This is a genomic window from Variovorax sp. ZS18.2.2 (genome assembly GCF_024701975.1).
Lineage (GTDB): Bacteria > Pseudomonadota > Gammaproteobacteria > Burkholderiales > Burkholderiaceae_C > Variovorax.
Genome location: NZ_JANLNM010000011.1, coordinates 114,624 through 160,057 on the forward strand (window position 1 = coordinate 114,624; position 45,434 = coordinate 160,057).

56 protein-coding genes and 1 tRNA gene (1 of these 57 only partly in view) are annotated in these 45,434 nt (G+C 64.5%); 42 read left to right on the forward strand and 15 right to left on the reverse strand.

From position 1 onward, the window contains the following. The 3 genes from NU688_RS30560 to NU688_RS30570 form a co-directional block, all read left to right on the forward strand. Positions 1-34, forward strand: the 3' portion of a protein-coding gene (locus NU688_RS30560; RefSeq protein WP_257864613.1) for a PaaI family thioesterase. Its footprint begins 377 nt before the window's first position; the window shows 34 of its 411 coding nt (coding positions 378-411); the start codon falls outside the window, past its left edge; the stop codon is at positions 32-34. A 115-nt stretch (positions 35-149) separates the two neighbouring features. After that, entirely contained in the window at positions 150-905 is a 756-nt protein-coding gene (locus NU688_RS30565; protein WP_257864615.1) for an aldolase, read from the forward strand. Then, complete coding sequence (locus tag NU688_RS30570; protein WP_257864616.1) at positions 902-2,206, forward strand: MFS transporter; 1,305 nt, start codon at positions 902-904, stop codon at positions 2,204-2,206. The genes NU688_RS30565 and NU688_RS30570 overlap by 4 nt, the downstream gene beginning before the upstream one ends. A gap of 6 nt (positions 2,207-2,212) precedes the next feature. Here NU688_RS30570 and NU688_RS30575 read toward each other — a convergent pair whose 3' ends face one another. Both NU688_RS30575 and NU688_RS30580 read right to left on the reverse strand, forming a co-directional pair. Next, positions 2,213-3,940, reverse strand: a complete 1,728-nt coding sequence (locus tag NU688_RS30575) for a hypothetical protein (RefSeq protein ID WP_257864617.1) — start codon at positions 3,938-3,940, stop codon at positions 2,213-2,215. A gap of 13 nt (positions 3,941-3,953) precedes the next feature. After that, the gene (locus NU688_RS30580) at positions 3,954-4,337 is read right to left on the reverse strand and encodes a response regulator (protein ID WP_257864618.1); all 384 of its coding nucleotides are present in this window, start codon (positions 4,335-4,337) and stop codon (positions 3,954-3,956) included. A 174-nt stretch (positions 4,338-4,511) separates the two neighbouring features. Between NU688_RS30580 and NU688_RS30585 the strand changes: the two genes are divergently transcribed. From NU688_RS30585 to NU688_RS30600, 4 genes are all read left to right on the forward strand, one after another. Further along, on the forward strand, positions 4,512-4,889 hold the full coding sequence (locus NU688_RS30585; RefSeq protein ID WP_257864619.1) for a response regulator: 378 nt from the start codon (positions 4,512-4,514) through the stop codon (positions 4,887-4,889). Between the two features lie 61 nt (positions 4,890-4,950). Next, positions 4,951-6,480 carry a UDP-N-acetylglucosamine-peptide N-acetylglucosaminyltransferase gene (locus tag NU688_RS30590; protein ID WP_257864621.1) on the forward strand — a complete coding sequence of 510 codons (1,530 nt, stop codon included), beginning with the start codon at positions 4,951-4,953 and terminating at the stop codon, positions 6,478-6,480. A gap of 4 nt (positions 6,481-6,484) precedes the next feature. Beyond that, on the forward strand, positions 6,485-7,474 hold the full coding sequence (gene dusA, locus NU688_RS30595; RefSeq protein ID WP_257864622.1) for a tRNA dihydrouridine(20/20a) synthase DusA: 990 nt from the start codon (positions 6,485-6,487) through the stop codon (positions 7,472-7,474). A gap of 232 nt (positions 7,475-7,706) precedes the next feature. Further along, entirely contained in the window at positions 7,707-8,492 is a 786-nt protein-coding gene (locus tag NU688_RS30600; protein ID WP_257864623.1) for an IclR family transcriptional regulator, read from the forward strand. A gap of 21 nt (positions 8,493-8,513) precedes the next feature. On the opposite strand, the gene NU688_RS30605 is transcribed toward NU688_RS30600, so the two are convergent. Then, on the reverse strand, positions 8,514-9,161 hold the full coding sequence (locus NU688_RS30605) for a GntR family transcriptional regulator (RefSeq protein ID WP_257864624.1): 648 nt from the start codon (positions 9,159-9,161) through the stop codon (positions 8,514-8,516). Positions 9,162-9,292: 131 nt separating this feature from the next. Here NU688_RS30605 and scpA point away from each other — a divergent pair, with 131 nt between their 5' ends. The 8 genes from scpA to NU688_RS30645 are packed head-to-tail and all read left to right on the forward strand — an operon-like array spanning position 9,293 to position 19,135. After that, entirely contained in the window at positions 9,293-11,455 is a 2,163-nt protein-coding gene (scpA, locus tag NU688_RS30610; protein WP_257864625.1) for a methylmalonyl-CoA mutase, read from the forward strand. 14 nt (positions 11,456-11,469) lie between these two features. Next, complete coding sequence (locus tag NU688_RS30615) at positions 11,470-11,946, forward strand: GNAT family N-acetyltransferase (RefSeq protein ID WP_257864626.1); 477 nt, start codon at positions 11,470-11,472, stop codon at positions 11,944-11,946. Then, positions 11,940-12,974: a methylmalonyl Co-A mutase-associated GTPase MeaB gene (gene meaB, locus NU688_RS30620; RefSeq protein WP_257864627.1), complete on the forward strand. Its 1,035-nt coding sequence runs from the start codon at positions 11,940-11,942 to the stop codon at positions 12,972-12,974. Before NU688_RS30615 ends, meaB begins: the two co-directional genes overlap by 7 nt. Continuing rightward, the gene (locus tag NU688_RS30625) at positions 12,962-13,975 is read left to right on the forward strand and encodes a hypothetical protein (RefSeq protein WP_257864628.1); all 1,014 of its coding nucleotides are present in this window, start codon (positions 12,962-12,964) and stop codon (positions 13,973-13,975) included. Before meaB ends, NU688_RS30625 begins: the two co-directional genes overlap by 13 nt. Before the next feature lie 21 nt (positions 13,976-13,996). Then, the gene (locus NU688_RS30630; RefSeq protein ID WP_257864630.1) at positions 13,997-15,541 is read left to right on the forward strand and encodes an acyl-CoA carboxylase subunit beta; all 1,545 of its coding nucleotides are present in this window, start codon (positions 13,997-13,999) and stop codon (positions 15,539-15,541) included. Between the two features lie 20 nt (positions 15,542-15,561). Next, a complete protein-coding gene (gene accC / locus NU688_RS30635; protein WP_257864631.1) occupies positions 15,562-17,610 on the forward strand; it encodes an acetyl-CoA carboxylase biotin carboxylase subunit in 2,049 nt (682 codons plus the stop codon). Beyond that, complete coding sequence (gene bioB, locus NU688_RS30640) at positions 17,610-18,641, forward strand: biotin synthase BioB (RefSeq protein WP_257864632.1); 1,032 nt, start codon at positions 17,610-17,612, stop codon at positions 18,639-18,641. Before accC ends, bioB begins: the two co-directional genes overlap by 1 nt. Next, positions 18,638-19,135 carry a VOC family protein gene (locus NU688_RS30645; protein WP_257864634.1) on the forward strand — a complete coding sequence of 166 codons (498 nt, stop codon included), beginning with the start codon at positions 18,638-18,640 and terminating at the stop codon, positions 19,133-19,135. Before bioB ends, NU688_RS30645 begins: the two co-directional genes overlap by 4 nt. Here NU688_RS30645 and NU688_RS30650 read toward each other — a convergent pair. After that, positions 19,125-19,622, reverse strand: coding sequence for an Lrp/AsnC family transcriptional regulator (locus NU688_RS30650; RefSeq protein WP_257864635.1), 498 nt, complete (start codon positions 19,620-19,622; stop codon positions 19,125-19,127). The genes NU688_RS30645 and NU688_RS30650 overlap by 11 nt on opposite strands. A gap of 121 nt (positions 19,623-19,743) precedes the next feature. Here NU688_RS30650 and yedA point away from each other — a divergent pair, with 121 nt between their 5' ends. Further along, positions 19,744-20,661 carry a drug/metabolite exporter YedA gene (gene yedA / locus NU688_RS30655; protein WP_257864636.1) on the forward strand — a complete coding sequence of 306 codons (918 nt, stop codon included), beginning with the start codon at positions 19,744-19,746 and terminating at the stop codon, positions 20,659-20,661. Between the two features lie 6 nt (positions 20,662-20,667). Here the strand turns inward: yedA and NU688_RS30660 are convergent, their stop codons facing one another. The 4 genes from NU688_RS30660 to NU688_RS30675 form a co-directional block, all read right to left on the reverse strand. Then, complete coding sequence (locus tag NU688_RS30660) at positions 20,668-21,306, reverse strand: LysE family translocator (RefSeq protein WP_257864637.1); 639 nt, start codon at positions 21,304-21,306, stop codon at positions 20,668-20,670. After that, positions 21,303-21,938 (reverse strand): RnfABCDGE type electron transport complex subunit B, encoded by a 636-nt coding sequence (locus NU688_RS30665; protein ID WP_257864638.1) that lies wholly within the window; start codon positions 21,936-21,938, stop codon positions 21,303-21,305. The genes NU688_RS30660 and NU688_RS30665 overlap by 4 nt, the downstream gene beginning before the upstream one ends. A 17-nt stretch (positions 21,939-21,955) precedes the next feature. Further along, positions 21,956-23,395 (reverse strand): polyhydroxyalkanoate depolymerase, encoded by a 1,440-nt coding sequence (locus NU688_RS30670; protein ID WP_257864639.1) that lies wholly within the window; start codon positions 23,393-23,395, stop codon positions 21,956-21,958. Between the two features lie 157 nt (positions 23,396-23,552). Further along, positions 23,553-24,749: an amino acid aminotransferase gene (locus NU688_RS30675; RefSeq protein ID WP_257864640.1), complete on the reverse strand. Its 1,197-nt coding sequence runs from the start codon at positions 24,747-24,749 to the stop codon at positions 23,553-23,555. Between the two features lie 105 nt (positions 24,750-24,854). Here NU688_RS30675 and uvrB point away from each other — a divergent pair, with 105 nt between their 5' ends. From uvrB to NU688_RS30735, 12 genes are all read left to right on the forward strand, one after another. Continuing rightward, a complete protein-coding gene (uvrB, locus tag NU688_RS30680; protein WP_257864641.1) occupies positions 24,855-26,972 on the forward strand; it encodes an excinuclease ABC subunit UvrB in 2,118 nt (705 codons plus the stop codon). A gap of 234 nt (positions 26,973-27,206) precedes the next feature. Beyond that, the gene (gene iscR / locus NU688_RS30685; protein ID WP_093237517.1) at positions 27,207-27,743 is read left to right on the forward strand and encodes a Fe-S cluster assembly transcriptional regulator IscR; all 537 of its coding nucleotides are present in this window, start codon (positions 27,207-27,209) and stop codon (positions 27,741-27,743) included. Positions 27,744-27,820: 77 nt separating this feature from the next. Continuing rightward, the gene (locus tag NU688_RS30690; protein ID WP_257864644.1) at positions 27,821-29,041 is read left to right on the forward strand and encodes an IscS subfamily cysteine desulfurase; all 1,221 of its coding nucleotides are present in this window, start codon (positions 27,821-27,823) and stop codon (positions 29,039-29,041) included. 50 nt (positions 29,042-29,091) lie between these two features. Beyond that, positions 29,092-29,505, forward strand: coding sequence for a Fe-S cluster assembly scaffold IscU (gene iscU / locus NU688_RS30695; protein WP_257864645.1), 414 nt, complete (start codon positions 29,092-29,094; stop codon positions 29,503-29,505). A gap of 1 nt (position 29,506) precedes the next feature. Then, a complete protein-coding gene (gene iscA / locus NU688_RS30700) occupies positions 29,507-29,830 on the forward strand; it encodes an iron-sulfur cluster assembly protein IscA (protein WP_007828190.1) in 324 nt (107 codons plus the stop codon). 63 nt (positions 29,831-29,893) lie between these two features. Further along, positions 29,894-30,412 carry a Fe-S protein assembly co-chaperone HscB gene (gene hscB, locus NU688_RS30705; protein ID WP_257864647.1) on the forward strand — a complete coding sequence of 173 codons (519 nt, stop codon included), beginning with the start codon at positions 29,894-29,896 and terminating at the stop codon, positions 30,410-30,412. A gap of 90 nt (positions 30,413-30,502) precedes the next feature. Beyond that, on the forward strand, positions 30,503-32,365 hold the full coding sequence (gene hscA, locus NU688_RS30710) for a Fe-S protein assembly chaperone HscA (protein WP_257864648.1): 1,863 nt from the start codon (positions 30,503-30,505) through the stop codon (positions 32,363-32,365). A 9-nt stretch (positions 32,366-32,374) separates the two neighbouring features. Next, on the forward strand, positions 32,375-32,713 hold the full coding sequence (gene fdx, locus NU688_RS30715) for an ISC system 2Fe-2S type ferredoxin (RefSeq protein WP_013542153.1): 339 nt from the start codon (positions 32,375-32,377) through the stop codon (positions 32,711-32,713). Continuing rightward, on the forward strand, positions 32,713-33,435 hold the full coding sequence (gene dnaQ, locus NU688_RS30720; RefSeq protein WP_257864650.1) for a DNA polymerase III subunit epsilon: 723 nt from the start codon (positions 32,713-32,715) through the stop codon (positions 33,433-33,435). The genes fdx and dnaQ overlap by 1 nt, the downstream gene beginning before the upstream one ends. Before the next feature lie 54 nt (positions 33,436-33,489). After that, a tRNA-Val gene (locus NU688_RS30725) sits at positions 33,490-33,564 on the forward strand. 228 nt (positions 33,565-33,792) lie between these two features. After that, positions 33,793-35,031, forward strand: coding sequence for a site-specific integrase (locus tag NU688_RS30730; protein ID WP_257864651.1), 1,239 nt, complete (start codon positions 33,793-33,795; stop codon positions 35,029-35,031). Then, positions 35,031-35,270 carry an excisionase gene (locus tag NU688_RS30735; RefSeq protein ID WP_257864652.1) on the forward strand — a complete coding sequence of 80 codons (240 nt, stop codon included), beginning with the start codon at positions 35,031-35,033 and terminating at the stop codon, positions 35,268-35,270. Before NU688_RS30730 ends, NU688_RS30735 begins: the two co-directional genes overlap by 1 nt. Positions 35,271-35,286: 16 nt before the next feature. Here NU688_RS30735 and NU688_RS30740 read toward each other — a convergent pair whose 3' ends face one another. Both NU688_RS30740 and NU688_RS30745 read right to left on the reverse strand, forming a co-directional pair. Then, positions 35,287-35,778 carry a DUF2513 domain-containing protein gene (locus NU688_RS30740; RefSeq protein ID WP_257864653.1) on the reverse strand — a complete coding sequence of 164 codons (492 nt, stop codon included), beginning with the start codon at positions 35,776-35,778 and terminating at the stop codon, positions 35,287-35,289. Between the two features lie 2 nt (positions 35,779-35,780). Beyond that, positions 35,781-36,023 (reverse strand): hypothetical protein, encoded by a 243-nt coding sequence (locus NU688_RS30745; RefSeq protein ID WP_257864654.1) that lies wholly within the window; start codon positions 36,021-36,023, stop codon positions 35,781-35,783. Between the two features lie 206 nt (positions 36,024-36,229). Between NU688_RS30745 and NU688_RS30750 the strand changes: the two genes are divergently transcribed. The 3 genes from NU688_RS30750 to NU688_RS30760 are packed head-to-tail and all read left to right on the forward strand — an operon-like array spanning position 36,230 to position 37,315. Continuing rightward, complete coding sequence (locus tag NU688_RS30750; RefSeq protein WP_257864655.1) at positions 36,230-36,415, forward strand: hypothetical protein; 186 nt, start codon at positions 36,230-36,232, stop codon at positions 36,413-36,415. Further along, entirely contained in the window at positions 36,416-36,655 is a 240-nt protein-coding gene (locus tag NU688_RS30755) for a hypothetical protein (protein WP_257864656.1), read from the forward strand. Positions 36,656-36,709: 54 nt separating this feature from the next. Then, on the forward strand, positions 36,710-37,315 hold the full coding sequence (locus tag NU688_RS30760; RefSeq protein WP_257864657.1) for a hypothetical protein: 606 nt from the start codon (positions 36,710-36,712) through the stop codon (positions 37,313-37,315). A gap of 149 nt (positions 37,316-37,464) precedes the next feature. On the opposite strand, the gene NU688_RS30765 is transcribed toward NU688_RS30760, so the two are convergent. From NU688_RS30765 to NU688_RS30775, 3 genes are read right to left on the reverse strand one after another with little or no spacing between them, the layout of a single operon-like run. Further along, entirely contained in the window at positions 37,465-37,719 is a 255-nt protein-coding gene (locus NU688_RS30765; protein ID WP_257864659.1) for an AlpA family transcriptional regulator, read from the reverse strand. Then, a complete protein-coding gene (locus tag NU688_RS30770) occupies positions 37,720-38,196 on the reverse strand; it encodes a hypothetical protein (RefSeq protein WP_257864660.1) in 477 nt (158 codons plus the stop codon). Further along, a complete protein-coding gene (locus NU688_RS30775; protein ID WP_257864661.1) occupies positions 38,168-38,887 on the reverse strand; it encodes a hypothetical protein in 720 nt (239 codons plus the stop codon). Before NU688_RS30775 ends, NU688_RS30770 begins: the two co-directional genes overlap by 29 nt. Positions 38,888-39,137: 250 nt before the next feature. Here NU688_RS30775 and NU688_RS30780 point away from each other — a divergent pair, with 250 nt between their 5' ends. Both NU688_RS30780 and NU688_RS30785 read left to right on the forward strand, forming a co-directional pair. Then, entirely contained in the window at positions 39,138-39,503 is a 366-nt protein-coding gene (locus tag NU688_RS30780) for a hypothetical protein (RefSeq protein ID WP_257864662.1), read from the forward strand. A gap of 444 nt (positions 39,504-39,947) precedes the next feature. Next, positions 39,948-40,220, forward strand: coding sequence for a DUF4224 domain-containing protein (locus tag NU688_RS30785; protein ID WP_257864663.1), 273 nt, complete (start codon positions 39,948-39,950; stop codon positions 40,218-40,220). A 96-nt stretch (positions 40,221-40,316) separates the two neighbouring features. Here the strand turns inward: NU688_RS30785 and NU688_RS30790 are convergent, their stop codons facing one another. Both NU688_RS30790 and NU688_RS30795 read right to left on the reverse strand, forming a co-directional pair. Then, a complete protein-coding gene (locus NU688_RS30790) occupies positions 40,317-40,670 on the reverse strand; it encodes a hypothetical protein (protein ID WP_257864664.1) in 354 nt (117 codons plus the stop codon). A gap of 117 nt (positions 40,671-40,787) precedes the next feature. Continuing rightward, positions 40,788-41,048: an AlpA family transcriptional regulator gene (locus NU688_RS30795; RefSeq protein ID WP_257864665.1), complete on the reverse strand. Its 261-nt coding sequence runs from the start codon at positions 41,046-41,048 to the stop codon at positions 40,788-40,790. Between the two features lie 483 nt (positions 41,049-41,531). On the opposite strand from NU688_RS30795, the gene NU688_RS30800 reads away from it, so the two are divergent. The 9 genes from NU688_RS30800 to NU688_RS30840 all read left to right on the forward strand — a co-directional run bounded on the left by NU688_RS30800 (position 41,532) and on the right by NU688_RS30840 (position 45,351). Then, the gene (locus NU688_RS30800; protein ID WP_257864666.1) at positions 41,532-41,888 is read left to right on the forward strand and encodes a hypothetical protein; all 357 of its coding nucleotides are present in this window, start codon (positions 41,532-41,534) and stop codon (positions 41,886-41,888) included. Then, entirely contained in the window at positions 41,881-42,153 is a 273-nt protein-coding gene (locus NU688_RS30805; RefSeq protein WP_257864667.1) for a hypothetical protein, read from the forward strand. The genes NU688_RS30800 and NU688_RS30805 overlap by 8 nt, the downstream gene beginning before the upstream one ends. After that, entirely contained in the window at positions 42,146-42,676 is a 531-nt protein-coding gene (locus tag NU688_RS30810; RefSeq protein WP_257864668.1) for a hypothetical protein, read from the forward strand. Before NU688_RS30805 ends, NU688_RS30810 begins: the two co-directional genes overlap by 8 nt. Positions 42,677-42,780: 104 nt before the next feature. Next, entirely contained in the window at positions 42,781-43,494 is a 714-nt protein-coding gene (locus NU688_RS30815) for a hypothetical protein (protein ID WP_257864669.1), read from the forward strand. Between the two features lie 108 nt (positions 43,495-43,602). Further along, on the forward strand, positions 43,603-43,848 hold the full coding sequence (locus NU688_RS30820) for an AlpA family transcriptional regulator (protein WP_257864670.1): 246 nt from the start codon (positions 43,603-43,605) through the stop codon (positions 43,846-43,848). A gap of 4 nt (positions 43,849-43,852) precedes the next feature. Continuing rightward, positions 43,853-44,188, forward strand: a complete 336-nt coding sequence (locus NU688_RS30825; protein WP_257864671.1) for a helix-turn-helix domain-containing protein — start codon at positions 43,853-43,855, stop codon at positions 44,186-44,188. Beyond that, on the forward strand, positions 44,185-44,772 hold the full coding sequence (locus tag NU688_RS30830) for a hypothetical protein (protein ID WP_257864672.1): 588 nt from the start codon (positions 44,185-44,187) through the stop codon (positions 44,770-44,772). The genes NU688_RS30825 and NU688_RS30830 overlap by 4 nt, the downstream gene beginning before the upstream one ends. A 124-nt stretch (positions 44,773-44,896) precedes the next feature. Next, positions 44,897-45,097: a hypothetical protein gene (locus NU688_RS30835; RefSeq protein WP_257864673.1), complete on the forward strand. Its 201-nt coding sequence runs from the start codon at positions 44,897-44,899 to the stop codon at positions 45,095-45,097. Beyond that, positions 45,094-45,351 carry a hypothetical protein gene (locus tag NU688_RS30840; protein ID WP_257864674.1) on the forward strand — a complete coding sequence of 86 codons (258 nt, stop codon included), beginning with the start codon at positions 45,094-45,096 and terminating at the stop codon, positions 45,349-45,351. Before NU688_RS30835 ends, NU688_RS30840 begins: the two co-directional genes overlap by 4 nt. Positions 45,352-45,434 lie beyond the last annotated feature (83 nt).

Genomic DNA, 45,434 nt, shown 5'->3' on the forward strand with positions numbered 1-45,434 from the left:
GCAGACGCAGCTGGTGCTCGATCCGGCGCCGTGACGCCATAGCGGGCCCGGTTGGCACGCAGGGTCAATGCGCGTGCGCTCAGGCACAAGCTCAAATCGCGACCCGCTTCTTACATTGACCGCCACCGTCAATGCACAGGAGCCACAGCGTGAGCGACACAAGAGCTACAACCCACGACACCCCCGCACCGTCCCTCGATGGACTCAGCTACGGCAACTGGAGCGAGGCCGAGAAGCTCGCGCTCAGCTGCCGCATCCTGGCCAAGGAAGGGCACTCCGAAACGCTGGCCGGGCAGGTCACCGTGCGGCAGGCCGACGGCACCTTTCTCACGACGCCGCTCGCGCACGCCTTCAGCGAAATCCGCCCGCAATCGGTGATGCGCATCGACGACTCGCTGCGTGTGCTCGAAGGCCGCGGCGTGCCGAACCCTGCCGTGCGTTTTCACCTCTGGGTCTACAGGCGAAGGCCCGACGTGAACTGCGTGATGCACACGCATCCGCCGTATGTGTCGGCCCTGTCGATGACGGGTGAGCCGCTGCAGATCGCGCACATGGACGCCACGCCGTTCTTCGACGACTGCGCGTTCCTCGCCGAATGGCCCGGCCTGCCGATTGCCGATGTGGAGGGGGAGATCATCTCGGCGGCGCTCGGCCAGAAGCGCTGCGTTCTGCTCGCTAACCACGGCTTCCTGGCCGCGACCCAGAGCATCGAGGAATCGCTCTACATGTCGGTGCTCATCGAGCGCGCGGCGCGCAACCAGCTGATTGCGCAATCGGCCTACGGGCGGCTCAAGCTGGTGGACCCGGCACTGGCGAAGGAATCGCACGATTTCCTGCTGCAGCGGAGCATCGTGAACGCGAGCTTCGCGATGTTCGCAAGGCAGATCACCGGGGAGCAGCCATGAGCAGCATCGCTTCGCCATTGCAGGGCGCTGCCGTGGAGAAAAAGCGCCAGAGCGTGTGGAAGATCGGCGCCGCCACCATGGTCGGCACGGCCATCGAGGCCTTCGACTTCCTGGCCTACGGCACCGCCGCGGCGCTGGTGTTCAACAAGCTCTTCTTTCCCAACTTCGACCCGACCGTCGGCACGCTGGCCGCCTTCGGCACCTTCGCGAGCGGCATGCTGGCGCGGCCGCTGGGCGGCATCGTCTTCGGGCACTTCGGCGACCGGCTGGGCCGGAAGTCCATGCTCACGCTGAGCCTGTTGATGATGGGCATCTGCACCGTGCTGATCGGGCTGTTGCCGACCTACGAATCGATCGGCATGTGGGCCGCGGTGCTGCTGGTGCTGCTGCGCATCGGGCAGGGCCTGTCGTTCGGCGGCGAGCTTGGCGGCGCGATGCTGATGGCCGTGGAGCATGCGCCGCCCAAGTGGCGCTCGCTGGTGGGCAGCATGCCGCAGATGGGCGCACCCATCGGCGTGCTGCTGTCCTCGGGCGCCTTCGCGCTGGTGACGCAACTGCCCGAGGCGAGCTTTCTGAGCTGGGGCTGGCGGCTGCCGTTTCTTGCGAGCGCGGTGCTGATCGTGCTGGGCGTGTTCATCCGCATGAAGGTCGAGGAGTCACCCGAGTTCATGCAGGTAAAGGTGCACCAGAAGACGGCCGCGTTGCCGGCACGCGAAGTCGTGGTGGCGCACTGGAAGCCGTTGCTCCTGACCATCGGCGGCAAGCTGGCCGAGGTGACGCTGATCTACACGATCCTGGTGTTCTCGATCTCGTATGCGACGACTCGCCTCGGGTTCTCGCGGGCCGATGCGCTGCATGCGTTGATCGTGGGCTCGGTGGTCATGGTCTTCACCATTCCGGCCAGCGGCTGGCTTGCGGACAAGGTGGGAGCGCGGCGGCTCTATGTGTTCGGTGGGCTGCTGCTGGCCGTGATGGCGGTGCCGCTGTTCCAGGCGATCGGCAGCGGGTCGCTCACGGCGTACACGGTGGCGATGGTGGTGGCGTTGTCGATCAACTACGCGCTGATGTTCGCGCCGCAGTCGAACCTGTATGCAGCGCAGTTTCCGGCGGAGCTGCGCTACTCGGGCATCTCGATCGGCATCCAGTTCGCGGCAGCCATCGGCGGCGGGCTGGCGCCGATCATCGCGGCGACGCTGGTCGCGAAGTACTCGAGCATCGTGCCGGTGGGCATCTATGTCGCGGTGCTGGGCGTGATCGCGGCGGTGTCTGCGTACCTGATGCGGCCCACCGCGAACGAATGAGCGATCTCAGGAGTGGCCGTCCACCCGCATCTGGAAAAGGAAGTAGGGCGGAATGCAGGCGCCGCGCCCTTCGGGCTGGCCCTCGGCCTGCGCGCAGATGAAGTCGTCGCGGCAGGGCTGCTGCGCCGAGCAGCTGCGCAGGTTGCCGGGGCGCGTGTGTTTGGCGAGGCATTCGCCGAAGGGCTTGTTGGCGGCGAGGCACTGATTGAAGTCGCTCAGGATGGCGATGCCGCCGCAGGTGCCGTTCTTGTCGAGCGGATCGCAGGGGCCCGAGCACATGCCGCCGGGGAAACCGACCGAGGTTTTCTCGCAGACGGAGAGCACGCCTTCGCAAGCGACGCGCGGCAGTTTCTCGGCGCGGTCGAGCCACGGGTTGGCGGACTGCGTGATGCGCGTGGGTTCGCAGCTTGCGCCGACCGTGGATTTCTCGGGTGCGGCGTTTGCGACGTCCGGCTCGGCAAGCGGACGGAACGGATCGGGCTGCGGCGTCGACAGCGCGGCGTGCACGTACGTACCGCGGCGCGCCAGTTCGTCCTGCAGGTGTGGTGAGTGCGGCAAGGCGAGTGCATTGCCCGTCGTGAAGGTGCGCGATGCGCCGCGCCGGTCGACGCCCAGCAGATGAAAGCCCGCGACCGCGCGGCTCTGGTGGCAGCCCGCACAGCTGAGGTCGTCGAGTCGGCGCAGCACGGCCTGCGGCGACTGCAGCGTGCGGCTGCCGGGCACGGCCTGCCAGTCGCCCGGCGAGAAGACCTGTGCGAACGGCCGGTTCGCGAGGCGCGCAAGGCCGCGCGGTGCGACCGAGATCGATTCGGTCGCGAGGAATTTTTCAGGGATCTGCACCGAGGCTTCGTCCAGTGCGCGCAGGTTGGCGGGCTGCTGCAGCCACTGCTGCAGTTCCTTTCGCAGTGGCGCGTTGGCCTTGAGGCGCGCGACATCGGGCGTGTTCTCGAGCGGTGCGACGTCGAAGCGCTTCGTGCCGGCGTTCCATCGAAAGGCGCGCAGCATGTACTCGGCATGGCCGCCGAGATCGGGCCGCACCGCGGAGGGCCAGCGCACGCTCTGCAGGTTGGTGGTGACCTGCGCGATGCGTGCAGATGCAAGACGTTGCGGCGCGAGCGGGCCGTCGGGCGACACCAGCCAACGGCCTAGCGCCTCGTCCTGCATCGACGCCTGCGGCGGCTGCCAGAGCCGCGCGGCGCCGGCGCAGCTGCCGCTTGCGTCCGGTGCATCACCGCGCAGTTCGACATTGACGGTCATCGGCAGGCGCGACTGCATCGCAGCGGTGCGGTACGCGAGCCGGTACACGAGCCGCGTCTCGCCGCAGGCGCCGTTCTGGAACGGCCGGCGGTCCATGCGGTTGGCCACGCCGACCAACTCGAAGAAGGCATCGGGGCTTGCGAGCCAGCGCGCGTCGAACAGCCGGTGCGGGTAGCGCGAGATGCCGACGCCGGCCTGCTTGTCCGCACGCTGAATGCGCGCGAGGCTTTCGCCGAGCGGCGTGGCGATGGATTGCCAGGCCGCAGAGCGCATCAAGGACTGGTTGGTGGCGATGCCGTCAGGGGAAGCGGGCGCATCGCCGATCCAGTGGGCGAAGCCGGCGCCGGATTTTTCGGCGGCCTGCAGTGCTTTGGGAGAGGTGACGAGGAGCATAGGATCTGCCGCGCGCACAAGCGGCGCGGCGAGGATCAGTGCGAGCGCAAGGCCGGTGGACAGGCTGTGTTTGAAGATCGGCACGCGGCCGATTGTGTCAGCGCCGGGGCGCGATGTTCAACGCCGCGCAGAAGTCGTAGAACGCCTCGAGCTGCAGCGACTTGTCGAACACCGCATCGACGCCCGCCGACAGTGCGCCTTCGCGCACCTCGGAGGTCGCATAGTTCATGAGCACCACGGTGCGCTGCTCGGGCAGCTTGTTGTCCTTGAGGAACTGCGCCACGGTGAGCCCGTTGCCTTTGGCGAGAAACACATCGATCACCGCCGCATCCCATTCGCCGGGGTTGGCCTTGAGCCAGTCGATCGCTTCATCGGAAGTGGTTGCGGTGCCGATGACATCGCATTCGGAAAATTCCTGCAGCCCGTCGGTCAGCGTCGTCGCGATCAGAGGGTTGTCTTCTATGAGGTAGATGCGGGTCATTGTTGTGTGCGAGAGCGGGAGTGCGGTCCATCGGCTTGTCTTGGCCGAGGGGGTCATTGTCGGGACGGACTCGCGGTGCCGAGTAAGACAACGCCGCCATCTGTCGTACATCCCTGTAGGGTGGTAGGGTGCAACTCCTGCGCCGCAGCGGGTTGTCTGGAAAAATGAACCTCAATGACCGCTGACTCCGCTGACCCGCAAAAAAGACTTCGTGTGCTGCTCGTCGAAGACGATGTCGAAACGCTCGCTACCACCCTGAAGATTCTCGAAGCCCTGGGGCACTGGGCCACAGGCGTCAAGAGCGCCGAGGCCGCCATCGCGCGCTTCTTCGACGGCGCCTTCGACGTGGTGATGGTGGACATCGGCTTGCCCGCGCTGTCGGGCCGCGACCTGGCCGAGCGGCTTCTGCGCGATCACCGCGTGCCGGTGATCTTCGTGACCGGGGAAGCGCAACCCGCGGAGGCGATGGCCGGCACGTCGTGGCTGCGCAAGCCCTATGCGATCGAGCAACTGATGGACGCGCTGGCCCGTTCGACGATCGCCTCGCCGTAGACCGAAGAGGGCATGGCGTGAAAACCCTCCGGCCCCGGGTGCACCCATAAAATCGGCGCCCATGCCCACCGCCATGCCCACCGATCAGACCGAGCCCTTTCCGGTAGACGCCGCCGTTGCCGAGCTCGAGGTGCTGCGCGGGCGGTTCGACTGGGCGCAGGCATGGCGTATCAGCCGGGCCTGGCATGACACAGACCCCTATGACTTCTACGCTGCATGGAATGCATTGCATGACAGCACCCAGTTGGGCGACTGGACGCGCCACGAGTTCTTGCAGACCGTGGTGGCCGAGGGCATTGCCCATACCGGTGATGCAAGCCTCGTGGGCGAGTTGGCCCTGGCCACCCCCAGGTTCACGCCGCCCCTGCTGCTCGCGGGCGCGCAGCGCCACGTGCGCCGGTTGTTGGGCGATCGGGCGACCGCGGCGCCGCTGATTGCGCGGGGTCACCACTACCCCGGTCACCGGCGGCTGCGCATCGGCTACATCGGTGGCGACTTCTACTACCAGGCCACGAGCTACCTGCTTGCAGGGGTCCTGGAACACCATGACCACGAACAGTTCGAACTCGTCTGCTTCGATTTTTCCCGGGACGACACCGCCGAAGCGGGTTTGACCGATGCCTCCCGAGACCAGCGCAAGGCCTTCCGTGCGCGCCTGGAGGGGTGCTTCGATCGTGTCGTGAGCCTGCATGCCCTGAATGCGGCCGAATGCGCCCGGCAGGTGCGTGAGGCGGAGATCGATGTCGCCGTCTACATCAGCCGGCCGGTCGACGAGCGTTTTGCCATGCTGGCCCATCGGCCTGCGCCTGTTCAGGTGGCTTATCTGTTCTATCCCGGCACGACCGGGGCGCCATTCATCGACTACCTGGTGGCAGACGCCATCGTGGTTCCGACCGAGGCCGAGGCGAACTACAGCGAACGCATCTTGCGCCTGCCGAACTGCTACCAGCCACACGACCATCGCCGCGCCGAGCCGGCTGCCGTGACGCGCGCCGACTTCAACCTGCCGCCCGATGCATTGGTCCTGGCCAATTTCAACCAGTGCTACAAGACGACGCCCGAGGTGTTTGCGCTGTGGTGCGAGCTCTTGCGTGGACAGCCCGATGCCGTGCTCTGGTTGCGGGGCGGCCCGCCCGAGGCGAACGCGAACCTGCAGGCGCAGGCGGCGTTGCGGGGCGTTGCCGCGCATCGCATCGTCTTCGGGGCGCCTGTCTCCGTGCACCTGCATCTCGGGCGCTTGCGCCACTGCGTCGACCTGGTGCTCGACACCTTTCCGTATGGCGGCCACACGCTGACCAGCGATGCGCTGTGGGCCGGCGTGCCGGTGGTCACGCGGATGGGCGACACCTTTGCTTCGCGTGTCGCTGCCAGCCTGCTGAACGCCGTGGGCCTGCCCGAGCTGGTCACACACAGCGCAGCCGATTACCTTGCATGCGCGCGGGCCCTGTGTGCGGACGCATCGCGCCGGCAAAGGCTGCGCGACCATCTGGCGCGGGTGCGCGGCAGTTGCCCCTTGTTCGACACCGCGCGCTACACACGCGATCTGGAAGCGGCCTATCTGCGAATCGCGCCGGGCCCATCGAGCACCTGACTCCATGCAAACAACGAATTACAGCGCGATGAAGATTTCCGTCGCCCCCATGATGGACTGGACTGACCGTCATTGCAGGTACTTCCATCGCCTGATGTCGCGCCACGCGCTGCTCTACACCGAGATGGTGACGACCGGCGCACTGTTGCATGGCGACGTGCCCCGGCACCTTCGCTTCAACGCCGAAGAACACCCCGTGGCGCTGCAGCTCGGCGGCAGCGAGCCGGCTGATCTTGCGCATTGCGCGAAGCTCGGCGAGGAATGGGGCTACGACGAGATCAACCTCAACTGCGGATGCCCGAGCGAGCGCGTGCAGCGCGGGGCGTTCGGTGCCTGCCTCATGAACGAGCCGCAACTGGTGGCCGATTGCGTGAAGGCGATGGTCGATGTGGTGAGCGTGCCCGTCACGGTCAAGCACCGCATCGGCATCGACAAGATCGAGCGCTACGAGTTCGTGCGCGACTTCGTCGGCCAGGTGAGCGAAGCGGGGTGCGGCACCTTCATCGTCCATGCGCGCAATGCGTGGCTGCAGGGCCTGAGCCCGAAGCAGAACCGCGAGATCCCGCCGCTGCGCTACGCGCTGGTGCATCGGCTGAAGCATGACTTTCCCGGCCTGAAGTTTTCGATCAACGGCGGCATTTCCGTCAACGAACAAGTGCATGAACACCTGCGCCTGCTTGACGGCGTGATGGTCGGGCGGGAGGCGTATCACAACCCTTGGTGGCTCGCCGAATGGGACGCCGAATTCTTCGGTGCCGCGCCGCAGCCGCTGACGCGCGAAGAGGTGGAGTCGCTGATGTGCGACTACATGGTTCGCGAGGCGGCCGAGCACGGCACGCAGTGGTCGTCGATTGCGCGGCACATGCTGGGCCTGCGCAACGGGCTGCCCGGCGCGCGCCGCTGGCGGCAGGTCTGGAGCGATCACCGCCTCAAGACGCGCCCGCCGCACGAGGTGATGGCGCTGGCGCACGAGCCGGTCGCGCAGGCCGCCTGAACGGGCGGCCACCGAGGCCGCTTTTCTGCTTTTCCAGTTCACGAAGGGAATCTCCGAACTCGGAGATTTCGTGTGTTTTTACGCCCGAAAAGTCCCTTTTTAGGCTCCGAATCGGGGCGTTTCGTCCTCTTTTAATAGAACATAGTTCCGAAACAATGCAACAACAAGTGTGGCCTGTGCGCCTGTTTTTGCTCAAGAATAAAGAGGTCAGGGAAACAAAAAAAGGTTCTTCATGAGTGAAGCTGTTGGCAGCAAAGAAGAAGTGAGCGCGCTCGCACGCGGCTTGGCATTGCTAAAGACCATCGGGATGGCTGCCGCCCCGATGGGCAACCGGGATCTGGCCGACACGACGGGCATTCCCAAGGCCACCGTCTCGCGGCTGACCGCGACGCTGGTAGGCGCCGGCTACCTGCGCCAGTCGCGGGACAGCGAGCGGTTCAGCCTGGGGCCGGCGCTGCTCGACATGAGCAGCCGCTATCTCAGGCATTTCGACCTGCGAACGGTGGCGCGGCCGCATTTGACGGAGCTGTCCGAATTCGCGGGCGCCAGCATCCACATGGGCGTGCGCGACGATCTCGATCTGCTCGTCATCGATTCGCTGCGGCCGCGGTCCGCGCTCATCAGTTCGCGCATCGAGGTCGGCTCGCGCCTGTCGATCACCACCTCGGCCGCCGGCCGGGCCTACCTGGCGGCACTGCCGCGGCCGGAGCGGAACGTCCTGTTGGAGCAGATCCGCATCGAGACCGGCGAGAACTGGCATGCCGTCGCGCCGCGCCTGATGGCGGGCATCGAGGAGTACGACCGCCTGGGCTATTGCAGCTCCTTCGGCGAGTGGCACCCCCATATCCATGCACTCGGCTTCGCGCTGCAGGGGCCGCGCGGCGAGCGCTACGGCCTGAGTTGCGGCGGCCCCGCCTACCTGCTGCCGAAGGAGGTCATGCTGGAACGCGTGGCGCCCCGGTTGCTGGAAGTGGCCCGACGGATTTCGGCCGAAGCCGGCACCATCACCCGCGATTGAGTCTCCGGCGGGTTGGCGAACTCAGTTTGCCGCCTCGAGACCGTTTTTGAAGTGTTCGCGCATGCGGGCCATGGCGGCGGTGGTATCGCGCGCTTCGATGGCCGCCATCACCGAGCGGTGCTCGGCCAGCGATTCGGCGATGCGCCCGGCCTTCAGCAGCGAGTTGTGCCGGTTGAGCTTCATCACCTTGCGAAGGTCCGCCACCATCTGGTCGCGCCACTTGTTGTTGGCGATGGCCAGCAACTGCATGTGAAAGCGCTCGTTGAGCGCGAAGAAATGCTCGCGGTCTTCCTTGCCCGGCGCGGCGGCGGCTTCGAGCTCGGTGTGCAGCTTCTTCAGCTCGGCGCGCTCGGCATCAGTGGCGCGCTCGGCGACCACGCCGGCCGCATCGCTCTCCAGCAGGGAGAGCAGGTGATAGACGTCCGCCAGGTCCTGCTCCGACACCTCCGTCACGTAGGCGCCGCGGCGCACTTTCATCGTCACCAGCCCTTCGGCGGCCAGCACCTTCAGGGCTTCGCGCAGCGGGGTGCGGCTGATGCCGTATTCCTCGGCCAGCTTGAGTTCGTCGATCCAGCTGCCGGGCTCGAGTTCGCGGCGAAAGATCCGCTGGCGCAGCAGCTCGGCCACCTCTTCGTAGAGGGCGCGCGGGGTGAGGGTGACAGCGGACATGGGCAGGACTGTACTTCAAAAAACGGGTTTGAATTAATAATTATGGATCGGTTAGACTCGCGGCCGGCTTGCAAATCCCTGCGAGCGAATTTGCGAATTCCCTGCAAGACAACTGCAAAGCGGCGCCCTCCATGAGCAGCACACCCGAACCCACCTTCAAGCCCGCCGACCTCGGTGCCTGGGCCAAGTCCGCCGCCAAGTCCGCGCCGGGCGGCGACGTGAGCGCGCTGAACTGGGTGACGCCCGACGGCATCACCGTCAAGCCGCTCTACACCGCGGCCGACCTGCAGGGCCTGAAGTACACCGACACGCTGCCCGGCTTCGAGCCCTACCTGCGCGGCCCGCAGGCCACCATGTACGCGGTGCGCCCGTGGACCATCCGCCAGTACGCCGGCTTCTCGACCGCCGAGGAGTCGAACGCGTTCTATCGCAAGGCACTTGCAGCGGGCGGCCAGGGCGTGAGCGTGGCCTTCGACCTCGCCACCCACCGGGGTTACGACAGCGACCATCCGCGCGTGACCGGCGACGTCGGCAAGGCCGGCGTGGCGATCGACTCGGTGGAGGACATGAAGATCCTCTTCGACCAGATCCCGCTGGACAAGGTGAGTGTTTCCATGACGATGAACGGCGCCGTGCTGCCGGTGCTCGCGGGCTACGTGGTCGCGGCCGAAGAGCAGGGCGTGGCGCAGGACCAGCTGAGCGGAACCATCCAGAACGACATCCTCAAGGAGTTCATGGTCCGCAACACCTACATCTTTCCGCCCGCGCCGAGCATGCGGATCATCGGCGACATCATCGAGTACACGGCGCAGCACATGCCGAAGTTCAACTCGATCTCGATCAGCGGCTATCACATGCAGGAAGCCGGCGCGAACCAGGCGCTCGAGCTCGCGTTCACGCTAGCCGACGGCAAGGAGTACGTGAAGACTGCCCTGGCCAAGGGCCTCGATGTCGACGGCTTCGCCGGGCGCCTGAGCTTCTTCTGGGCCATCGGCATGAACTTCTATCTCGAAGTGGCCAAGATGCGCGCGGCGCGCCTTTTGTGGTGCCGCATCATGAAGGAGTTCGAGCCCAAGAACCCCAAGAGCCTGATGCTGCGCACGCACTGCCAGACCTCGGGCTGGTCGCTCACCGAGCAGGACCCGTACAACAACATCGTGCGCACCACCATCGAGGCGATGGCCGCGGTGTTCGGCGGCACGCAGAGCCTGCACACCAACGCGCTGGACGAAGCGATCGCGCTGCCCACCGAGTTCAGCTCGCGCATCGCGCGCAACACGCAGCTCATCATCCAGGAAGAGACGCACATCACCAACGTGGTCGACCCCTGGGCCGGCAGCTACATGATGGAGAAGCTCACGCAGGACATGGCCGATGCGGCCTGGGCCATCATCGAAGAGGTCGAGGCGATGGGCGGCATGACCAAGGCAGTCGACAGCGGCTGGGCCAAGCTCAAGATCGAAGCGGCGGCCGCCGAGAAGCAGGCGCGCATCGATTCGGGCAAGGACGTGATCGTGGGCGTCAACAAGTACAAGCTCAAGAACGAAGACGCGATCGACAGCCTCTCCATCGACAACGTGATGGTGCGCGACCAGCAGGTGGCGCGGTTGCAGAAGATCCGCGCGTCCCGCGACACCGCCAAGGTGCAGGCCGCGCTCGATGCGCTCACCGAAGCGGCCGAGAACGGCACGGGCAACCTGCTCGCGCTGAGCATCGACGCGGTGCGCCTGCGCGCCACGGTGGGCGAGATTTCGGATGCGCTCGAAAAATCATTCGGCCGCCATCGGGCCGACACGCAAAAGGTGACCGGTGTGTACGCAGCTGCCTATGACTCCGCCGAAGGCTGGGAAGCCCTCAAGACCGAGATCAACGCCTTCGCCGAAGAACAGGGGCGCCGTCCGCGCGTGATGATTTCCAAGCTCGGCCAGGATGGGCACGACCGCGGCGCCAAGGTGGTGGCCACGGCCTTCGCCGACCTGGGCTTCGACGTGGACATGGGCCCGCTCTTCCAGACGCCCGAAGAGTGCGCGCGTCAGGCCATCGAGAACGACGTGCATGCCGTCGGCGTGAGCACCCTCGCAGCCGGCCACAAGACGCTGGTGCCCGCCATCATCAACGAGCTCAGGAAGCAGGGCGCGGACGACATCATCGTGTTCGTCGGCGGCGTGATTCCGCGGCAGGACTACGACTTTCTCTACGAGGCCGGCGTCAAGGGCATCTACGGACCGGGCACCCCGATCCCGGCCAGCGCCAAGGACGTGCTGGAGCAGATCCGCGCTGCCGTCGCGGCTTGATCGGGACGCGAGACGTGGGCGATCTCTTGTCGCGGCTGTCGCTGCAGCCCGTGGATTCCAGCGATTTCGAGGACATGCTGGCCGTGCGCATCGATGCGATGCGCCCGAGCCTGGAGCGTGTCGGGCGCTTCGACCTTGCGCGTTCGCGCGAGCGGCTGAGCGCCGGTTTCGCGGTGCCGTTCATGCACCACATCGTGCTCGACGGCGACCAACGCGTGGGCTTCGTCACGCTCAAGCCCGAGGGCGCCGATGCACTGCGGCTGGACCACCTGTACCTGCGCACCGGCTTCCAGGGCCGTGGCATCGGCGAATGGGTGATGCGCTGGGCCAAGGCCGAGGCAAGAGAGAAAAATCTCGACATCAAGCTCACCGCGCTCGTGCAGAGCGACGCCAACCGCTTCTACCTGCGGCACGGCTTCGTGCTCGAGGGCGAGGAGGGCGTCGACTTGCACTACCGCTGGCGCGTGACGGCTGCGGAGGCCGCGTGCTGAATTCCGTGGAGGCGCTCGAACGCGCCATTGCAGATTCGGACGGCATGGCGCAGCGCCGTGCCATCGCCAAGGCGATCACGCTGCTCGAATCGACCCGCACCGACCATCGCGCGCAGGCCGACGAACTGCTCACCGCACTCCTGCCGCGCACCGGCAATTCGTTTCGCCTCGGCATCTCGGGCGTGCCCGGCGTCGGCAAGTCGACCTTCATCGAAACGCTCGGCCTGTTGCTGATCGACAAGGGGCATCGCGTCGCGGTGCTCACCATCGATCCGTCGTCCACCGTGTCCGGCGGCTCCATCCTCGGTGACAAGACGCGCATGGAAAAGCTCTCGGTGCACGAGCGTGCCTACATCCGCCCGAGCCCTTCGAGCGGCACGCTCGGCGGCGTGGCCGAGAAGACGCGCGAGGCGATGCTGGTGTGCGAGGCCGCCGGCTACGACGTCGTGATCGTCGAGACCGTGGGTGTGGGCCAGAGTGAAACCGCGGTGTCCGGCATGACCGACATGTTCGTGCTGATGCAGTTGCCCAACGCCGGCGACGACCTGCAGGCGATCAAGAAGGGCGTGATGGAGTTGGCCGACCTCGTGGTCATCAACAAGGCCGATCTGGATGCCTCGGCCGCCACGCGCGCACAGGCGCAGATCACCTCGGCATTGCGGCTCTTCGGCCAGCACGGCCATCCCGACCACGCGCACCACGACGAGACCTTCTGGCATCCGCAAGCCATCCAGCTGAGCGCATTGCTGGGGCAGGGCGTCGAGGCGTTCTGGGTGCAGGTCGAACGCTTTCGTGCGCTGCAGGGCGCCAATGGCCGGCTCATGGCGCGCCGCCAGCAGCAGGCCAAGTCGTGGATGTGGGACCGCATCGAAGCCGGGCTGCGCCATGCCTTCCGCCACCACCCGCGGGTGAAGGAAGAATTGCCGGCGCTGCTGGGGCAGGTGGGCGCGCTGGAGCTGGCGCCATCCACCGCAGCGCGCCGTTTGCTCGGCCTTTACGCAGGCGACGAGGCCGCATGGACTGGCTGAACCCCGACCGCATCGCGCGCGGCTTCGACACCGCAGCGGGCACCTTCGCCTGGGGCACGACCTTCGAGCAATTGGAGGCGTTGGGCGTGCGGCCTGCGTATGCGGAATTTGGCGTCAGTGCCTGGCATGTGCCGGGCGCGGATGTGCTCGGGTTGCGCAGCAGCCGCGCGGAACTCATGGTGCCGTTCAGGGGGCGTCCGGTGATGAGCGTGCGGCACCGGATCGATCTGCCCGAGGGCGAGTCGCACGTCAACTTCGTGCTGCGGGCGCACGCACAGCTCGTCTCGCAACTCGCTGTGCCCGAGTACGGCGAAATGCAGCCGGCGCGCTTCAAGGAAGAAAACGCCTGGAATGTCGCCGTGAGTGCCGGGTGGCGCGTGGGCAATGTGAGCGTGGGCATCTCCTGGTACGGCGCGCCGCGCGACGACGAGGCCGAGGTGAAGACCAGCGGTGTCCTGTTCCTGGATTGGGACGACGAGATCGCCGCCGCCGCGCCGTGGCTCGATGCGTGGCAGCAGGAACAAGTGGCGCTCGAAGCGATGCTGCGCGAGGCCCACGCGGTGGCGAAGTTGCAAGCCGGCCCCGCGCACGAGCAGGCGCTGCACCGCGGCAACCCGAAGGACGTCCGCGCACTGATCACGGCGCAGCGCGTGTTGCGCGGGCCGTCGCTGCACTTCACCGTGCCCGACTTCGCGCTGCTGAAAGGCGATGGCGCCGCCAACCACCAACTGGTGCTGTGGTCGGCTGCCTCTGGCGATGCCTGGGGCGTATCGGACATCCACAACACCGTGTATTGCCGCCGCGGCGAAACACTGCGAGCGCAGTGGGTGCAGGTGCAGCCGGCCAAGGGCGGTGGCTGCATCGACCTGTCGTTCGGACGGCTCTCCAACTCGCTGCCCTACAGCCCGCGCGAGCGCTGCGGCGCCATCGCGCAATTCATGGACATCCTGGCCACCATGCCGGGTGCGTCGTTCCAGTACAGCGAAACCTACGACTGCTGATTTTTCAAAGAGGCTTTTCTCATGCAAGAACTGATCGAACAACTCGAAAAGCGCCGCGCCCAGGCGCGCCTGGGCGGTGGGCAGAAGCGCATCGACGCGCAGCACGCCAAGGGCAAGCTCACGGCGCGCGAGCGCATCGAACTGCTGCTGGACGACAACACGTTCGAAGAATGGGACATGTTCGTCGAGCACCGCTCGGTCGATTTCGGCATGGCCGAGCAGAAGATCCCCGGTGACGGCGTGGTCACCGGCTACGGAATGATCAACGGCCGTCTCGTCTTCGTGTACAGCCAGGACTTCACCGTCTTCGGCGGCGCGCTCAGCGAAGCGCATGCCGAAAAGATCTGCAAGGTGATGGACCAGGCGATGAAGGTCGGCGCGCCGGTCATCGGCCTCAACGATTCGGGCGGCGCGCGCATCCAGGAAGGCGTGGCCTCGCTCGGCGGCTATGCCGACGTGTTCCAGCGCAACGTGATGGCCTCGGGCGTGGTGCCGCAGATCAGCATGATCATGGGCCCCTGCGCGGGCGGTGCGGTGTATTCGCCGGCCATGACGGACTTCATCTTCATGGTGAAGGACTCCAGCTACATGTTCGTTACCGGCCCCGAGGTGGTGAAGACGGTGACCCATGAGAGCGTGACGGCCGAGGAACTTGGCGGCGCCATCACCCACACCACGCGCAGCGGCGTGGCCGACATGGCGTTCGAGAACGATGTCGAGGCGCTGATGATGCTGCGGCGCCTGTACAACTACCTGCCGCTCAACAACCGCGAGAAGCCGCCGGTGCGCCTGGGCAACAACGGCCAGGGCGACCCGGCCGACCGGCCCGATTACTCGCTGGACACGCTGGTGCCCGACAACCCGAACAAGCCCTACGACATCAAGGAACTGATCCTCAAGGTGGTGGACGATGGCGACTTCTTCGAGCTGCAACCCGACTACGCGAAGAACATCGTGATCGGCTTCGCGCGCATGGAAGGCCAGACGGTCGGCATCGTGGCGAACCAGCCGCTGGTGCTGGCGGGCTGCCTGGACATCAAGAGCAGCATCAAGGCCGCGCGCTTCGTGCGCTTTTGCGATGCGTTCAACATCCCGGTCATCACCTTCGTCGACGTGCCCGGCTTCATGCCCGGCACGGGGCAGGAGTACGGCGGCATCATCAAGCACGGTGCCAAGTTGCTCTACGCGTATGCGGAGTGCACGGTGCCGAAGATCACCGTCATCACGCGCAAGGCCTACGGCGGTGCGTACGACGTGATGGCGTCCAAGCACCTGCGCGGCGACGTCAACCTGGCCTGGCCGCGCGCCGAGATCGCGGTGATGGGCGCGAAGGGCGCGGTGGAAATCATCTTCCGCGAAGACAAGAACGATCCCGAGAAGCTGGCAGCCCGCGAGGCCGAATACAAGGCGCGTTTTGCAAACCCCTACGTGGCGAGCGCGCGCGGCTACATCGACGATGTGATCCTGCCGCACGAGACGCGCAAGCGCATCTGCCGTTCGCTGGTGATGCTGCGCGAGAAGAAGCTCGAGAATCCGTGGCGCAAGCACGGGAACATTCCACTTTGAGCGGCACGGAGAAGAAGAACATGTTCAAGAAGATCCTGATAGCCAACCGCGGCGAGATTGCGTGCCGCGTCATCCAGACCGCGAAGAAGATGGGCATCCTCACCGTCGCCGTCTACTCCGACGCCGACAAGGAAGCCCGCCACGTCGAGCTGGCCGACGAGGCCGTGCACATCGGCGCCGCACCCAGCCGCGAGAGCTACCTGCAAGCGGACCGCATCATCGCGGCCTGCAAGCAGACGGGCGCCGAGGCGGTGCACCCGGGCTATGGCTTCCTGTCGGAGAACGAGGCCTTCGCCCGCAAGGTCGAGGAAGAGGGCATTGCCTTCATCGGGCCCAAGCACTATTCGATCGCGGCGATGGGCGACAAGATCGCCTCGAAGAAGCTCGCGAACGAAGCCAAGGTCAACACCATCCCGGGCTGGAACGACGCCATCGAGACGGCCGAGCGTGCGGTCGAGATCGCGAAAGACATCGGCTATCCCGTGATGATCAAGGCTTCGGCGGGCGGCGGTGGCAAGGGCCTGCGCGTGGCCTTCAACGACAAGGAAGCCTTCGAGGGCTTCACCTCGTGCCGCAACGAGGCGCGCAACAGCTTCGGCGACGACCGCGTGTTCATCGAGAAGTTCGTTGAGGAGCCGCGCCACATCGAGATCCAGGTGCTGGGCGATTCGCATGGCAACGTCATCTACCTGAACGAGCGCGAATGCTCGATCCAGCGGCGCCACCAGAAGGTGATCGAAGAGGCGCCTTCGCCCTTCATCAGCGACGAGACGCGCAAGGCGATGGGCGCGCAGGCGGTGCAACTGGCCAAGGCTGTGAACTACCAAAGCGCGGGCACGGTGGAGTTCGTGGTCGGCAAGGACCAGAGCTTCTATTTCCTCGAGATGAACACGCGGCTGCAGGTGGAGCACCCGGTGACGGAGTGCATCACGGGGCTGGACCTCGTCGAGCTGATGATCCGCGTCGCGGCCGGCGAGAAGTTGCCGTTCACGCAAGAGCAGGTCAAGCGCGATGGCTGGGCCATCGAGTGCCGCATCAACGCCGAAGACCCGTTCCGCAGCTTCCTGCCTTCGACCGGCCGGCTCGTGAAGTTCCAGCCGCCCGACGAGACGATGTTCGCGAGCGACACCCAGCACCTGAACGGCGTGCGCGTGGACACCGGCGTGTATGACGGCGGCGAGATCCCGATGTACTACGACTCGATGATCGCCAAGCTCATCGTGCACGGCAAGGATCGCCAGCATGCGATTGCCCGCATGCGCGAGGCGCTCAACGGCTTCGTGATCCGCGGCATCAGCAGCAACATTCCGTTCCAGGCGGCGCTGCTCGCGCATCCGAAGTTCGTGGCGGGCGACTTCAACACCGGCTTCATCGCCGAGCACTACGGCAAGGGCTTCCACGCGGAAGACGTGCCGCACACCGATCCGTCGTTCCTCGTGGCGCTCGCGGCGTACGTGCATCGCCGTTATCGCGCGCGTGCCTCGGGCATCAGCGGTCAGCTCGAAGGCCATGGCGTGAAGGTGGGCGAGCAGTTCGTGGTGGTGGAGCTGGGGCCGGAGGGCAAGCATGTGCAGCACCCGGTGTCGGTCACCGACTTCCACGGCAAGACCGGCGCGAGCGCCATTGCCGTGGGCGACAAGAGCTACAAGATCGACAGCAGCTTCGCGCTCGGCGCGATTCGCGTGCAGGGCATGGTCAACGACAAGCCCTTCACCGCGCAGGTCGAGCGCGGCGCGGGCAAGAACCCGCTGGCGCTGCGCGTGTCGCACGACGGCACGCAGATCGAAACGATGGTGCTGTCGCCGTTGGGTGCGCGTTTGCTCGAACTGATGCCCTACAAGGCGCCGCCGGACCTGAGCAAGTTCCTGATGTCGCCGATGCCGGGCCTGCTGGTCGAGGTGTCGGTACAGCCGGGGCAGCAGGTGCGCGCCGGCGAGAAGCTGGCCGTCATCGAGGCCATGAAGATGGAAAACGTGCTGTTCGCCACGCAGGACGGCGTGGTGGGCAAGGTCTCGGCAGGCAAGGGAGAGTCTCTCGCCGTCGATCAAATCATTCTGGAGTTCAACTGATGGGTGCCAACGACTTGCAACAAACGATCACGCTGCACCGGCCCGCAAAGCCGGTGACGCCGCAAGGCCCGTGGTCTGTGGAGGCGATCCAGGCGCTGCTCGACAAGCCGCTGATGGACCTGCTGTTCGAGGCGCAAACGGTGCATCGCCAGCATTTCCCTGAAGGCGATATCGAACTTGCGACGCTGCTCTCGGTCAAGACCGGCGGCTGCCCCGAGAACTGCGGCTACTGCCCACAGTCGGCCGAATTCGACACCGGCGTGAAGGCGCAGAAGCTGATGGAGGTCGATGAGGTCGTGCGCGCCGCGCAGGCCGCCAAGGATGCGGGCGCCACGCGCTTCTGCATGGGCGCCGCATGGCGCGCACCGAAGGACCGCGACGTGGAGAAGGTGGCCGTGCTGGTCGAGGCGGTGAAGGGCCTCGGCATGCAGACCTGCGCCACGCTCGGCATGCTGGAGCCGCACCATGCGCACCAGCTCAAGGCCGCGGGCCTCGATTACTACAACCACAACCTGGACACCGCGCCCGAGTACTACACCGACATCGTCGACACGCGCAGCTACCAGGACCGGCTCGACACGCTGGCCCATGTGCGCAGCGCCGGCATCAGCGTGTGCTGCGGCGGCATCGTCGGCATGGGCGAGCAGCCGGTGCACCGCGCGGGGTTGATCGCGCAACTGGCCAACCTGAATCCGTACCCGGAATCGGTGCCGATCAACAGCCTGGTGCGCGTGCCGGGCACGCCGCTGGCCGATTCGGAGCCGGTCGATCCCTTCGATTTCGTGCGCATCATCGCGGTCTCTCGCATCACGATGCCGACGGCACGCGTGCGGCTGTCGGCCGGGCGCCAGCAGATGGGCGATGCGGTGCAGGCGCTGTGCTTCATGGCCGGTGCGAATTCGATCTTCTACGGCGACAAGCTGCTGGTCACGGGCAATCCCGATGTGGATGCGGACGTGCAGCTGCTGCGCAAGCTGGGCTTGCAATCGCGCCGCACGACGACGACTGAAACGGTGGAGGTCTGCGCATGACGACCACGACGCGTCCCTTCAAGGTGCTGGGTATCCAGCAGATCGCCATCGGCGGGCCCGACAAGCTGCGCCTGCAGAAGCTCTGGGTCGACATGCTGGGGCTCGAAGTCACCGGCACCTTCAAGAGCGAGCGCGAGAACGTCGACGAGGACATCTGCGCGATCGGCAGCGGCCCGTTCAAGGTCGAGGTCGACTTGATGCAACCGCTGGACCCCGAGAAGAAGCCCGCGGTACATGCGACGCCGCTCAACCACGTGGGGCTGTGGATCGACGACCTGCCCAAGGCCGTTGAATGGCTCACCGCGCAGGGCGTGCGCTTTGCGCCGGGCGGCATCCGTCAGGGCGCGGCGGGGTTCGACATCTGCTTTCTGCATCCGAAGGCGAACGAGGAATTCCCGATCGCAGGCGAGGGCGTGCTGATCGAGATGGTGCAGGCGCCGCCCGAGGTGGTGACGGCCTTCAACGCGCTGGCCTTGGCTTCAGCTACGCATTGAGCACCTTCTTGATCAGCGGCCGCACGTCGGAGCGGCGCGGCGGCAGCATCGGCTGGTGCTCGCGTGTCGGGCTCAGGATGATCGAGGTCGCCGTCTCGGTAAGGATGCAGAACTTGGCGACCACCGCGTCGAGGTGGGTCACATCGATCACGGCGATCTCGAGGATCCAGCTGTCCTCGCCGGTCACGTTGTAGGCGTTCACGCACTCGGGCGTGTCCTGCACGAGCTTCACCACGAGGTCGTAGTCGGCGCGGCCGACGCGGATGATGGCGCGGATGCCGTAGCCCAGCTTGCCGAGGTTGACGGTGGCGCGATAGCCGCTGATGACGCCCGCGGCCTCCAGCTTCTTCACGCGCTCGGTTACGGCTGGCTGGCTCAGGTGGACGCGGCGGCCCAGTTCGGCCATGGTGAGGCGCGCATCGCTCTGCAGTTCGGCAAGGATGCGCGTGTCGTGCGCGTCCAGTGCAGGGTTCAAGGTGAAGTCCATGGAACTCCTTTAAATCGACGGTAGGCGAGCGGCAGAACCGTGGAATGTCCATGGTTCGCCGAAGGCGGCTTTCATACCATGGGCGGCGCTTCAGTACCAACAAAACAAAAGACTCCTCGATATGCCGACTCTTGCTTCTCCCGCCCAAGCCGCGACAGGTGCTGCCCGTGGCGCGCTGCCGCCGTTGTTGTGGCTTTGCCTTGCCGCCACCTGGGTCGTCTGGGGCTCGACCTACCTGGCGATCAAGTACGCGTTGATCAGTTTTCCGCCGTTCCTGCAGATGGGCTCGCGCTTTCTCTTTGCGGGCGTGCTGCTCGCGGTGTGGATGCGGTGGCGCGGTGCCGCGTGGCCTTCGATGATGCAGTGGCGCAATGCGCTGGTCGTCGGTGCGCTAATGCTCGGCGGCGGAATGGGCGGCACGGCGCATGCCGAGGTGACGATCGGCTCGGGTCTGGTGGTGGCGTTCATCGCGGTGGTGCCGTTGCTGATCGCGCTGCTGAACCTCATCTGGGGCATCAAGCCGACGCGCATGGAAGCGGCGGGCATCGCGCTCGGCCTCATCGGTGTGCTGATGCTGACGCAGGGGAGCGGCTTCCAGTCGTCGCCCGCGGGGCTGGCGGCGATTTCGATTGCGTGCATCTGCTGGTCGATGGGCAGCGTGCTGAGTCAGCGCAGCCTGCCGCTCGCGCCTGGTGCGATGGGCTTTGCGAGCGAGATGATCTGCGGCGGCGTGGTACTGCTGGTGCTGGCGGCCGTCTCGCGCGAGAGCCTCGTGTGGCCCCCGGCGCCCGAGGCCGTCTGGGCCTGGCTGTACCTGGTGGTGTTCGGTTCGCTGATCGCCTTCAACGCCTACATGGTGTTGCTTGCGAAGGCGCCGGCCGCGCTGGCGGCGAGCTACACCTTCGTGAACCCCGTGATTGCGATGCTGCTGGGCGTGTGGATCGCCAGCGAGACCGTCACGCGCTTCGAGTGGTATGCGGTGGCGGTCGTGCTGGCGGGGGTGCTGTTGCTGCTCTTCAAGCGCCCGAAGAAGAACTGAACGCCTTCAGGTGCCCGGACGGCGCCAAAAAGCCAGCGTGGCCGCCAGCAGCCACATGCCGGCCGCGCAGCTGCGGTTCAGCACCTTGAGGCCGCGGCGCGAGAGCCAGCGCACGGCCTGCGTGCCGGCGGCCGCGTAGGCCAGCATCACGCAGGTGTCGAGCACCACGAAGATCGCGCCGAGCAGCAGGTACTGCGGGCCTTGCGGCTGGGTGATGTCGATGAACTGCGGCAGGAAAGCCGCGAAGAACAGCACCGTCTTCGGGTTCGACAGCGCCACGAGCAGGCTGCGCATCAACGCGACGCGGCCATGCGGGCGGACCTCGATGGCGGACTTGGCGAGCGCCGTGCCGAGGTCGGTCGCCTCACTGCGCCAGAGCTTGATGCCGAGCCAGACGAGGTAGGCGACGCCCGCCACGCGGATCGCGTTGAAGAGCATTTCCGATGCCGCGAGCAGCGAGCCCAATCCCAATGCCACCACCGCGATCAGCGTGATGCTGCCGAGCGATGCGCCGCCGATGCCCCAGCTCGCGCGCCGCATGCCGCCGTCGATGCCGTTGGACAGCGCCAGCAGCATCGTGGGGCCGGGAATGACGGCCAGCGCAAGTGAGGCGACGACGTAGATCAGCAGGGTGTCGAGTGTCATGGCTTGGGTTTGTTTTTTTCGCGTTGTTCGGCGGCGGCGCGGGCGCGCGCCAGGGCGGCTTCGACGATGGAGCGCTTGCGTGTGTCGGCGGCTTGCGGCTCGGCGGCGGCGGGTGCCGGTTCGGCCTCGCGCTTCGCAGCGTCGCGGTGCTGGCCGTGGAGCTTGTAGCGCTGCAGCGCGGCTTCGGCCTGTGCCTGCGACCAGGCCTGCCAGCCGCTGCGGCCCGGCGTCTCGACTTCGAGCGAGATGCAATCGACGGGGCAGACCGGAATGCAGAGTTCGCAGCCCGTGCAGTGCGCCTCGACCACCGTGTGCATGCGCTTGTTGATACCGACGATGGCATCGGTCGGGCAGGCATCGAGGCAGAGCGTGCAGCCGATGCACCAGGCTTCGTCGATGACGGCCATGGCGCGCGGGCCTTCGGTGCCGAATTGCGGATCGAGCGGCAGCGCGGGGCGGCCGGTGAGTAGCGCGAGGCGGTCGATGCCTTCGGCGCCACCGGGCGGGCATTGGTTGATGCCCGCCTCGCCATCGGCCACGGCTTGCGCGTAGCCGGCGCAATCGGGGTAGCCGCACCGTGTGCACTGCGTTTGCGGCAGTGCGTCGTTGATGCGTGCGGCCAGCCCGTTCACTGTGGGTTGCGCGCGCCTCAGCGCGTGGTGCGGGCGCGCGGCTTCTTGGCAGCGGCCATGGGCTTCTTGGCGGGAGCCGCCACGACAGCCTTCTTGGCGGCCGGTGACTTCTTGGCCGCTGCGGTCGCAACCTTCTGGCCCGGCTTGATCCGGTCTTCGGCGGCGAGGCTTTCGCGCGCACCGGCACGGCTTTGCGGCTGGTCGTTGGCGGCGATGAACTTCACCAGCTTCGGGTAGACCAGATCGCGCCAGCGGCGGCCGCTGAAGATGCCGTAGTGGCCCGCGCCCTTGACTTCGTAGTGCTCGCGCTTCGAATCGGCAACGCCGGTGCACAGGCTGTGCGCGGCTTCGGTCTGGCCCGAGCCCGAGATGTCGTCGAGTTCGCCTTCGACTGTCAGCAGCGCGGCCGTGCGGATGTCCTGCGGACGCACGCGCTCGATCTGGCCTTCGGGGTTCTTCACGTCCCAGGTGCCGTTCACGAGTTCGAACTGCTGGAACACGGTGCGGATGGTGTCGAGGTAGTAATCGGCGTCCATGTCGAGCACGGCGTTGTACTCGTCGTAGAACTTGCGGTGCGCCTCGGCGCTGGCGTCGTCGCCCTTGATCAGGTCCTTGAAGTAGTCGTAGTGGCTCGATGCATGGCGGTCGGGGTTCATCGCGACGAAGCCCGTGTGCTGCAGGAAGCCCGGGTACACGCGGCGGCCTTCACCCGGAAAGCCTTGCGGCACGCGGTAGATCACGTTGTTCTCGAACCATTCGTAGCTCTTGTTCATCGCGAGGTTGTTGACTGCGGTGGGCGACTTGCGGGCGTCGATCGGGCCGCCCATCATCGTCAGCGTGAGCGGCAGCGGCTCCTTGCGGCTTGCCATGAGCGACACGGCCGCGAGCACCGGCACGGTGGGCTGGCACACGCTCACCACGTGGCAGTTGCCGTACTCGGCCTGCAGGCGGCGGATGAATTCCTGCACGTAGTTGATGTAGTCGTCCAGGTGGAATTCGCCTTCCGACATCGGCACGAGGCGCGCGTTCTTCCAGTCGGTGATGTAGACCTTGTGGTCCTGCAGCATGGTGCGCACGGTGTCACGCAAGAGCGTGGCGTAGTGGCCCGACAGCGGCGCCACGATCAGCACCACGGGCTGGCTCTTGAGCGTCTTGAGGATGTGCGGCTCGTCGGTGAAGCGCTTGAAGCGGCGCAGTTCGCAGAAGGGCTTGTCGAGCTCGACGGCCTCCTGAATGACGACCTCTTCGCCATCGACCTTCACGGACTTGATGTTGAACTCGGGCTTCTCGTAGTCCTTGCCCAGGCGATAGAGCAGGTCGTAGCCGGCCGCCATGCGCTGGGCCATCGGCAGTTGGCCCCACACGGCGCCTTGGCCGTAGAGCTTGGAGGCCGCTTGCGCGAAGTCCGAAAACGGCTCCATCAGGGAACGCTGGGCTTCGTAGAGTTGATAGAGCATCGCTGGTCTTGGAGTGGAATGTTGCGGTGCAATATATCAGCGCACTTGCGGGTACGCAGGGGGCCTAACCCCTAGTCCGACCCAGCCTCAGGGGCCCTTCTGGTGAAAGGTGTGAAGGAATCGTCGGAAGACAGATTCCTCCACACTTTGCTGTCACCTAGATGACTTTGGCGATCGACGCGCAGACGTAGTCGATGTTCTTGCTGTTGAGCGCGGCCACGCACATGCGGCCGGTGTCGGTGCCGTACACGCCGAACTCATTGCGCAGGCGCACCATCTGGTCCTTGGTGAGGCCCGAGTAGCTGAACATGCCGATCTGCGTGGTGATGAAGCTCATGTCTTCCTTCACGCCGGCGGCCTTCAGGCCGTCGACCAGCTTCTGGCGCATGGCCTTGATGCGCACGCGCATCTCGCCGAGTTCCTTTTCCCACAAGGCGCGCAGTTCGGCGTTGCCGAGCACCGCGGCCACCACGGCGCCGCCATGGATCGGCGGGTTGCTGTAGTTGGTGCGGATGGCGATCTTCAGTTGCGACAGCACGCGGCCGGCTTCTTCCTTGTTCTCGCACAGCACCGAGAGGGCACCCACGCGTTCGCCATAAAGGCTGAAGCTCTTCGAGAACGAGGTCGAGACGAAGAAGGTCAGGCCCGCGTCGACGAACTTGCCGACAGCCGCGCCGTCTTCCTTGAGGCCGTAGCCGAAGCCTTGGTAGGCCATGTCGAGGAAGGGCACGAGGCCCTTGGCCTTGACCGTGGCGACCACCTGGTCCCACTGGGCGGCGGTGATGTCGTAGCCGGTCGGGTTGTGGCAGCAGGCATGCAGCACGACGATGGTGCCGGCTGGCGCCGCATTCAGCGCGGCCAGCATGTCGTCGAAGTTGACGCCGCGCTTGGCGGCATCGTAGTAGGGGTAGCTTTCGACCTCGAAGCCCGCGTTGGTGAACAGGGCGCGGTGGTTTTCCCAGCTCGGGTCGCTGATCAGCACCTTGGCGTTGGGGTTGATCTTCTTGAGGAAGTCGGCGCCGACCTTCAGGCCACCGGTGCCGCCGATGCCCTGGATCGTGGCCACGCGGCCCGATTGCACGGGCTCGCTGTCGGTGCCGAAGACCAGGCCCTTGACGGAGTTGTCGTAAGCCACGATGCCGTCGATGGGGAGATAACCGCGCGCCGAGGGGGCTTTCATCATGTCTTGCTCTGCAGCCTGCACGCACTGGAGCAGGGGCAGCTTGCCGTTGTCGTCGTAATAGACGCCGACGCCGAGATTGACCTTGTTGGGGTTGGTATCGGCTGCAAATTGCTCGTTGAGGCCGAGGATCGGGTCGCGCGGTGCCATTTCGACCGCGGTGAACATAGACATGGAAAGGTCCTTTGGGATGAAAGCTTCGCTGGCAACCGGACTTGCGCTACGCTTTCCGGTTGCCTTGAATTTTACCGGCGCCATCGCCACCTGTCGGGAACAGCCATGCCAGAGAACACCGAAGCCATAGCAGACCTGAAGAAACTGGACCCGATCGGGCCGGCGAAAGAGGGTGAATTCATCCGCTACCCCGACTCCCCGTTCGAGCTTTTCCAACCCTATCCGCCGGCCGGCGACCAGCCGAAGGCGATCGACGGGCTGGTCGAAGGCGTGATCGACGGCGAGGTGTTCCAGACGCTGCTGGGCGTGACGGGCTCGGGCAAGACCTTCACCATGGCCAACGTGATCGCACGGCTGGGCCGACCGGCCATCGTGTTTGCGCCCAACAAGACGCTGGCGGCGCAGCTCTACAGCGAGTTCCGCGAGTTCTTCCCGAAGAACGCGGTCGAGTACTTTGTGAGCTACTACGACTACTACCAGCCCGAGGCCTACGTGCCGCAGCGCGACCTGTTCATCGAGAAGGACTCCTCGATCAACGAGCACATCGAGCAGATGCGCCTGTCGGCCACCAAGAGCGTGCTGGAGCGGCGCGACACGGTGATCGTGGCCACGGTGAGCGCCATCTACGGCATCGGTACGCCCGAGGACTACACGCAGATGCGTTTCATCATGCGGGTGGGCGACAAGATCGGGCAGCGCGACGTGATCAGCCGGCTGATCCGCATGCAGTACACGCGCAACGAGCAGGATTTCGCGCGCGGCACCTTCCGCGTGCGCGGCGACACCATCGACGTGTTTCCGGCGGAGCACAGCGAGCTGGCGATCCGCATCGAGCTGTTCGACGACGAGATCGAGTCGCTGCAGCTCTTCGATCCGCTCACGGGGCGCATCCGCCAGAAGATTCCGCGCTTCACGGTGTACCCGTCGAGCCACTACGTGACGCCGCGTGACAAGGTGCTGGGTGCGGTCGAGACCATCAAGATCGAACTGGCCGAGCGGCTCAAGGAGTTCGTTTCGCAGGGCAAGCTTGTCGAGGCGCAGCGCTTGGAGCAGCGCACTCGTTTCGACTTGGAAATGCTGGCCGAGATCGGGCACTGCAAGGGCATCGAGAACTACTCGCGCCACCTCTCGGGCGCCGCCCCGGGCGATCCGCCGGCCACGTTGACGGACTACCTGCCGAAGGACGCGCTGATGTTCCTCGACGAGAGCCATCAGATGATCGGCCAGCTCAACGCCATGTACAGCGGCGACCGTGCGCGCAAGACCACGCTGGTCGAGTACGGTTTCCGGTTGCCCTCGGCAATGGACAACCGACCGCTCAAGTTCGAGGAATTCGAAAAGCGCATGCGGCAGGCGATCTTCGTTTCGGCCACGCCGGCGCAGTACGAGAAGGATCACTCCGGCAATGTTGTCGAGCAACTGGTTCGACCTACAGGCCTGATCGACCCCGAGGTCGAGGTGCGCCCCGCAACGCACCAAGTGGACGACGTGCTGGGCGAGATCCGCATTCGCGTCGACAAGAACGAGCGGGTGCTGATCACCACCCTGACCAAGCGCATGGCCGAGCAGCTGACCGACTACCTGGGCGACAACGGCGTGAAGGTGCGCTACCTGCACAGCGACGTGGACACGGTCGAGCGGGTGGAGATCCTGCGCGACCTGCGGCTGGGCGCCTTCGACGTGCTGGTGGGCATCAACCTGCTGCGCGAAGGGCTGGACATTCCCGAGGTATCGCTGGTGGCGATCCTCGATGCGGACAAGGAAGGGTTCCTGCGCGCCGAGCGCTCGCTGATCCAGACCATCGGCCGTGCGGCGCGGAACCTGAACGGCAAGGCGATCCTGTACGCCGACCGCATGACCGAATCGATGAAGAAGGCCATCGACGAAACCGAGCGCCGCCGCGCCCGCCAGATCGCCCACAACGAGGCCAACGGCATCACGCCGCGCAGCATCGTCAAGCAGGTGCGCGACCTGATCGACGGCGTCTACAGCGAGAAGACGGGCAAGGAAATGGCCAAGCTCGACCTGGAGCGCGCCAAGGTCGAGGACATGAGCGAGAAGGACATTGCCCGGGAAATCAAGCGGCTGGAGAAGCTCATGCTCGAGCACGCCCGCAACCTCGAATTCGAGAAGGCGGCGCGGGTGCGGGACCAATTGGCGCTGCTGCGTGAGCAGGCATTCGGCGCGGCTGGTGGCGACAACATCGCGATCTTGCCGTCGTAGGTCGGAAGTCCGCGTTCTTCAAGGGGTTGGCGCTGGGGTTTACCCCAGCAGAGTTGAGGGCCTTCTGCTATACTTGACCGAAACACTCAACAACAAAAACTAGAACTTCGCGATGAAGGACCGACTCCTACCGGCTGGTTCACCAGCGTCAAGGGTCGGGCAGGGCGGAGACGAAGTCACCGCGGTCCAGGACCACGGTGTCATTTCAACGGTAAGCACTTGAAGGAGCTTGCGATGCGTCTCACTACCAAAGGCCGTTTTGCGGTCACCGCCATGATCGATCTGGCCCTGCGCCAGAACACCGGTCCGGTCACCTTGGCTGCAATCAGCCAGCGGCAGCAGATTTCGTTGTCGTACCTCGAACAGCTGTTCGGCAAGCTGCGCCGTCATGAGCTGGTCGAGTCGACCCGTGGCCCCGGCGGCGGCTACAGCCTCGGCCGCAAGGCTGCGGACATCACCGTGGCCGACATCATTGTTTCCGTCGATGAACCCATCGACGCCACGCAATGCGGCGGCAAGGAAAACTGCCTCGGCGAAGCCGGTCGTTGCATGACGCACGAACTCTGGGCTTCGTTGAACCAGCGCATGGTCGAGTTTCTCGATTCGGTCACCCTGCAGAAGCTGGTCGACGACCAGATCGCCAAGGGCGTGCAGATCGAGAACAAGCCGGTCGTCAAGCGCGCGATCTCGGCGCAGCCGGTGGTGAAGCCTATTCGCGTGAATGCGCCGAATTCGGTGTTTGCCCTCGGCAACGTCTTCGCCAAGTCCTGAGTCGTGAGCAGCGCCTGAGAGCGCTGCCGCGAGAAGCCCAGATCAAAGAACAACCCCCACGCCAGCCCGAGCCAGCCATGGACGTCACTCCTCATTTCCCGATCTATCTCGATTACGGCGCGACCACGCCGGTCGACCCGCGTGTGGTCGACGCCATGATTCCCTGGTTGCGCGAGCACTTCGGCAACCCGGCGTCGCGCAGTCACGCCTGGGGTTGGGAGGCTGAAGAGGCGGTTGAGAAGGCGCGCGGCCAGGTGGCGGACCTGATCAATGCGGACCCCCGCGAGATCGTCTGGACCTCGGGCGCTACCGAGTCGATCAATCTCGCGCTCAAGGGTGCGGCCCAGTTCTACAAGGGCAAGGGCAAGCACCTGATCACGCTGAAGACCGAGCACAAGGCCGTGCTCGACACCATGCGTGAACTCGAGCGCCAGGGCTTCGAAGTCACCTACCTCGACGTCGAGGAAAACGGCTTGGTCGACCTCGGGAAGTTCAAGGTGGCGATCCGCCCCGACACCATCCTGGCCAGCGTGCTGTTCGTGAACAACGAAATCGGCGTGATCCAGGACGTGGTCGCGCTGGGCAACGTCTGCCGCGAAAAGGGCGTGATCTTCCACGTCGACTCGGCCCAGGCCACCGGCAAGGTCGACATCGACATCACGAAGCTGCCCATCGACCTGATGAGCCTCGCCTCGCACAAGACCTATGGCCCCAAGGGCATCGGCGCCCTGTATGTGCGCCGCAAGCCGCGCATTCGCCTCGAAGCGCAGATGCACGGCGGCGGTCACGAGCGCGGCATGCGCTCGGGCACGCTGCCCACGCACCAGATCGTCGGCATGGGCGAGGCCTATCGCATCGCCAAGCTCGAGATGAAGGACGACATTGCCCATGCGCGCCGCCTGCAACAGCGCTTGCTCGATGGCCTCAAGGATGTCGAGCAGGTCTTCATCAACGGCGACCTCGAACGCCGCGTGCCGCACAACCTGAACATGAGCTTCAACTACGTCGAGGGCGAGTCGCTGATCATGGGCATCAAGGGCCTGGCGGTGTCGTCGGGTTCGGCCTGCACCTCGGCCAGCCTGGAGCCCAGCTATGTGCTGCGCGCGCTGGGCCGTAGCGACGAGTTGGCCCACAGCAGCCTTCGCATGACCATCGGCCGCTTCACGACCGAAGAAGAAATTGACTACGCCATTTCGACCATCAAGCACAACGTTGCCAAGCTGCGTGAGCTGAGCCCCCTGTGGGAGATGTTCCAGGACGGCGTCGACATCAGCACGATCCAGTGGTCGGCCCACTGACCCAGGCCAGCCCACGGCTCCACGATTGAACAAAGTTTGAGAGGTACACCATGGCATATTCTTCCAAGGTCATCGACCACTACGAAAATCCACGCAACGTCGGTTCCTTCGAAAAGGGCGACGACTCGGTGGGCACCGGCATGGTCGGCGCTCCGGCCTGCGGCGACGTGATGAAGCTGCAGATCAAGGTCAACCCCGAAACCGGCGTGATCGAAGACGCACGCTTCAAGACCTACGGTTGCGGCTCGGCCATTGCCTCGTCCTCGCTCGTGACCGAATGGGTCAAGGGCAAGACGCTCGACGAAGCGGCTGCGCTGAAGAACGCGCAGATCGCCGAAGAGCTGGCGCTGCCGCCGGTCAAGATCCACTGCTCCATCCTGGCCGAAGATGCCATCAAGGCAGCCGTGAACGACTACAAGGCCAAGCACGGTGTCAAAGCGGCCGAAGCCGAAGCTGTTCACTGACATGGCCGTCACGCTGACCGAAGCCGCTGCACGACACGTCACCCGCTACCTCGGCAAACGAGGCAAGGGTGTGGGTGTGCGGCTGGGCGTGAAGACCACCGGCTGCTCCGGCCTGGCCTACAAGCTTGAGTATGTCGACGAGTTCACGCCTGAGGACGTGGTGTTCGAAGACCACGGCGTGAAGGTGCTGGTCGACCCCAAGAGCTTGGCCTACATCGACGGCACGCAGCTCGACTTCGTGCGCGAAGGCCTGAACGAAGGCTTCAAGTTCATTAACCCGAACGAACGTGACCGTTGTGGTTGCGGGGAAAGCTTTCGCATCTGATGCGTCGTCGCTGACCGCGACCACAGCCGCCACCATGTCATGTGCTGGCGGTTTTTTCTTGCCATGAACCTGAACGACACCGACTTTGAACTGTTCGCCGTCCCGGCGACCTTCGCACAGGACCGTGCCGTGCTCGACGCGCGCTGGAAAGAGCTGCAGCGCGAAGCGCACCCGGACCGCTTCGCCGCGCAGGGCGCCGCGGCGCAGCGCGTGGCCATGCAGTGGTCGGTGCGCATCAACGAGGCCTACCAGCGGCTGAAGGACCCGATCCGCCGCGCGAGCTACATCTGCGAACTGCACGACGCACCGCTGAACGCCGAGAACAACACGGCGATGCCGCCCGACTTCCTGATGCAGCAGATGGAGTGGCGCGAGGCGCTCGACGACGCCGGCGACATCGCTGCCGTCGAGAAGCTGCAGGCAGAGGTCGAGGCTGCCCGCGCCCGCGCGCTGTCGTCCCTCGACTGGCTGATCGACGAGAAGGGCGACTACCCTGCCGCCGCGCAGCAGGTGAGAGCCCTCATGTTCATTGAGCGCTTCGGCGAAGACGTCGAAGCCAAGTTCGATCAGTTGGGACAATAACGAAATGCACCCCCACGCTCCTCACTTCGTGTATTCGCTGCCCCCCGAGGGGGCTCAGGCCTCCCTTGGGGCGGCCCGGCGGGAGGCCTGATGGCTCTTCTTCAGATTTCCGAACCCGGCCAGGCGCCCGATCCGCATCAGCGCCGCATTGCCGTGGGCATCGACCTCGGCACCACGCATTCGCTGGTGGCTGCGGTGCGCAACGGCGTGGCCGAGTGCCTGCCTGACGACCAGGGGCGCGTGCTGCTGCCTTCGGCCGTGCGCTACCTTGATGGCGACCGTCGGCAGATTGGTTTCGATGCGCTCGCCGCACGCGCGCAAGACCCCGCCAACACCATCACCTCGGTCAAGCGCCTCATGGGCCGCGGCCTTGCCGACATCGCGAACCGCGAATCCATGTCGTACCGCATCGGCGGCGACGAGGGCGGCATGGTGAAGGTGCAGACCTCGGTGGGCGAGAAGTCCCCGGTCGAGATCAGCGCCGAGATCCTTGCCACGCTGCGCTTTCGCGCGGAAGACACCTTCGACGACGAGCTCTACGGCGCCGTCATCACCGTGCCGGCCTACTTCGACGAAGGCCAGCGTCAGGCCACCAAGGACGCCGCGCAACTCGCCGGCCTCAACGTGCTGCGCCTGATCAGCGAGCCCACGGCCGCTGCGATCGCCTACGGCCTCGACAACGCCAGCGAAGGCGTCTACGCGGTCTACGACCTCGGTGGCGGCACCTTCGATATCTCGATCCTGCGGTTGACCCAGGGTGTGTTCGAGGTCATCGCGACCGGCGGCGATTCGGCGCTCGGCGGTGACGACTACGACCACGTGCTCGCCGATTTCGTGCTCGAGCAAACCGGCTTGAAGGTCGGCAACGACGCCGACAAGGCCGCAGTGCTTGTGGCCGCACGCGCTGCGAAAGAGGCGCTGACCGATGCGGACGCCGTTGTCTTCCACGCCGACATGGCCGGTGGTGCGGTGCGATTCGATCTGACGCGCGCACATTTCGACGCAGCGACCAAACCGCTCACGGACAAAACCATCGCCGCCGTCCGCAAGGCCCTGCGCGATGCGAAGCTCAAGTCCGACGACCTGCAGGGCGTCGTCCTGGTCGGTGGCTCCACCCGCATGCCGCAGATCCGCGAGGCCGTGGCTGCGTTCTTCGGCCGCGAGCCGCTGGTCAACCTGAACCCGGACGAAGTCGTCGCGCTCGGCGCGGCGATCCAGGCCAACCAGCTGGCCGGCAACAACGGCGCGGGCGAGCTGCTGCTGCTCGATGTGATCCCGCTCTCGCTCGGCATCGAGACGATGGGTGGCTTGGTCGAGCGCATCGTGCCGCGCAACCAGACCATCCCGACCGCGATGGCGCAGGACTTCACGACTTATCAAGACGGCCAGACGGCTCTCGCGCTGCATGTGGTGCAGGGTGAGCGCGACCTAGTGTCCGATTGCCGCAGCCTCGCGCGCTTCACGCTGCGCGGCATCCCGCCGATGGCGGCTGGCGCGGCGCGCATCCGCGTGACCTTCACTGTCGATGCCGATGGCCTGCTGAGCGTCAGCGCCAAGGAGCAGGGTAGCGGTGTCGAGGCCAGCGTGACCGTCAAGCCATCGTATGGACTCTCCGACGACCAGATCGCGACCATGCTGCAGGAGAGCTTCTCCACCGCACAGCAGGACATGCAGGCCCGCGCGCTCGTCGAAGCGCGCGTCGACGCCGACCGCATGCTGCTCGCTACGCAGAGTGCGCTGAATGCCGATGGCAACCTGCTGAACGAAGACGAGCGCGCTGTCATCGATGCGTCGATGGCCAGGTTGCGCGAAGCCGCGAAGGGCAGCAACGAAGCCGCCGCCATCGAAGCCGCCACCAAGACACTGGCCAACGACACCGAAGCCTTCGCCGCCCAACGCATGAACGCGGGCATCGCGCGCGCACTCGCCGGCCGCAAGGTCGAATCCCTCTAGAACAACAACATGCCCACGATCAAGATCTATCCGCATCCCGAGTACTGCCCGCAAGGCGCCGAAATCACCGCGCCCGCCGGCACCTCGATCTGCGAGGCGCTGCTCGACAACCACATCAACATCGAGCACGCCTGCGAGATGAGCTGCGCCTGCACCACCTGCCACGTGATCGTGCGCGAGGGTTTCAATTCGCTCAACGAAGCGGAAGAGGGCGAAGAAGACCTGCTCGACCGCGCCTGGGGCCTGGAACCGCAATCGCGCCTGAGTTGCCAATCGATCCTGGCGCAGGAGAATGTGACGATCGAGATTCCGAAGTACTCGATCAACCACGCCAAGGAAAACCACTGATGTCGCGCCAGATCGTCCTCGATACCGAAACCACCGGGCTTTCCGCCGAGAACGGCGACCGCGTCATCGAGCTCGGCTGCGTGGAGCTGTTTGCCCGCAAGCTCACCGGCAACGACCTGCATATCTACTTCAACCCCGAGCGCGAGAGCCATGAAGACGCACTCAAGGTGCACGGCCTGACGACCGACTTCCTGCGCGACAAGCCGAAGTTCGCCACGCTGGGCAACGACATCATCGAGTACCTGCGCGGCGCCGAACTCATCATTCACAACGCGGCCTTCGACGTCGGCTTCCTCAACAAGGAGTTCGAGCGCGCGGGCCTGCCGCCGCTGCGCACCTTCGTTGCCGAGGTGACCGACACGCTCGCCATGGCGAAGCTGGTCTACCCGGGCAAGCGGAATTCGCTCGATGCGCTGTGCGACCGCTTCGGCGTCGACCGCTCGAACCGCACCTTCCACGGCGCGAAGCTCGACGCGCAGCTGCTGGCCGACGTCTACATCAACCTCACGCGCGGACAGGATGCGCTGCTGATCGACGTGGCATCGAACGAGCCGGCGCAGGGCACCACGGTGGTGGCGATCGACCTGAGCCAGTTCGAACTGCCGGTGATTGCGGCAGGCGAGCAGGAACTGGCGGCGCACGAGGCGGTGTTGTCGCAGCTCGACAAATCCAGCAACGGCCGCACGCTGTTTCGCCAAAACGGCGGAAATGCTGTGGCATAATCGAAGGCTTCGCGCAACGCGATTAATTCCACGGCACTGCACTCGCGGTGTCACGGGCGGTTAGCTCAGGGGTAGAGCACAGCATTCACACTGCTGGGGTCGGAGGTTCGAAACCTCCACCGCCCACCAACAGATCAGATAAAGGCCGACAGCTTCATACAGCTGCCGGCCTTTTTCATTGGGGAATCAGCGGCTTACGCGCCAGCAAGCGACAGGGGGCGACATTGACTGCCAGTCTGACGCGGGGGTACAACCGGGGGTACAGGCTAGCTTTTTCGCTGTTTCCGGGGGTTTTGTACCCCCAGTCTCCAGTGAAAACGATGGTCTCGTACCCCACACCTCGAAGGCTGTACCCCCATGCTCACCGACGCCCAGTGCAGGAATGCAATCTGCCCATCTGACCGCAAGCAGGCACGCTTCGCCGATGCCGGTGGGCTGTACCTCCAGGTCAGCCCGGCCGGCTCGCGCCGCTGGTTCTGGAAGTACCGGCTCGCCGGCGTTGAGAAGCAACTGGCCCTCGGCAGCTACCCGGATGTCAGCCTGACCGCCGCACGCAAGGCGCGCGATGCCGCGCGGATCGAGAAGTCCGATGGCCGCGACCCGGTGCAGGCACGCAAGGTCTCGAAGCTGAAGGCGGCGGCGTTGACCACCGATGCGTTCAAGGAGGTCGCCCTCGAGTGGTTTGGCAAGCACAGCGATCGATGGAGCGAGCAGTACGCCATTCGCGAGAAACGCAACCTCGAAAAGGATCTGTTCCCATACTTCGGCACCCGCGCCGTCGGCGACATCCAGCCCATTGAACTGCTGGCCGCGCTGCGCCGGGTCGAGGAGCGGGGCGCTCTCGACGTGGCGCGCCGAGTGCTGATCACGGCCCGCGCAGTCTGGCGCTACGCCGTGGCCACCGCGCGTGCGCCGCGCGACATCACGGGTGACCTCAAGGGAGCGCTGACCCCGCACCGAAAGAAGCACTTCGCGGCACTGGTCGACCCAGTGAAGCTGGGCGCGTTGATCCGCGTCATCCGCACCTATCAGGGTGGCCCCATCGTTCGCGCTGCCCTGCAGCTCGCACCAGTGCTGTTCCAGCGCCCCAACGAACTGCGCGGCATGGCCTGGGCCGAGCTGGACCTCGACGCGTCGCTTTGGACGATCCCGGCCGCGCGCATGAAGCGCCAGAAGCACGGGAAGGAAAACGGGCCGCCCCACCTAGTCCCATTGCCGCGGCAGGCCGTCGAGATCCTGCGCGCGCTGCATCCGATCACCGGCCACGGCGTGATGGTGTTTCCCGGCGAACGGAGCCACGAGCGACCAATCAGCGACAACACGTTGCGCGCCGCGCTGCTGACGCTGGGCTACGGCCCGACGGTCCAGACCGTGCACGGCTTCCGGGCTACGGCCCGCACCATGGTTCGCGAGCGCCTGAAGGTGGACCCGCGCGTCATCGAGGCTCATCTGGCCCACGCGTCGAAGGACCAGAACGGCGGCGCTTACGACCGGGCTGAGTACGTCGAAGAGCGCGCGGTGATGATTCAGCAGTGGGCCGACTACCTCGACAAACTGGCGGCCGGCGCGGACATCCTGCAGTTCAAGGCCGCATAGTGGCAACACGGGCGGGCGCGATCATCGTGGCGCCGCCGTCGACTCAGATCGTCTGCGCGCGCTTCGTGACGGTCGATCTGGCTGCGGCCATGACCGGCTTCACCCCGGGCGCCATCCGCACCAAGATCGCCAAGAGCGTCTGGCTTGAGGGGCGCCAATGGGTGAAGCGCGATGGCCGCGTGCTGATCGACATGAAGGGGTACGAGGCGTGGGCGCTCGGAACCGATGCAGAGCGGTGAAGAAGCAAGATGACGCTTAGTGAAGTAGGCCCTTGAGGAATGCGATCGCGTCGGGCGCGCTGTCCATGCCCGCCGCGACCAGCTTCTTTGCGATTTCCTTCAGAGCCTCTCCCGACAGCGTCGAGATCGCCTTCTTCAGGGCAGATTTCTCCGTCGGTGGCAGCGGTGCTGCGTCGACCTTGGCCAGCATCAGTTCGCGGATCGTGTCGGCGTGAAGCTTCACCGTTACCGTGCCGAGAATCGCGGTTAGGCCGCCGTCATCCTCGAGGAAGTCGAGGCCCGCGGCAGTGATCTTCGACGCTGACCATGCGAACTGACCGTTGGTGCTGACGATCACGCCGCCCTTCAGCAAACCGTGCTCCTCAAGGTACATGATGGTCCCCGCGAACTGCTTGTCCCGGAGAGGATCCTCGTCCACTGGCACAAGGGCCTTGGTACGAACCTGGGATGGGTAGGCTTCTCGCAAGCGCTCCAAAATTTCGCGCTGGAGGGTACGGTCGACCTCCATGCTCAGGCCTCCGCCTCTTTCATGCGTGCCTCGATTTTCTCAAGGTACTTGATGAGCATGCGCACCTGGGCCGAGGTCGTGGCGATCGGATATTCGCCGTGCACCGCACGCAGGTTTTCATGGTGGTCGAAGAAGAACAATTCACCATCGATCCAGTTCGCATAGCCCTCATTCGGCATCGAACGCATGCCCGGGATGTCCTCGGCCTCTTCATCGGGGCCAAGCTGAATCTTGATCATTGCCATGCCATCTCCTCGTGTTTGAAGCCGGCATCTTAGAGGCGGCGCGTTGAGGGAACAACTCGTTCATGCGTTACGGCACTGAGAGTGCTCGCGCGTGCACTCAGTCAGGTGCCGGGCTGCTATTGCGTGCTGGATCTGCGCGGCGCGCTCGCGCTCGGGGGATGTGTCGAGGAGGTTCAAAATGCGTGTTCCAACAGACGGAGGCGGGAATGGATTTCTTCAACAACGTGCGGTTGTCGTTGACTGCCGCGGGGCCAGCTGCCGTTATTTGCGTGCTGACCATCTGCATCACGCTGCTGGGCCTGTTCGGCTCTGGACCGCTCGCGAACGGCGCAATGAGTATCCTCGCCATCGGTTTCGGCGGGACGGTTTTCTCCCTTGGCACGAGGAATTAGGTGAGCAAGCCCACCCGCACCGCTGAGCAACTGCAGCAGATGCTGGTTCAGCGCATCGAGAACCTGCCGGGCCTTCGCGGCCAGCAGACGGACGTTCACCGCGGCGGGGTGATCGGCATCCCTTCCGAGGAAGGTGGCCCGAACTGGACGGTTCGTGTGGTCAGCGACCGAGGAACGCACCGGGCCGACATCGCGCAGATCATTCGCACGCTGCAGGGGCAGTTCGATTTGGAGGACTGAGCCGGAGGTGGCCTCGCCGCGCGCTACGATGCGCGCCAAACGAGGAGAAGTGAAATGCCTGCGCCCGAGTACTGCCTTCTGTGGATTGACTGGTGGCCACTGTGCATGAACAAAGCGGAATGGTCGGGCTGGGTCCAAGCCATCTTTTCTGTCGTCGCGATTCTTGCTGCCTTCGCCATCTCGGAGATTCAACAATCGCGACATCGAAAAGCATCCAACGAGCAACGTTGGGAGGCTCGCTTTGCCCTGACGCGGGCTTGCTATCTGACTTGTGACGAGGCGGTGCAGACGATCGGCTACGTTGCCCGCAAATTTAACGAGCGCTTGGGGAAGCGATTGCGTCTGAGATCCGAACGTGTTGCCGAGCTTCTCGCGACGATCCAAACGCTTCTGGGCAAGGATGTTCCGCCAGAAGTTCTGCGCGATGTGCTGACGATCCAGCGTGAGCTTTCCTACACCCTTGTCGCGCTGATTCAACTGCAGACCGCTCAGGTGACCTACGATCGGTGGGTGAAAGCGGAGGCGCGTGCGAAGAGCGTCTCCGATGCTCTTGCGAGGCTGAGAAAGCAACACAACATCTCTCAGTGGGTCACCAGTGGCGACGCTGAAAGAGTGCTTGCACAGCCTCTGTCGTTCGATGAGATGGAGTACGTTGATTAGTTGCATTACTCTCATGCGACGCCTCCGGGCATGGTGAGAGCCATGGCCACGTCGCGCACCCAGATCGGCTGGGCCGACAGCATGAAGGTCATCGCCGCGCCAGGCCGGCAGCAGCGTGGCGCCTGCCAGGCGCTTAGAAAGCTCGCGCATCAGCGAGACACGCCGGCCTTTCTATAGCCGCTGTTCTTGGGTGGCAACAGATCCGACACTGGTCGACTCTCTGCCCACTCTTCGACTTCGCGCAGCAGCCAGCCAACGCGCCGACCCGACAGGACCCGCGGCTTCGGAAATTCGCTTTCGCGCTCTAGCCTCTCCACGGTCGTTTCCGACAACGTGAGCATCGCGGCCACGCTGGCCTTGTCCAAGAAAAGTGGCCGGATGTTATCGCGAATTTCGCTGCGCACTCACGCCTCAATGTCGAACGATTTCAGCCTGCCCGGAAGTGGGCAGATGTCGTCCGCCACGTCGAGCGCCCAAGCGCACCATCGCGCCCTCTCATGCTGAGCTGGCCGACCGTCAACGGGCTCGTCTGCTATGGCCCGCACATAGTCGCGGATCCGCTGTGCCTGCTGCCAGTTGGTGACCTCGCTCAGCAGGCCCTCGCGCTTGGCCTTCTCGGCGGCGCGTTCAGCTGCTTCGATTGCCAACTGCTCGCGCTCAGCTGCCGCCGCGATGGTGCGGAGGCGTTGCTGCTCTTCTTCGGCCTCCCACTGCTTTACCTTCTCTCGTGCGCTCACGACCGATCGATAGAGGCGACACAAGAACCGGTTGAGCTGACTCTCGAGCTTGTTGTCGGCGTCGCCAGTGACGGTGAAATCTGGCAGCGCATCGCGCGAGACGTTGAAAGCCAATTCACCGGCTTGCCGCTCGCGCACCATCAAATGGAAAGTTGCCTTCGGAAGTGAAAGGCGGAATCTGCTTCCTTTTTCTCCGAAGCCGACGCTGAATCCGCGTACTTCGCACGCCAAGAAGAGCGCGTTGACGAGGCTCAGCGCCCGCTCCCGTCGCTTCCGTCACTTGGAGGCAGCCCGCGAACCGAGGATGGCGGAGGGTGTCAGAGTCCAGGTGTCTGTACTTGAGATAGTCGAAGTTGGGCTCCCATACTCCGCGCGCTGCAAGCTTCTCTCGCTTTTCCGTCGCTTTGTCTCGCTCTTCGATCTCTCTTGCGCGCTGAAGGATTGCCTCGTGCAGTACTCCTCGCAGGGGCTCGATGGCCTTGTGCCAAACCTCTGTCGAGGCCGGCACGATGATGTGGTGCCGCGGAGACGCTTCGAACGCCAGGCGTTCCTTCAGCCACGTTTGGTCGTCCGGGTCGACGTGCTCGCGTGCTGTCGGTAGCGGTGGGTCACTGAAGAACGTGGTGCGCTCGGTCCTCGCCGGTAAGGCGATCTTACGGACCGGCTTGCCGGCTGCGACCTTGGCCCAGTGCCCGGCTGGCGGCAGTGGGATTTTCATTGACTGGCAGATCTTGCGCAGGCCGTTGTCTGATAGGCCATATCTCGGGCCAAGCGTCGACAGCGGTGTCGCCCAAACCTCCTCATAAAGCGCCTCGCGTTCGAACGTGTGAGCCATGCAAGCCTCCAAGTCAAGATTGGCACTCTGCCACAGGCGTATGGCAGTGCGAGCGGCCGCATCGGCCCAACCGCGGCCCTGGCATTCGACTTGAGCACTCAACCCGATAGGGAGGGGGTCAAGATGCTCAGCGAGCGGAAGGGCAATCGCAAGAAGAAGATCGAGTGAACCTGAATAGGCACCCCAAGCGAGTGCTATCGAACTGCGGACCGCGCCTTCATACTGCGGGTTTCAAGGCAAGGGGGCGAGGATGGATGCTGCAATCGCAGGGCTGCTGGGCACCGCGTTGGGAGCGGTGCTTGGCGCCGGAGGCGCGCTGGGCGCCGCCTGGATTCAACAGGGCCACCAGACACGTAGGGAGCGCCTGAAGGCCGCTGCAGACCTTGGGCTGGCGGACTTCAATCAGCGCGTCAAAGTGATCGAAAGGGATGGCGGGACGCTTGTTCCGCTATCGGTTTTTGTGGCGTATCACGCCGACGTGCTCGAGGTCATCGCAAAGGGGGCGTTTGACCCTGAGGCCGTCGCAGCAATCGACCGAAGGCAGATCGCTCTAGTTCAGGCGATCGAGGGCAGACCTAGCGGGCAGGCCATCAAAGAGGGCAAAAGCGCTAGGTAATGCCCGTATGCTGAAGGCAGCTCTGGCAGTTCCCCAACCCTAGGGAGCTTGGTGCCGATCAAGGCCACTTGAGGTCCCCGGACGAAAGCCGGGATGCTGCGACCAGAGATCTCCTGAATTCTCAGGAGATTAGGTGCAGTTTCGCCACCCCAGCCGGGGCGCCCCAGTTTGCGCGTACCCGCAAAGCGAGGGCACCTTTGCGGCCCGATTTCGTCGGGTTGCAAATCCTGCCTCCCATCTCCTGCGATGCAGGAATCGGTAGCTCCCTTTTGAGCCCCGCAAAAGGGGGGCGCGAAACTGCACCCCAGCGTCTGTACGAGCGAGAAAAAGCGGCTGGATGACGACGATGCGTTGGCGTTCTCTGGGGCATAGCTGTTACTTTAGCTTGCGCCCCCTTGGAGCTTTCCGGCTGCTCCATGGCATGCTTTCAGGATGACATCGCCAATGTTTCTCACAGATACTGAGATCGCGGAGATCTGTGCTCCCTTGAAGTCCCCGGCCGCGCAGAAGCGGTTCCTCATGTCGCTCGGCATCGTGGTCAACGAGAAGCCAAACGGAAAGCCCTTGGTGGTGCGCTCGCACGTCGAATGGGTGCTGAGCGGACGTATCGGTCCAAGTACCGCGCCGGCATTTGACCCTCGCACACAGCCGAACGTCGAGGGGATGCTTGAGCACCTCAGCAAGAGAAAGCTGAATCGGCCGAAGAAGGCGACTTGAAACGAGAACGGCATACCGGACGGGCGGCCGCGCTGCAGCTGCGCCGCGGGATACCCGATCGACTAGGTCGACCCGCAGCTCGTACCCGCTGAATTCCTATCCGCCCAGCCCCTTTGCAAGCGTAGCTGCGTAGTAGCTCAACTCGTCCGCCAGTTCGTGGACGGAACTGCGCCAACTACTGCTCCTGGGGCTCGTATTCGTGGAGGCGCGCATGCCGATGTGCGCCGCACGCAGCGCAGCCTTGAACGTCGCGATGACCCAATCCTCTGCACCAAGCGGCGGCCGACGTTCGACTTCTTTGAGACGGCTGGCGAGGCCGTCCTTCAGCGACTTGTATTCGGCCTTCGCACCTTCTTCGTCTGCACGGTTGCTCGCAACGTCAGCGCCCAAATTCAACAGCGCATTCGCCCGATCTTCAAGCCGGCGAATCTCATCGAGCACTTCGCTCATGCGTCTCTCCTCGTCGTGTAGCCGGAAGTATCGCGCGGCTCACTCGTGCCCGCTGACGCCCCCTTTTCTTGGGGGCACGGCTGAGCACCGCTCTGCGCACGAGTGGCCACCGCGCCGTCAGGCCGGCGCACCGGCGCGACCGTAGCCGCTGTTTTTCGGCGGCAGGTGATCGGACTCTGGGCGTTCGCGGCCCCAGGCTTCCAGCTCTTCAACGAGCCAGGCGGTGCGTCCCTTGCTGACCTTGCGCGGCTTCGGAGCTTCACCCCTGGCTACCAGGTCTTCAAAGGTGCTCTCCCCGATGGCCAGGAACGCGGCGGCATCGGAGCGCGCGAGAAAGAGTGGCTTGATGGTGACGATCGATCGACGTTCTTTGAGCATGCCTGTACTTTAGGTCTGGAACATCGCAGACCCGATGTGCAGCGGCGGACGCCGGCACGGTCGAGGCCGCGAAGCTCAGGGTTTTCGTTAATAAAAGTACTGCCAATAAATCTTCTTTCGAAAATTAAACGCAGTACTATTAATGCAGCAACTGATGGGCAAAAGATGACGAAGAAGGAAGCTGAGGAGTTGGCAAGAGGGCGCGGCCGACCGGCACTGCCGGAAGATCGAAAGGCGACCACCGGATCCCTCCGACTGACACCTGACCGTTGGGCCAAGCTGCGCCGGCTCGGTATGCCTTGGCTCAATAAGGCGATCGACAGGGCCAAGGAGCCCACGCCAGAGGAATGACCGCCGCGCCTCAGGGCGAGATGTGAGCAAGTTTGCGCGCATCAATCTGAGGCACAAAAGACGACGGCCCAAGGTGGTTGCACACCGAGGACCGTCTAACCACAACGTGCAAACCCTGAAAGGACGCACACCATGGCTACGAAGATTATCGGGCAAGGCCTCGCGACGCCCGATCGCATCACCATCACGGAGTTGCCTCACGGGGCACGAGCGTTGATGGTCAGCATCGACCACGAAACCGGGCAGTTCAAGGTCCGGCCCATCGCCGAGATGGGCGACTCAGTCCTGAACATCGAGCGTGATCTGCTCAAGCACCTCAACGAATACCCGTACAGCATCGAATGGCTGGAGGTTCTGCGCGACTATTGCGACGGCCGCTTGAGTGCCAGAAAGGCTGCTCGCGAGCGCGGCGCGTTCATTACGCCCAACCCGCGCACCGATTGGGACATGACATCCATCATCGCCGCTCGGGAGGTGAACAATGGCTAAGCGCGAACAGCCCCTCAACGCCGAACAGCTGCGCCTCGTACTACAGACAGTGGCACTTCGGGCGGAAACCGCGCGGCAAGTCTTATCGCATGCCGGCGTCGATGAAGGGCCACGCACAGCAGCCATTGATGCCGTGGACGCGATCCTCGCCGGCATCGGCGCGATCGCAGATGGCCACTCGGGAGCTATCGCCATCGGTGACGCCGACCATTGGAACTTCGGTCCCAACTTCGCCGACGCCGGCAAGGAGGTGCAGCATGGCTGATCGCACCCGTCTTTACCCCGGCGTTAGCTTCATGACGCATGGGTCCGGCTTCACGGACGCCAACCTGTTCGATGTCCCAGACGAAGATTACTTCGACGGCTCGCTCACTGGCATCAAGGCAGCCTGGGAACTGCTGCACGCCGCCTCGAACGGGGATTTTGACGAAGGCGTAGCAACAGCTGTTCTTCGCAATGCCTTGGAAGAGGCTGCCCATGTGCTGGACAGCACCAGCAAGAGTCAAGTACCGAGCCGTCGCGGGGCTGCCGTTGGCTTCCTCGACGCGATGGCCGGTGCGCTCGCTGACGCGGTGAAAGCCTGGAATTTCAGACCTACTCTGACCCGCGACATTCGTGGATATGAGCAGTGCGCCGCAGGCCTGGTCGACGACATGAAGACTGCCAATGCGGCATTCATCGAGAGCATGAGCGGTAAGTCCGTGGCGAAGCGGAATGCGCGCCCTGGACGTCTTCGAACAAATGACAGCGGGACGAGCTTCGGAGAGGCCGTGCCTGCGCAAGCATAGCTGGGCGCAATGTATTCTTGCTGTGGCCAGCCCTAGGCTGATCCCCGAAACCCCGTTTCCCTGACGGGCTGGGCTGGCACTTGTTCCAGGGGCGCGAGGGACGCATGGGTGATTCTGACAATACAAACGCCAAGACTGCCATCTTGACCGTGCTGCTATGGCATCTCGAGGACATTCCTTTGGCGTTGCAGAGTTTTCGCACGCCCGAACACCATGCCTTATCTGCGCAGGATATCGATGGCTGTATGGCTGCGCTTGATGAACGCCCTGATCTTGGTGATCTGTGGATCGCAGAGTTGCTGAGGCAGGTGCGTGAAGAGTCTGTGCTGAGACTAGATGACGTGCCGAAAGAACTGCTTTGCTTCCTTCCGGCACGAAGGTTCACTGTGAGTGCTACCCGTATTGCTGCATATGTTCGCGTTCTGTACGTCGATCTGATTCGTCAACTTTTGTCGCTGACGAATGCGGGAGAGTCAAAAGACTATCTCCGTTGTTTGACCTCCGTTCTTCGTATGCAAGAGATCGTGGGTCTCTTGCAGGGTCTCGTAGAGGGGTTCGGTTTGAACGAGAAACTGTCGGAGGCACGCCTTGAAGGCGCCCGTCGCGCGGCGCAAGGTCGTCGCCTAATCGGGGCATCAACGCGAGAACGGGTGCGCTTAGAAGCAGAGAAGCACAAGCACCTCACCAAAGGCGCTGCAGCTTTGGCCATCTCTGAACGTGTTCAGCTATCGGTAGATAGGGTGCGCAGACTGCTCTCAGAGCTTTACCCGCGTGGTGACTGGGTCGCATCGTCTGATGTGACCAGCCAGAACAGTTGATGTGATGCGCCGCATCGGCTGATGCGGCATGGCTGAGAGTCGCGCATGCTCAGACGATAACCCCTTCGCAAACAACGGCTGACAACGCCGTACACGAAGGGGTAAGAGATGTCGATTCTCAGAATGCCTGCGGTCAAGGCTGAAACGGGCCATCGCAGCCACGCTTCCATCTACACGCAGATCCGCGATGGACTGTTTACCAAGCCCGTGCCGATCGGAGAGCGTTCCGTAGGTTGGCCTGCCTACGAAGTGAAGGCGATCACGCAGTACCGCATTGCCGGCAAGACGGAAGACGAGATCCGCGCCCTAGTGATCCGCCTGCATGCCAAGCGCACCGAACTGGTCATGGCCTGAGGTGATGACCATGGCCGCTAAAAAGAAAACCCCGGCAGTTGCACCTGTCGGGGTCCTCAAGAAAACGCAATCGAGTCTGAAGTTTAGCGACAAGAGCACGCGCGCGGAAGCCCAGCAGCAGCGCATCATCGCGGCTCTGCGGAGCGGGCCGAAGACCACAGATGACCTTCGCGCCCTGGGCTGCTACCAGGTTTCGGCCAGGGTACACGCGCTGCGCCACCGGCTCGGCTACGAGATCCAGACGGACCTGTTCGATGGCTACGCTGCTGACGGCTACTCGCACGCCCGTATGGCTCGCTACACACTCGTCGGTGAGCCGGAAGGAGCGGTTGATGCATGACGCGCTTCAAACCAAAGGCCGATCCACGCGGAGGGCACGTCCGAATCTACTGGGCTTTGCTCGACTCGCCGGCGTGGCGCGCCTTGACGCACGCGGATGTGCGGGTGTACCTCGCTATCCGGCGACGCTTGGGCAAGACCAACAACGGCGACATCAGCGCCACGCTGACCGACACGGCGCACCACGGCATCACCAGCAGCTCGACGCTGGCGGCAGCGCTCCAGCGGCTCGAGTCGCTCGGCTTCATTGCCAAGACCAGGCAGGGCGGCATTGCGATGGGCGGGAAGGTTTGCAGCCTCTACCGCTTCACCGACGAGCCGACCTTCGACATGCCCAAGATCGATGTGAAAGCCGCACCTGCGACGAACGAATGGCAAGCCTTCACGTCGATCGCGCATGCCAAGTCTGCGCTCCGGCCGGTACTCGTGAAAAACACATCGAAGGTTCGATCATCGAAGCACAGTGCTTCGACTATCGAAGCGGAGAGGCTGTTTTGTGCTTCGACTATCGAACACGAGAGCACTTCTGTGCTTCGATCATCGAAGCGGAGAAAAGCGCCCTCAACGGTCTCGCAACCCGCATGAATGCTGGCGATTCGGCTCTTTTGTCGTGCTCGCGCCGAAAAGTGGTCTCCGCTTCGACTATCGAACACCTATGCAGTATTGCCATCCCTGTGCTGCAAATTGAGTGCACGAAGGGAGCGATGGTATGAGCGGCGTTGATCAATGGGAACCTCAGTTCGACGCCTGCTCGGCGGAACAGGAGCGGCTGGCGGTGCAGTTCTGTTTGGAGATCGCGGGCGAACGCGGTGGGCCCGGCAGCCCGCCGGATCCTGTTCGCCTGCTGGAGATGGCCGAGGCCCTCTACCGCGCCGAACGTGATCAGTACGCAAGCGAGGTGTCGACATGACGCGCGAGACCGCGTTCGGTTGGGCGGAGGAAGTTCCGGCCCTGAAGATCGAAAAGCTCGCGGACGGCAGGTTGATGCTGACGGTGGAGGACGCCATGGGCAACGGCGATGACTGCGTGCTGGTGCACCCGCTGCACCTGCGGTTCATGGCCGAGAAGCTGGGGCTCGTGCGCGACATGTCCGCGACCGAAGCGGATGCGCTGCGGATGGTCGTACGCGGTCAATTAACCACGCCCTTGTTCGGTGAACGATGAGCTGTGAGGCTACGTGCCCATGTAGAGCAACATGGACATGTAGAGATGACAGAGCAGTACGCAGAGTTGAGAAGCCGGTTGGT

Coding starts and splice junctions, on each gene's coding strand:
- NU688_RS30570 (WP_257864616.1), top strand. CDS start 902: ATGAGCAGCATCGCTTCGCCATTGCAGGGCGCTGCCGTGGAGAAAAAG.
- NU688_RS30580 (WP_257864618.1), bottom strand. CDS start 4,337: ATGACCCGCATCTACCTCATAGAAGACAACCCTCTGATCGCGACGACG.
- NU688_RS30585 (WP_257864619.1), top strand. CDS start 4,512: ATGACCGCTGACTCCGCTGACCCGCAAAAAAGACTTCGTGTGCTGCTC.
- NU688_RS30590 (WP_257864621.1), top strand. CDS start 4,951: ATGCCCACCGCCATGCCCACCGATCAGACCGAGCCCTTTCCGGTAGAC.
- dusA (WP_257864622.1), top strand. CDS start 6,485: ATGCAAACAACGAATTACAGCGCGATGAAGATTTCCGTCGCCCCCATG.
- NU688_RS30600 (WP_257864623.1), top strand. CDS start 7,707: ATGAGTGAAGCTGTTGGCAGCAAAGAAGAAGTGAGCGCGCTCGCACGC.
- NU688_RS30605 (WP_257864624.1), bottom strand. CDS start 9,161: ATGTCCGCTGTCACCCTCACCCCGCGCGCCCTCTACGAAGAGGTGGCC.
- scpA (WP_257864625.1), top strand. CDS start 9,293: ATGAGCAGCACACCCGAACCCACCTTCAAGCCCGCCGACCTCGGTGCC.
- NU688_RS30625 (WP_257864628.1), top strand. CDS start 12,962: ATGGACTGGCTGAACCCCGACCGCATCGCGCGCGGCTTCGACACCGCA.
- NU688_RS30630 (WP_257864630.1), top strand. CDS start 13,997: ATGCAAGAACTGATCGAACAACTCGAAAAGCGCCGCGCCCAGGCGCGC.
- accC (WP_257864631.1), top strand. CDS start 15,562: ATGTTCAAGAAGATCCTGATAGCCAACCGCGGCGAGATTGCGTGCCGC.
- bioB (WP_257864632.1), top strand. CDS start 17,610: ATGGGTGCCAACGACTTGCAACAAACGATCACGCTGCACCGGCCCGCA.
- NU688_RS30645 (WP_257864634.1), top strand. CDS start 18,638: ATGACGACCACGACGCGTCCCTTCAAGGTGCTGGGTATCCAGCAGATC.
- NU688_RS30650 (WP_257864635.1), bottom strand. CDS start 19,622: ATGGACTTCACCTTGAACCCTGCACTGGACGCGCACGACACGCGCATC.
- yedA (WP_257864636.1), top strand. CDS start 19,744: ATGCCGACTCTTGCTTCTCCCGCCCAAGCCGCGACAGGTGCTGCCCGT.
- NU688_RS30660 (WP_257864637.1), bottom strand. CDS start 21,306: ATGACACTCGACACCCTGCTGATCTACGTCGTCGCCTCACTTGCGCTG.
- NU688_RS30670 (WP_257864639.1), bottom strand. CDS start 23,395: ATGCTCTATCAACTCTACGAAGCCCAGCGTTCCCTGATGGAGCCGTTT.
- NU688_RS30675 (WP_257864640.1), bottom strand. CDS start 24,749: ATGTCTATGTTCACCGCGGTCGAAATGGCACCGCGCGACCCGATCCTC.
- uvrB (WP_257864641.1), top strand. CDS start 24,855: ATGCCAGAGAACACCGAAGCCATAGCAGACCTGAAGAAACTGGACCCG.
- iscR (WP_093237517.1), top strand. CDS start 27,207: ATGCGTCTCACTACCAAAGGCCGTTTTGCGGTCACCGCCATGATCGAT.
- NU688_RS30690 (WP_257864644.1), top strand. CDS start 27,821: ATGGACGTCACTCCTCATTTCCCGATCTATCTCGATTACGGCGCGACC.
- iscU (WP_257864645.1), top strand. CDS start 29,092: ATGGCATATTCTTCCAAGGTCATCGACCACTACGAAAATCCACGCAAC.
- iscA (WP_007828190.1), top strand. CDS start 29,507: ATGGCCGTCACGCTGACCGAAGCCGCTGCACGACACGTCACCCGCTAC.
- hscB (WP_257864647.1), top strand. CDS start 29,894: ATGAACCTGAACGACACCGACTTTGAACTGTTCGCCGTCCCGGCGACC.
- hscA (WP_257864648.1), top strand. CDS start 30,503: ATGGCTCTTCTTCAGATTTCCGAACCCGGCCAGGCGCCCGATCCGCAT.
- fdx (WP_013542153.1), top strand. CDS start 32,375: ATGCCCACGATCAAGATCTATCCGCATCCCGAGTACTGCCCGCAAGGC.
- dnaQ (WP_257864650.1), top strand. CDS start 32,713: ATGTCGCGCCAGATCGTCCTCGATACCGAAACCACCGGGCTTTCCGCC.
- NU688_RS30730 (WP_257864651.1), top strand. CDS start 33,793: ATGCTCACCGACGCCCAGTGCAGGAATGCAATCTGCCCATCTGACCGC.
- NU688_RS30740 (WP_257864653.1), bottom strand. CDS start 35,778: ATGGAGGTCGACCGTACCCTCCAGCGCGAAATTTTGGAGCGCTTGCGA.
- NU688_RS30745 (WP_257864654.1), bottom strand. CDS start 36,023: ATGGCAATGATCAAGATTCAGCTTGGCCCCGATGAAGAGGCCGAGGAC.
- NU688_RS30750 (WP_257864655.1), top strand. CDS start 36,230: ATGGATTTCTTCAACAACGTGCGGTTGTCGTTGACTGCCGCGGGGCCA.
- NU688_RS30760 (WP_257864657.1), top strand. CDS start 36,710: ATGCCTGCGCCCGAGTACTGCCTTCTGTGGATTGACTGGTGGCCACTG.
- NU688_RS30775 (WP_257864661.1), bottom strand. CDS start 38,887: ATGGCTCACACGTTCGAACGCGAGGCGCTTTATGAGGAGGTTTGGGCG.
- NU688_RS30780 (WP_257864662.1), top strand. CDS start 39,138: ATGGATGCTGCAATCGCAGGGCTGCTGGGCACCGCGTTGGGAGCGGTG.
- NU688_RS30785 (WP_257864663.1), top strand. CDS start 39,948: ATGTTTCTCACAGATACTGAGATCGCGGAGATCTGTGCTCCCTTGAAG.
- NU688_RS30790 (WP_257864664.1), bottom strand. CDS start 40,670: ATGAGCGAAGTGCTCGATGAGATTCGCCGGCTTGAAGATCGGGCGAAT.
- NU688_RS30795 (WP_257864665.1), bottom strand. CDS start 41,048: ATGCTCAAAGAACGTCGATCGATCGTCACCATCAAGCCACTCTTTCTC.
- NU688_RS30800 (WP_257864666.1), top strand. CDS start 41,532: ATGGCTACGAAGATTATCGGGCAAGGCCTCGCGACGCCCGATCGCATC.
- NU688_RS30805 (WP_257864667.1), top strand. CDS start 41,881: ATGGCTAAGCGCGAACAGCCCCTCAACGCCGAACAGCTGCGCCTCGTA.
- NU688_RS30810 (WP_257864668.1), top strand. CDS start 42,146: ATGGCTGATCGCACCCGTCTTTACCCCGGCGTTAGCTTCATGACGCAT.
- NU688_RS30815 (WP_257864669.1), top strand. CDS start 42,781: ATGGGTGATTCTGACAATACAAACGCCAAGACTGCCATCTTGACCGTG.
- NU688_RS30820 (WP_257864670.1), top strand. CDS start 43,603: ATGTCGATTCTCAGAATGCCTGCGGTCAAGGCTGAAACGGGCCATCGC.
- NU688_RS30825 (WP_257864671.1), top strand. CDS start 43,853: ATGACCATGGCCGCTAAAAAGAAAACCCCGGCAGTTGCACCTGTCGGG.
- NU688_RS30830 (WP_257864672.1), top strand. CDS start 44,185: ATGACGCGCTTCAAACCAAAGGCCGATCCACGCGGAGGGCACGTCCGA.
- NU688_RS30835 (WP_257864673.1), top strand. CDS start 44,897: ATGAGCGGCGTTGATCAATGGGAACCTCAGTTCGACGCCTGCTCGGCG.
- NU688_RS30840 (WP_257864674.1), top strand. CDS start 45,094: ATGACGCGCGAGACCGCGTTCGGTTGGGCGGAGGAAGTTCCGGCCCTG.